45 protein-coding genes and 4 pseudogenes (2 of these 49 cut by a window edge) are annotated in these 57,671 nt (G+C 64.3%); 17 read left to right on the plus strand and 32 right to left on the minus strand.

The genetic code is table 11. The features are described 5' to 3' along the window. The 9 genes and pseudogenes from HQ394_RS03805 to HQ394_RS20385 form a co-directional block, all read right to left on the minus strand. Positions 1 to 448, minus strand: partial view of an ArsC/Spx/MgsR family protein gene (locus tag HQ394_RS03805; protein ID WP_190262094.1) — the 5' portion only. 23 nt of this gene lie to the left of the window's left edge; only the first 448 of its 471 coding nucleotides appear in the window; the start codon lies at positions 446 to 448; its stop codon lies beyond the left edge, outside the window. Between the two features lie 20 nt (positions 449 to 468). Continuing rightward, positions 469 to 1,671, minus strand: a complete 1,203-nt coding sequence (locus tag HQ394_RS03810; protein WP_190262095.1) for a lipopolysaccharide biosynthesis protein — start codon at positions 1,669 to 1,671, stop codon at positions 469 to 471. A gap of 669 nt (positions 1,672 to 2,340) precedes the next feature. Then, positions 2,341 to 3,342 carry a peptidoglycan-binding domain-containing protein gene (locus tag HQ394_RS03815; protein WP_190262096.1) on the minus strand — a complete coding sequence of 334 codons (1,002 nt, stop codon included), beginning with the start codon at positions 3,340 to 3,342 and terminating at the stop codon, positions 2,341 to 2,343. A 199-nt stretch (positions 3,343 to 3,541) separates the two neighbouring features. After that, the gene (locus HQ394_RS03820; protein WP_190262097.1) at positions 3,542 to 4,576 is read right to left on the minus strand and encodes a DUF4340 domain-containing protein; all 1,035 of its coding nucleotides are present in this window, start codon (positions 4,574 to 4,576) and stop codon (positions 3,542 to 3,544) included. An 18-nt stretch (positions 4,577 to 4,594) separates the two neighbouring features. Beyond that, positions 4,595 to 6,415 carry a Gldg family protein gene (locus HQ394_RS03825; RefSeq protein ID WP_223291827.1) on the minus strand — a complete coding sequence of 607 codons (1,821 nt, stop codon included), beginning with the start codon at positions 6,413 to 6,415 and terminating at the stop codon, positions 4,595 to 4,597. A gap of 48 nt (positions 6,416 to 6,463) precedes the next feature. Further along, positions 6,464 to 7,198, minus strand: coding sequence for an ABC transporter permease (locus HQ394_RS03830; RefSeq protein ID WP_190262099.1), 735 nt, complete (start codon positions 7,196 to 7,198; stop codon positions 6,464 to 6,466). Then, positions 7,191 to 7,568, minus strand: coding sequence for an ATP-binding cassette domain-containing protein (locus tag HQ394_RS19480; RefSeq protein WP_223292150.1), 378 nt, complete (start codon positions 7,566 to 7,568; stop codon positions 7,191 to 7,193). The genes HQ394_RS03830 and HQ394_RS19480 overlap by 8 nt, the downstream gene beginning before the upstream one ends. Before the next feature lie 166 nt (positions 7,569 to 7,734). Continuing rightward, positions 7,735 to 7,890, minus strand: a pseudogene (locus HQ394_RS20380) (ABC transporter ATP-binding protein); the annotation flags it as partial. Beyond that, entirely contained in the window at positions 7,887 to 8,069 is a 183-nt protein-coding gene (locus HQ394_RS20385; protein WP_263053767.1) for an ATP-binding cassette domain-containing protein, read from the minus strand. The gene HQ394_RS20385 and the pseudogene HQ394_RS20380, both read right to left, overlap by 4 nt. A 594-nt stretch (positions 8,070 to 8,663) precedes the next feature. Between HQ394_RS20385 and HQ394_RS03845 the strand changes: the two genes are divergently transcribed. After that, a complete protein-coding gene (locus tag HQ394_RS03845; protein WP_190262101.1) occupies positions 8,664 to 8,981 on the plus strand; it encodes a cupin domain-containing protein in 318 nt (105 codons plus the stop codon). Positions 8,982 to 9,231: 250 nt separating this feature from the next. On the opposite strand, the gene HQ394_RS03850 is transcribed toward HQ394_RS03845, so the two are convergent. Further along, positions 9,232 to 9,417, minus strand: coding sequence for a hypothetical protein (locus HQ394_RS03850; RefSeq protein WP_190262102.1), 186 nt, complete (start codon positions 9,415 to 9,417; stop codon positions 9,232 to 9,234). A 414-nt stretch (positions 9,418 to 9,831) separates the two neighbouring features. On the opposite strand from HQ394_RS03850, the gene HQ394_RS03855 reads away from it, so the two are divergent. The 3 genes and pseudogenes from HQ394_RS03855 (at position 9,832) to HQ394_RS03865 (ending at position 12,445) form a co-directional block, all read left to right on the plus strand. Then, the gene (locus tag HQ394_RS03855; protein ID WP_190262103.1) at positions 9,832 to 10,623 is read left to right on the plus strand and encodes an SDR family NAD(P)-dependent oxidoreductase; all 792 of its coding nucleotides are present in this window, start codon (positions 9,832 to 9,834) and stop codon (positions 10,621 to 10,623) included. A gap of 144 nt (positions 10,624 to 10,767) precedes the next feature. Then, positions 10,768 to 11,598 (plus strand): SirB1 family protein, encoded by an 831-nt coding sequence (locus HQ394_RS03860; RefSeq protein ID WP_190262104.1) that lies wholly within the window; start codon positions 10,768 to 10,770, stop codon positions 11,596 to 11,598. Positions 11,599 to 11,733: 135 nt separating this feature from the next. After that, positions 11,734 to 12,445 (plus strand): annotated as a pseudogene (locus tag HQ394_RS03865) (IS5 family transposase). 13 nt (positions 12,446 to 12,458) lie between these two features. Here the strand turns inward: HQ394_RS03865 and HQ394_RS03870 are convergent. The 5 genes from HQ394_RS03870 to HQ394_RS03885 all read right to left on the minus strand — a co-directional run bounded on the left by HQ394_RS03870 (position 12,459) and on the right by HQ394_RS03885 (position 16,552). Beyond that, the gene (locus HQ394_RS03870; protein ID WP_190262105.1) at positions 12,459 to 13,715 is read right to left on the minus strand and encodes an acetyl-CoA hydrolase/transferase family protein; all 1,257 of its coding nucleotides are present in this window, start codon (positions 13,713 to 13,715) and stop codon (positions 12,459 to 12,461) included. 34 nt (positions 13,716 to 13,749) lie between these two features. Further along, positions 13,750 to 14,973, minus strand: a complete 1,224-nt coding sequence (locus tag HQ394_RS21435; RefSeq protein ID WP_456151529.1) for a DJ-1/PfpI/YhbO family deglycase/protease — start codon at positions 14,971 to 14,973, stop codon at positions 13,750 to 13,752. A 408-nt stretch (positions 14,974 to 15,381) separates the two neighbouring features. Next, a complete protein-coding gene (locus HQ394_RS03880) occupies positions 15,382 to 15,537 on the minus strand; it encodes a hypothetical protein (RefSeq protein WP_190262106.1) in 156 nt (51 codons plus the stop codon). Further along, positions 15,518 to 15,640, minus strand: coding sequence for a hypothetical protein (locus HQ394_RS20390; protein WP_263053768.1), 123 nt, complete (start codon positions 15,638 to 15,640; stop codon positions 15,518 to 15,520). The genes HQ394_RS03880 and HQ394_RS20390 overlap by 20 nt, the downstream gene beginning before the upstream one ends. Before the next feature lie 87 nt (positions 15,641 to 15,727). Beyond that, complete coding sequence (locus HQ394_RS03885) at positions 15,728 to 16,552, minus strand: sulfite exporter TauE/SafE family protein (protein ID WP_190262107.1); 825 nt, start codon at positions 16,550 to 16,552, stop codon at positions 15,728 to 15,730. 222 nt (positions 16,553 to 16,774) lie between these two features. Between HQ394_RS03885 and HQ394_RS19490 the strand changes: the two genes are divergently transcribed. After that, positions 16,775 to 21,925, plus strand: coding sequence for a molybdopterin cofactor-binding domain-containing protein (locus tag HQ394_RS19490; protein WP_456151530.1), 5,151 nt, complete (start codon positions 16,775 to 16,777; stop codon positions 21,923 to 21,925). 168 nt (positions 21,926 to 22,093) lie between these two features. On the opposite strand, the pseudogene HQ394_RS03905 reads toward HQ394_RS19490, so the two are convergent. Next, positions 22,094 to 23,456: pseudogene (locus tag HQ394_RS03905) on the minus strand (IS1182 family transposase). Positions 23,457 to 23,959: 503 nt separating this feature from the next. Here HQ394_RS03905 and HQ394_RS03910 point away from each other — a divergent pair. From HQ394_RS03910 to HQ394_RS03940, 6 genes are all read left to right on the plus strand, one after another. Continuing rightward, positions 23,960 to 24,418 carry a hypothetical protein gene (locus HQ394_RS03910; protein WP_190262108.1) on the plus strand — a complete coding sequence of 153 codons (459 nt, stop codon included), beginning with the start codon at positions 23,960 to 23,962 and terminating at the stop codon, positions 24,416 to 24,418. Positions 24,419 to 24,422: 4 nt separating this feature from the next. Beyond that, entirely contained in the window at positions 24,423 to 25,892 is a 1,470-nt protein-coding gene (locus HQ394_RS19495; RefSeq protein ID WP_223291829.1) for an amino acid synthesis family protein, read from the plus strand. A 64-nt stretch (positions 25,893 to 25,956) separates the two neighbouring features. Then, positions 25,957 to 27,171 (plus strand): ABC transporter substrate-binding protein, encoded by a 1,215-nt coding sequence (locus tag HQ394_RS03925; protein WP_190262109.1) that lies wholly within the window; start codon positions 25,957 to 25,959, stop codon positions 27,169 to 27,171. Positions 27,172 to 27,285: 114 nt separating this feature from the next. Next, positions 27,286 to 29,193: an ABC transporter permease gene (locus HQ394_RS03930; RefSeq protein ID WP_317628990.1), complete on the plus strand. Its 1,908-nt coding sequence runs from the start codon at positions 27,286 to 27,288 to the stop codon at positions 29,191 to 29,193. After that, entirely contained in the window at positions 29,162 to 29,932 is a 771-nt protein-coding gene (locus tag HQ394_RS03935; protein WP_190262110.1) for an ABC transporter ATP-binding protein, read from the plus strand. Before HQ394_RS03930 ends, HQ394_RS03935 begins: the two co-directional genes overlap by 32 nt. After that, entirely contained in the window at positions 29,929 to 30,642 is a 714-nt protein-coding gene (locus HQ394_RS03940) for an ABC transporter ATP-binding protein (RefSeq protein WP_190262111.1), read from the plus strand. The genes HQ394_RS03935 and HQ394_RS03940 overlap by 4 nt, the downstream gene beginning before the upstream one ends. Before the next feature lie 42 nt (positions 30,643 to 30,684). Here the strand turns inward: HQ394_RS03940 and HQ394_RS03945 are convergent, their stop codons facing one another. Continuing rightward, on the minus strand, positions 30,685 to 31,887 hold the full coding sequence (locus tag HQ394_RS03945; RefSeq protein WP_190262112.1) for an amidohydrolase family protein: 1,203 nt from the start codon (positions 31,885 to 31,887) through the stop codon (positions 30,685 to 30,687). A gap of 251 nt (positions 31,888 to 32,138) precedes the next feature. On the opposite strand from HQ394_RS03945, the gene HQ394_RS03950 reads away from it, so the two are divergent. Together HQ394_RS03950 and HQ394_RS03955 are read left to right on the plus strand one after the other, a co-directional pair. Further along, a complete protein-coding gene (locus HQ394_RS03950; protein ID WP_190262113.1) occupies positions 32,139 to 33,695 on the plus strand; it encodes a GH3 family domain-containing protein in 1,557 nt (518 codons plus the stop codon). Positions 33,696 to 33,826: 131 nt separating this feature from the next. Next, positions 33,827 to 34,084, plus strand: coding sequence for a type II toxin-antitoxin system VapB family antitoxin (locus HQ394_RS03955; RefSeq protein ID WP_190262114.1), 258 nt, complete (start codon positions 33,827 to 33,829; stop codon positions 34,082 to 34,084). Between the two features lie 139 nt (positions 34,085 to 34,223). Here HQ394_RS03955 and HQ394_RS03960 read toward each other — a convergent pair whose 3' ends face one another. The 7 genes from HQ394_RS03960 to HQ394_RS03990 form a co-directional block, all read right to left on the minus strand. After that, a complete protein-coding gene (locus HQ394_RS03960; RefSeq protein ID WP_317629031.1) occupies positions 34,224 to 35,096 on the minus strand; it encodes a formylglycine-generating enzyme family protein in 873 nt (290 codons plus the stop codon). Between the two features lie 27 nt (positions 35,097 to 35,123). Further along, positions 35,124 to 35,636 carry a toll/interleukin-1 receptor domain-containing protein gene (locus HQ394_RS03965; RefSeq protein WP_190262116.1) on the minus strand — a complete coding sequence of 171 codons (513 nt, stop codon included), beginning with the start codon at positions 35,634 to 35,636 and terminating at the stop codon, positions 35,124 to 35,126. A gap of 105 nt (positions 35,637 to 35,741) precedes the next feature. Then, positions 35,742 to 38,009: a penicillin acylase family protein gene (locus tag HQ394_RS03970; protein WP_190262117.1), complete on the minus strand. Its 2,268-nt coding sequence runs from the start codon at positions 38,007 to 38,009 to the stop codon at positions 35,742 to 35,744. Positions 38,010 to 38,277: 268 nt separating this feature from the next. Then, positions 38,278 to 40,602 carry an NAD(P)-binding domain-containing protein gene (locus HQ394_RS03975; protein ID WP_190262118.1) on the minus strand — a complete coding sequence of 775 codons (2,325 nt, stop codon included), beginning with the start codon at positions 40,600 to 40,602 and terminating at the stop codon, positions 38,278 to 38,280. A 91-nt stretch (positions 40,603 to 40,693) separates the two neighbouring features. Beyond that, positions 40,694 to 42,706, minus strand: a complete 2,013-nt coding sequence (locus HQ394_RS03980; RefSeq protein WP_223292024.1) for a glycosyltransferase — start codon at positions 42,704 to 42,706, stop codon at positions 40,694 to 40,696. A 41-nt stretch (positions 42,707 to 42,747) separates the two neighbouring features. Further along, on the minus strand, positions 42,748 to 43,089 hold the full coding sequence (locus tag HQ394_RS03985; protein WP_223292025.1) for a PaaI family thioesterase: 342 nt from the start codon (positions 43,087 to 43,089) through the stop codon (positions 42,748 to 42,750). Between the two features lie 78 nt (positions 43,090 to 43,167). Continuing rightward, positions 43,168 to 43,656: a PaaI family thioesterase gene (locus tag HQ394_RS03990; protein WP_190262120.1), complete on the minus strand. Its 489-nt coding sequence runs from the start codon at positions 43,654 to 43,656 to the stop codon at positions 43,168 to 43,170. Between the two features lie 115 nt (positions 43,657 to 43,771). Between HQ394_RS03990 and HQ394_RS03995 the strand changes: the two genes are divergently transcribed. Further along, positions 43,772 to 44,443, plus strand: a complete 672-nt coding sequence (locus HQ394_RS03995; protein ID WP_190262121.1) for a dienelactone hydrolase family protein — start codon at positions 43,772 to 43,774, stop codon at positions 44,441 to 44,443. A 68-nt stretch (positions 44,444 to 44,511) separates the two neighbouring features. Here the strand turns inward: HQ394_RS03995 and HQ394_RS04000 are convergent, their stop codons facing one another. Then, positions 44,512 to 45,279, minus strand: coding sequence for an aspartyl/asparaginyl beta-hydroxylase domain-containing protein (locus HQ394_RS04000; protein WP_456151483.1), 768 nt, complete (start codon positions 45,277 to 45,279; stop codon positions 44,512 to 44,514). A 167-nt stretch (positions 45,280 to 45,446) separates the two neighbouring features. On the opposite strand from HQ394_RS04000, the gene HQ394_RS04005 reads away from it, so the two are divergent. Continuing rightward, positions 45,447 to 46,016 carry an isochorismatase family protein gene (locus tag HQ394_RS04005; RefSeq protein ID WP_456151531.1) on the plus strand — a complete coding sequence of 190 codons (570 nt, stop codon included), beginning with the start codon at positions 45,447 to 45,449 and terminating at the stop codon, positions 46,014 to 46,016. Positions 46,017 to 46,082: 66 nt separating this feature from the next. Here HQ394_RS04005 and HQ394_RS21010 read toward each other — a convergent pair whose 3' ends face one another. The 7 genes from HQ394_RS21010 to HQ394_RS04040 form a co-directional block, all read right to left on the minus strand. After that, positions 46,083 to 46,208, minus strand: a complete 126-nt coding sequence (locus HQ394_RS21010) for a hypothetical protein (protein ID WP_407644731.1) — start codon at positions 46,206 to 46,208, stop codon at positions 46,083 to 46,085. Positions 46,209 to 46,322: 114 nt separating this feature from the next. Next, entirely contained in the window at positions 46,323 to 47,456 is a 1,134-nt protein-coding gene (locus HQ394_RS04010; RefSeq protein WP_223292026.1) for a cyclic nucleotide-binding domain-containing protein, read from the minus strand. A 1,680-nt stretch (positions 47,457 to 49,136) separates the two neighbouring features. Then, positions 49,137 to 49,718 carry an SET domain-containing protein gene (locus tag HQ394_RS04020; RefSeq protein ID WP_223291830.1) on the minus strand — a complete coding sequence of 194 codons (582 nt, stop codon included), beginning with the start codon at positions 49,716 to 49,718 and terminating at the stop codon, positions 49,137 to 49,139. Positions 49,719 to 49,795: 77 nt separating this feature from the next. Further along, complete coding sequence (locus tag HQ394_RS04025) at positions 49,796 to 52,090, minus strand: EAL domain-containing protein (RefSeq protein WP_190262127.1); 2,295 nt, start codon at positions 52,088 to 52,090, stop codon at positions 49,796 to 49,798. A 10-nt stretch (positions 52,091 to 52,100) separates the two neighbouring features. Beyond that, positions 52,101 to 53,987: a CHASE4 domain-containing protein gene (locus HQ394_RS04030; RefSeq protein WP_190262128.1), complete on the minus strand. Its 1,887-nt coding sequence runs from the start codon at positions 53,985 to 53,987 to the stop codon at positions 52,101 to 52,103. Positions 53,988 to 54,056: 69 nt separating this feature from the next. After that, a complete protein-coding gene (locus tag HQ394_RS04035; protein WP_190262129.1) occupies positions 54,057 to 54,977 on the minus strand; it encodes a TorF family putative porin in 921 nt (306 codons plus the stop codon). A gap of 34 nt (positions 54,978 to 55,011) precedes the next feature. Next, on the minus strand, positions 55,012 to 55,389 hold the full coding sequence (locus HQ394_RS04040; RefSeq protein WP_190262130.1) for an SET domain-containing protein: 378 nt from the start codon (positions 55,387 to 55,389) through the stop codon (positions 55,012 to 55,014). A gap of 294 nt (positions 55,390 to 55,683) precedes the next feature. Here HQ394_RS04040 and eat point away from each other — a divergent pair, with 294 nt between their 5' ends. Continuing rightward, a complete protein-coding gene (gene eat, locus HQ394_RS04045) occupies positions 55,684 to 57,051 on the plus strand; it encodes an ethanolamine permease (RefSeq protein ID WP_190262131.1) in 1,368 nt (455 codons plus the stop codon). Between the two features lie 39 nt (positions 57,052 to 57,090). After that, positions 57,091 to 57,671, plus strand: a pseudogene (locus HQ394_RS19500) (ethanolamine ammonia-lyase subunit EutB); its annotated part runs 775 nt beyond the window's last position; the annotation flags it as partial.

Here is a 57,671-nt window from a genome sequence, read left to right on the forward strand (position 1 = left end):
GGCAGGCATTCTCGGCCCCGCCTGCCGGCATCGGCATCGTCGCGTCGGCCTTGCCACCGCGGCTGGCGCATCCCTCCCGGCCCGGCGACATCGCCGTCGCCAGACCGATCCAGCCCTCGATGATCTCCGGCTCCCAGCCCACCTGCCGCTTGCCCATCGCCTCCAGCAGCGGTCGGCGGATCAGTGCCGGATCGGCGATCAGCAGCGCCATCGCCGTCTCAGCGCTCAGCGTGTCCGGGACAATCTCGCCGCTCTTGACCCGGACGGCAGAGCGATTGAACCACGCTGCCACCGGGCAATCGCCGAAAAAGCCGCGCAGCGTCGCTTCAGTCCACGGTTCGGACAGCAGGTCACGCACGATCACCTCGTGCCCGGCGGACTGCAGCACCTGCATCTGCCGGGCATTTCCCTTACATCCCGGCTTCGCATAAAAGATCACTTGTGCCATGTGGCCTCGCCTCCCCTGCATCAAGCTGAAGCAGCACCGGCAGCTTTAGCTGCTGGCACGTTACCATCGGCATGGCGATAGCGTAACCACAACAGCGCCACCCATATACCCGCACTCAGCACACCCTGCGAGACGCACATGCCCCAGGTTGCGCCGTCCAGGCCGAAATTGAGTATCAGCGGCACGCCCACCACGAAGGTAGCGACGGCAGCCACCATAACGGCGTAAAAGCGGAGGTCAGAACGTTGATGCACCGTCAGCATGATGCTGGCTGGCTGCCCCATACCGATGAACAGCGGGATGAGGGCCATCTTCTGCAGCACCGGCCCAGCCGCGGCCAGCTTCTCACCGAAGGTCCACAGAACAATCGTTGGGCCAAAAAAGAAGGCGATCGCCGCATAAACCGAGGAAATGCCCAACATGCCGAGAAACAGTTTGCGCGTGTAGGCGACACGTGCCGCAATACTCATGTTATCAATGCGCTTGGCGATCATCGGCACAAACATCAGGCTGAGCCCGATCGCAACCTGGGTAAACGGCGCAACCAGTGAGTCTACTGCCTTCAGGTAACCGGTTTCCTGCGTCGACAGCAGCGAACCACAAAGCAGGAAGTAACCCTGATAATAGGCGATGGTTGCGGGCATGGCGAGCAGGATCCAGCGGCCATACGACCAATGATCGTGCGAAAACCTCCGCTTCTCGTCCGCATCAGGGAGGCGAACTTGACGCCCCAGCCGGATGGCCTGAACACCGCATACGATGAAGCTGCTCGCGCAAAGCACAAAGTACATGCCGACAATGGTGACCTCGCCGACCTGCTTGTACAGCCAAAGGCCACCGACGCTGACAACCACGTAAGCCAAGGATTGGACGCAGGCACTGTAGGGCTGATGGTCCACATAGAATTGCCGACGCATCATGTATTGGAAGGTTATGACATTGGCAAAAATCAAGCTGACGACGACGGTGCGCGTATGCACCAGATCGATCGTTCCCATCTGCCAGAGAACGAATGAACCGAGGCCTAGCAGGGCACTGATCCCGCCGATCCACAGCAACTGCAGCATGACGACGAAGCCAAGGTAGCCGCCACGCTCCTGGGCTGACCGGCGTGAGCCGAACACCGACATGGGCTCGAGCACCGCGCCGCCCTGCAGCGAACGCAGGGTCATCACCAGCACGCTGGTCATGGCGAAGATGCCGAGACCCTCGGCGCCGATCAAGCGGCCGACAAACACACTGCAGAGAAAATTGATCGCCGCCGACGCTCCCTGATCGGCGATGCTGGCCATTGATCGCCCCCATGCCCGCAATCCGCTTCCAGGCCGGTGGCCGTGCGGTCACCGGACTTGCCGACGGGATGGCGGGGTTCGTGGTCATCTGCGTTGTTTCGTTCATCGCTTGCAGCGGGCTACCTTGAAAGTGTACACGTAACTCTTCGTTCCGCCCCGGGGGCCTCGTGCGCCAAAACACCATGGGGGCTGCGGCAGGGTATGACCGAAACCATCGGTCAGCGACGTTACGCACATGCAAAATCGAGGTGCATTTTCCTGACTGCCTGCGCCTTACAAAGTTTAGAGGCATCCTAATCGAACTGCCGCACTGCGCAATGCGTCACAAATCTCTCTCCCCGGCGCCGGGTTGGGTAACGACGCCGGGTAACGATGCCCTCCAGCCACGCTACTCTTTTGTGTTACCTAGATTATTCACGCGATCAGTAAATCTTGCGCGGCAAAGCGGCAGCAATAGCTAGCATCGTGACATCGAAATTTCATTCGTGCAGTGCGGCAAAAACGCCCTCGCAATCGCGCGTAGCGCACGTTCCACCAGACAGCAAACAACCGCGCAGCGACGGCTCGCCACTCCGGCCATATCCGTAGCGAAAAGTGTTGCTAGCGATCACCAGGCAGTGGACGGAACGCGACCTTGGGTTTGCCCACCAATTCAGCACAGGCGCGCAAGCGGTCAACGCCACGATCGTAAATCCATTCGTCGCCGTGTTCGTCGCAATAGGCGTTGACCGCCTCGGGCGCGGTTACGCTGTTGAAATCGTGCCCGATCAAACGCTGCACATTCCCCAGCACCCGTCCGGTGAGGCTTCGCGAGGGTACCGGTGCACTACCCGGGGTAGCTGCCACCGCCTCGTCGCGCGATAAAGCGGCGGCGTCCGCACGCAAGCGAGCCAGCATCTGTTCGTCGACACGCCCGTCGGCCTTGAGCCCACCCCTCTTTTCGTAGGCCTTGACCGCCGCCTGCGTCTGCGGACCCAACCGGCCATCCAGGACCCCGATCGGGTAACCCAGGGCCGCGAGCAGCTCCTGCGCCTCGGCAACGCGGGCATTGCCCCGCGGTGCACCAGCGCGCAGTTGGCCATCCGGCGCCTTGGCGACGGAAGCAGTCGACTTGGTGGTCGAAGGTCGGGCGATTGGCGGCTTGATCGCTCCCAGGCTCGTCTTGGCTGTGGCGGTCGGCGTCGCATCGGCGGTCATGAGGCCTGCAGGTCGCGGGCGCGGCCGCATCATGGGAGCCACCACCGGCGGCGGTGCCGCGGTCTGGCCCGCCGGTGCGGCGGCGGCGTCACCTGCGGTGCCCAGGGTGGCATCTGTTGCCGCGCGGCGCGGGTTCGACGCATCCTGCTCGCCAACGGTCGCTCGCAGCGATGCACGCAAACCCGGCGACAGTTCGGCCAGAGTCGGTTCGCTTGCATCTGCCGGTGCCGCGGCCGCTGTCGCCGGCACCATCTCGGTGTCAGCCTTTCCGGTTAGACTTGGTGGCAGCGCCTGCGGCCGGCTGTCAGTAGAAATCGATGCCGGATCCAGCACTTCCCACACCAGGGAGCCGAGGGTGACGATCCCCCAAAACATCGTAAGGATCAGGATCGCGAGCCGCCCCATTGTGGCGCTACCATTCCATTGTGACTAGAGATTGTAATGATGATCGTGGTGCTTCACCGCGCTTGTCAACTGCGGACGCACCCGTACACACCAAATAGCCGACATCGCGTATCGACAGCTTGCGCATAGAAATTTCGCGTCGCAGCGCTGCAGCAGCGCCGCCGGATTGCCGGCGGTCAGGAAAAGCGGGCGTGCCCGCTCATGACCCCGATCCGGCGTCGGTCAGTTCGTCAAGACTACGCAGCAGCGGCGCAACCTTCCATGTGTACACGTTATAGGCGTAGCCACGCGTACTCCTGTTGAGATCTTCCGCCTTTGCGACCGTTGCCGCCGTGGCACCGGGCACCGCCGCTGCCGACAGCCTGATCCAGTCCTTGCCGTCGTGCTGCACCAGTTCGACGTCCACAATCAGGCCATCAAAGGTGCGAAAGCGGGCGTGCGAGCTGCTGGCGGCGGGAAAATCGATTTGATTCGCCATCACCAAGTCCTGCAGCTGCAGTTGGGTGAGGGCAATCGCCATCCCGTCCAGGGCGTCTTCGCTCTTCAGGTGGCGATTGCGGGGCAACTCGCGCAACGCAAAATGCGGCGCCGCGGCGTCGGCCTTTACTGCCGTCAGCGTCTTTCCGTCGGGCCGTGTCACCTTCACTTCCGCCAATTGGTCGGCAGGCAGATCGATCACCGTCTGGTCGATCCAGGTGGCCACGGCCGGCTCCGCACTCAGCGCGCCCTCGGCAAGCCAGGCCCGCGGCTCGCCGGGAATCCGCACGAAATGGGTGTCGGTCGTGGCACCGGTCGTTGGCGTCTCGCCGAGCAGGAGCTTCGCCAGAGGTTGCCCTTGGGCATCGGTGACGGTGACCGCGGTCGAACCCGCATTGGCACCCACGTCCTCGACGCCGATGCTGGCATAGCGTTCCGGATTATCGGTCTTCGCTTCTAGTCGTCGCAGCTGCGCCAGCTCCACCACCAGCTGTTTGATCTTCTCCTTCGAAGCAGGGTAGTCGCCCCGCTCGCGGATGCTCCAGGCTTGGTCACCGCGGACGATGGTGGTCGTCTCGCTGCCCTTTTGAATGCGGATCTCGTTGATCTGATTGGCGGCACCAACCAATGCGGGGAAAAGCAGCTCGCCACTACCGGTGACGGCCGCCGTTTCCGGCTGGCGAAGGACCAGTACGGCGGCGACGCCAACCGCCGCCACCGTTGTCGCACTCAAGGCCAGGAAAGCAGGCAGTCGCATTTCCTTTATCCCCTCCGCTTACGCCGGTCGTTGGACGGCATGTCGCCGGCGCAGGCGCCGCACGATCATGACAATGATCGCCACCACAACCATCACCATCGGGATGGCGGCGATGTTGATGATCTTTGCCCAGTTCTCCACCTGCTCGATATCCTGGCGCAGTGCCAGTTGGACATCGCGGAGTTGCTTGCGCACGGCAATAAACTGACTGCGGAAGCGATCCATGGCGGTCTGGTCGTCGTCCGTCAGCAGCGTCTGACCCTGCTCCCCCTGGCGCTTCTGGATGCTGTCGATCCGGATCTGCAGTTGCTTCAACTGTTCCTGCAGCGCCTGCTCCTTGGAGCGATAAAGCTGCTCGGCTTCCACCTGCAGGTTCTCGACCAGGGTGAACGGCCGATAGGACGAACCGCGCCCTCGCAGCCCCGCCAGGGACGCACTGCCGCTCAGATTCTCCAGCGCGTTGATGACGAAGTCGGCATTGTTGGCAATGGGCTGGACCACCTGCTCGCCGAAGAAATTGCTCTGGTTGAGCCACATGCGGTCGTAGATGAAATCCACGTCGGCAACGACCATGACATTGATCGGTTGCTTGTCGCTGCCATTGCCGGCCCCACCGTCACCGGCAAACGCTGCCCGAGCAGGACCGCTGATACGCGCGGCAAGCATCAGCGGCTGGCCTTCCGGCTTGAACTCGCGAAGGATGCCAACCACGTCCGGGCCGAACTGCACCTTCGAGGCATCAATCGGTGCCGACCGCGGGCCGGTGGAGATGAGCGGGGTGACCGTCGTCGTCGCGTCAGGGAGGCGCTCGAGAATGCCGGCGGTGGCAAAGTTGAGGCGCTCGACGCTGGCCATCACCGGGTCGCTGGTGTCCACATCTGTCTTCGGCAGCGACAGCCAGGCAACGTAGTCGGCAATCGTTCCGCCGGTGGAAACGCGGCGCGCCGCGTCGAGGTCACCCGCGACCTTGTTGTTGAGTAGTTGCAGCCCCCAGGCCGCGAGCAGGCTGTTGACCGCCTCCGGAGGGGCGGGTTCAACCAGTGGCGGTGCATGCGGCGGCAGCGCCTCCGGCACCGGGTCCACCAGCACCAGGGCCGGCTTGCCAGCGGCAACGAAGCTATCGACCGCCTTCAACGCGCTCTCGGTCAGGCCGCCCAGGTGGACAACGAACAGCGCCGTTACGTCCGCCGGCACCTCCGCGCTGTCGGGCGGCAGTTCGCGAACGGTGAAAAACTGGCCAAGCTCGCTCAGCAGCGTCAACTGTTGCGGCTCGCGCGGGCTACCGGGGCGGCCGCCGGACGAAGGGGGAAGCGCCGAAATGACGCCCACGACCGGCTTATGCGTCTCCGCCAGGCCGAGAATCAGCTTCGTCAGGTCGTATTCGAGGAAGCGCTCCCGCTCGAGACCGAAAAAACCAATCTTGTCGGCGCCGTCGGTGGAATTGCTGGCGGCGAGACCGAAGTACCCCTGGTCACCCGCCTGGGTGATCGGCACACCTTGCATGCCATCGGCGACGGCACGGTCCTCGGCGTCGGAGAAGGGCTCGGGATCGAGGACGGTCAGATTCAACTTGCCGTTGGCCAGTTCGACGTAGCGCTCGAGCAGCGCCTTCACCCGGGCAAAGTAAGCCGCATACTGGGGCACGCTGTCGCCGAGCGAGCGGGAGAAGTAGAGGCGAATGTCGATCGGCTCGTCGAGGTTCGCTAGCGTATGGCGCGTGCCCTCGGCCAGCGTGAAGAGGTGGTTTTGCGTCAAATCGATCTGATCGCCCCTGAGGCCACGATCAGCAATCACGTTAACGGCGACAAACAACACGGCGGCGACGCCGAGTCCCACCACGCCAAGCCGCGAGCCTTCGCGGCGGCGCANGCCAATCGAGCGGCCCGCTCATGCACCCCTCCGCGCGTCCACTGCAACCACCGTCGCGAACAGCCAGAAGGCAATCGTGGTGGCAAAGAACACCAGATCGCGCAGGCTGAGTACGCCTTTGGTGACCGCATCGAAATGTTCGAGGAAACTGAGGCCGGCGACGAAGTCCACCACCCCTGCCGGTGCGATCCGCCGCACCCAGTCCAGCACCAGGTCGAGACCACTCATCGTCCACAGGAAGCAGACGGCGGCGGCGAGAATGAAGGCAACCACCTGATTTTTGGTCAGCGCCGACATGCACGAGCCGATGGCCAGGAAGGCCCCCGCCATCAGCAGGCTGCCGAAGTAGCTGGCGGCGATGACGCCGTTATCCGGCTGTCCCAGCACGTTGACCGTGATCCACATGGGAAAGGTGAGCGCCAGGGCAACGGCAATGAACGCCCAGGCGGCAAGGAACTTGCCGATGGTCGCCTGTGTCGGCGAAATCGGCAACGTCAGCAGCAATTCGATGGTGCCGGTCTTGCGCTCCTCCGCCCACAGGCGCATCGCCACCGCCGGGACCAGCAGCAGATAGAGCCAGGGATGGAAGACGAAGAAGTTTTCCAGCGTCGCCTCTCGCCGCTCGAAGAAGGCGCCGGCATAAAACGGCAGGGCGCCGGCGATGGCGACGAAGATGACGATGAAGACATAGCCGACGGGAGTGGCGAAATAGCCGCGCAGTTCACGGCCGGCGACGGCTAGCACGTTATGCATGGCGGGTCTCCCGTGCATCGGCCGTTTCCGCATCGGTGGTCAACAGGCGGAACACCTCGTCTAGTCGACCTCGATCGACCTCGATCGACCGCGCCGCCACGCCCGCCTCCTGCAGCGCCTGAGTGATGGCAGCAAGCGGCACCGAGCCGCCGCGGCAGGACAGCCGCAGTTCATGGCGGCCGTCGGCGGCGAGACTTTCGGCGAGGCCGTCGGCGGCAAAGCGCTGCAGCACCGAGCGCGCCGCGGTCGCTTGGTTGGCGTTGACGCTGACCAGCAGCGTGTTGTGCTCCGGCAATCTGGCAAGTAGCTGGTCGGCGGTGCCGTCGGCGACGACGCGGCCGCGGTTGATGATCACCGCCCGCGTACACACCGCGTCCACCTCTTCCAGGATGTGGGTGGAAACGATGATGGCCGACCCGCGCGAGGGTGCCGATCAGCTGGCGAACGTGAAACTTCTGATTGGGATCGAGACCGTCGGTGGGTTCATCCAGGATCAGCACCTCCGGCTCGTGCAGCATCGCCTGGGCCAGGCCGACGCGACGCTTGAACCCCTTCGACAGCGTTTCGATCGGCTGCTCGTACACTTCGGCGAGCGACACCATATCCATGACCCGATCCAACTTCCGCCGCTTCGCCGCGCCGCGATAGCCGCGGACGTCGGCGACGAAGGCCAGGAAGCTGCGCACACTCATGTCGCCGTAGAGGGGGCCCCCTCCGGCAGATAACCGAGGCAGCGCCGGGCGGCGAGCGGATCCTGGACGATATCGTGGCCGCAGATGCGGACCGAGCCGGCGGTGGGTTCGAAGAAGCCGCCAATCATCCGCATGGTCGTCGTCTTGCCGGCACCATTGGGCCCAAGAAAGCCCAGCACCTCCCCTTATGAACGTGCAGGCTGATCCGGTCGGCGGCAAGCAAAGGTCCAAAGCGCTTGGTCAGGCCGTTAGCATCAATCATCACAGTGACAGAATGTTGTTGCGGACGACGGTGGCTGTTGAGCGGGTTTGGCCAGGCAACGTGACATCAGCACGGCAGATGCTCCCCCTCGCCATGGTTCGGCGGATCGTCCGGCCGTCGCGATTTGACCCGAACGCCGCCAAGGCCAAGGCGGCCGCAGGGTACTCAAATCGTCCTGCGGTGCAAGAGGCGATCGGGCTTTATCTCCCGGCCGCCCCCGCGACGGACGCGCCGCCAACTCGGTAGAGCGGCCTCCTGCAAAGCATTTCCGCCCTAGCTCGCTCCCCGCCGCAATCAACAACTTGTGATCCGCATGCCGTCGCAGCGGCCGCGGCTGACGCGCGGCTGCTGATCACCGCGCATCGTTCGCCGGCGCCCTGCCGAAATATAGTGACAAAACCAGGTCAGCATCGGCTGCTTAGTTGCGCCACGGTGGTTGATGTGGTGATATCGTCTTCTTAAGAACGCAGCGGCACCAAGGCCGCAAACACCAGGATGCGCGGGGATCGTCATGGCGAAGAAGTTCAGGAAGGGCAAGTTCCCAGAACCGGTGAATCGTGGCGCTGTGGCTGCCGAGTGGCGGTCCTGCGGCTACTCATGCGATCTTTTCGTCGACCCGCCGGGCCGCGCGTGGCTTGATTTTGTCCACCACAGCAACGAGTTGGTGGCCGTGGCCGAAGGACGGCTTGAGGTTGCCGTCGACGGCGAACTCTTCGTCGCCGAACCGGGGGACGAAGTCTTCATCCCGCGCGGCACCCGCCATTCCGTCCGCAATGTCTCGTCGATGACGACGCGGTGGCTTTACGGTTACGACAACCCGCACGCCTGAAACGCCCCTCGCCGCCTGCAGGCGCACAACGGCGGGGTTCAACGTTTCGGCACTCATCAGCTTTTGATATTGGATTCGCCGGGTCGCGCCGGTAGTGCCGTCGGCTGTGCCGAGCGTAGAGGCATTCCGGTGTGCTCGGCTGGGATCGAGATCGTACACCGGATCACGACCGGCGAGAAACGCCGGCGGTTAGCTGACCGGCGTCATGGCAACGCCGGTCCGGTGTGATTGTGGCTGCGGATATGGACGATCAATAGCGATCGGCACACCGAATAAATGCGCGTGACGCATGCTGCCGCTGATCAGCCTTCACCGGGATCAGCGTCAGCGCCATTGGCATTCTGTGCACCGGCTGCGCAAGGGGAGCCAAATACAGATCAAGAACTTCTTTCGCGAGATCAAGCGTCTTCAATATCGTTTCGACAGACAGCGCCATCAGTGCGCGTGTACAATTAAACATTTCTCCTCCACGTTTTTGAATGCCTGTGTGGCTTTGAAGCCATAAAATCGCTTTTTGCCGGGGCCTGCAACCTTAAAGATTACGGAGGCATGCAGGCAGCCACCCGGTCGTTGCTGCGCCTTGCGCCGAATGACCGCGCGCGCGGCGCCCGAGCATTGGCACTCTTTCGGCAGCACCCCTTGGTCGGCCGCAAGCGTGTGCGTAAGATAGCTGCCCGGTGGCGGCTTCAAAGGGGATCGCCGCCGGCACTTCCAGCCCCTGGCGACGGCGCCATTGCCTGCCCGCGGGCAGAGGCGGTAACCCCGGCCCTTGTGTTCGTGCCCATGGATCCGCGGCGGGAAACATCCGGACCAGGGGGACATCCGGACACGAGACAGGAGAATTGGCGGCATGCGCCATGCTTACCAGCGAGCCATGATCACCGGCGCGACGAGCGGCATCGGCGCGGCCTTCGCCGAGCAGCTGCCGGCAACCACCAGCCTGCTGCTGCCGGGGCGCAGCGAAGAGCGGCTGGCCGCCGCGGCCAAGCGGCTCGCCCGCCCGGGGCGGACGGTGGAAACGATGCTGGCAGATCTCGCCGATCCGGCGGCGGTGGATGCGCTGGCCGCACGTGCCGACGCGTTCGGCATCGACCTCCTGATCAACAATGCGGGTCTCGGTCCCTTCGGTCCGTTCCTCGATAACCCGGCAGCTCTGGAACGAGCAACAACCATGGTCAACGTGGTGGCGATGGTGATGCTGACCCGCCAACTGCTGCCGGGCATGCTGCAACGGGCGAAGGCCGCGCAGCGCCGCGCCGGCCTGATCATCGTCGCCAGCACCGCCGCGTTCGCGCCGGTCCCCTACTTCGCCACCTACACCGCCAGCAAAGCCTTCGATCTGAACTTCGCCGAGGCGATTGCCGAAGAACTGCGCGGTGAGCCGATCGACGTGGTGGCGCTTTGCCCTGGTCCCACCCGAACCACCTTCGGCACCAGCGCCGGCTTCGATCTGAGCCACTTGCCCGGTGCCACCGATCCCGCCGCTGTCGCCCGCGCCGGCCTCGACGGCTTGGGTCGCGGGACCATTCGGGTGAGCGGCGCGGTGGGCCAGGCTGCGTTCGTACCGGTGGTATGGCCGCGCCGGCTGCTGACCGGTGCCCTCGGCGCGGCGATGCGTGTGGTCGCGGCGCGACGCCGCTGAAGACTCTGCGCGCAATCAGCTTCATGCAGTGCCCCTCGTTGGCGTAGGTCTTGCAGAGTGGGTTTGCTGACCTAATTACGATCCAGGCGCCCCGTCTCGTCCGGGCGTCGCGCAGAGATCGCGGAGAGGGAGACAGAATCGATCGTGGAATGCCGCACGCAGCTGCTCGAAACCTTGAGAGACGTGGGCCGCCGCGACGATAGCCGCATTCCACTTGCCGAAACCGCCCTCCACCTCGCCGCCATCGATCGGCCGGAGGTGGATCTGGCCCCCTACCACCAGCATCTGGCTGAGATCGCCATGCGCGCCGCGGAGCGGGTGACGCGGACCGACAGCGTCGACATGCAGGTGGAGGCGCTGCGCCATGTCTTGGTGGACTATTATGGCTACCAGGGCGACGGCGAAACCTACGATGATCCGCGCAACGCCAGCCTGATCGACGTGATCGATCGCCGCCGCGGCCTGCCGGTGGCGCTCGGCATCCTCTACGTTCACACTGCGCGGGCCTACGATGGCGAGATCTGCGGCCTCAGTTTCCCCTCACATTTCCTGGTGCGGCTGACCGCCCGCGGCCAACACGTGATCATCGATCCCTTCGGCGGGGGACGGACCATGATTGCCGCCGACCTGCGGCAGCGGCTGAAGCAATTGCAGGGGCCAACGGCCGAGATCAAGCCGCAGGACTACGCCGCCGTCAGCAATCGCGACATCCTGATCCGGTTGCAGAACAACATCAAATCGCGCGCCATCAGCGCTGGCGACTTGACACGCGGGCTCGAAATACTCGAACGAATGAACGCCATCGCCCCCAACCGCAGCGAACTGTGGTGGGAAACGGCGATGCTGCACAGCCGGCTCGGCAACATTCACACCGCGATCGCCACCCTCGAAGCCTGTCTCGCCGCCGGCACCATCGTCAGCGGCGCGCACGAAATCGAGGAGCTGCTGCAGCGACTGATCGAGCGGATGAACTGAGCTTGAGCTGAGTCTGAGCAGTGGCGAAGCGCCCTCGTCTAGGGCCTGTTGAGATTCAGGATTCCATCCTTGGCTTGATTGTGATTCAAGCTATGGATGGAACGTTTTGTACTGACAGACGCCCAATGGGCGAGAATGGAACCGCACTGCCTGGGCAAGCCAACGGACGCGGGTCGCAGCGGCAGAGACAATCGGCTCTTTGTCGAGGCGGTTCTGTGGGTGGTTCGCACGGGCAGTCCCTGGCGTGATTTGCCGGCCTTTTTCGGCAACTGGAACACCGTCTTCAAGCGCTACCGAGACTGGGTCAAAGCCGATGTTTTCATTCGGCTTTTCGAGGCTTGCTCGGATGATCCCGATATGGAGTACGCCATGGTCGACGCCACCATCGTCAAGGTTCACCGCCATGGCCAGGGCGCAAAGGGGGACTCAGAGCCAGGCCATAGGGCGCTCCAAAGGCGGCATGACGACCAAGATCCTGGCCCTGACCGATGCCCTGGGCAATCTCGTGCGCTTCGCACTCCTGCCGGGCCACCGCTTCGATACCGTCGGCGTTGCCCCGCTCATCGACGGCCTCCAATTCGACGCTTTCATCGCCGACAAAGCCTTCGACAGCAACGACATCGTCGCTGAGCTCAACGAGCGCGGCGCCAAGATCGTCATCTCCCAGCATCCGCGCCGGAGCAAGCCTCTCCCATTCGATGCCGAGATGTACAAATGGCGCCATCTCATCGAAAACTTCTTCTGTAAGCTCAAAGAGTTCAAGCGCATCGCCATGCGTGCCGACAAAACAGACCAAAGCTTCAGCGCCAATATCTATCTCGTCGCCGCCGTCATAAACTCACGGTGAATCTCAACAGGCCCTAGGCGAGAGCGCGGCGCATCTCCGCCCAGGTGTCGGCGAGGGAGGCACGGAACGCCGGTGCGGCCACGGCGATCAACGCCTCGGCGCGCTCATCGAGCGTCCGGTCACGCAGTTCGGCAACGCCGAACTCGGTAATCACCGTATCCATGTCGGCGCGGGCGACGCTCACCGTCGTACCCGCCAGGAGGCGCGGGACAATGCGCGAGACGCTGCCGCCCTTTGCCGTTGCCGGCAGAACGACAATGGCCCGGCCGCCCGGTGACAAGCGGGCGCCGCGCATGAAATCAACCAGACCGCCGGCACTGGAGATCTGCCGCCCCCNGGCCATCTCGGCGTTGGCTTCGCCCCACAGGTCCACCTCGATCACCGAGTTGATAGCGGTAAAGCGCGGAATGCGCGCCAGCACGCCAATATTGTGGGTGTAGCCCACCGGAGCGAAGGCCACCTGCGGATTATCGGCGACGAAGGCGTAGAGCTCGTCGATGCCGAGCGCGGTGCCGGTGACGATGGCGCCCTGCTCCTCGGCCAAAGCACCCGAGCCGACCAGGGCGAGCACCGGGGTCATGATCGCCCCCGTGTGCAGGCGAAGGCGGCGGTGGCCGATCAGCGACGTCAGCACCTGCGGCGTCTGGCCGATACCCACTTCGAGCACGGCACCATCGGGCACCACCGTCGCCAGATGCCGGCCGATCGCCGACCAGACCTCGTCCTCGCCGGTCTGATCAAGGAGCAGCAGGGCTTCGGCGTCGATCACATAGTCCAGGTCGGCCAGGGCAACGGTGGCCGAGCCGCGGGTGCGTGGCATGCGCGGATTGACGTGGGCAACGCGCACCGCTGCCTTGGCGAGGATCGCCGGGGTGAAATCGTTGCCGATGCCGAGGCTGACCCGGCCGGATGCGTCGGNGGGACTCACCTGCAGCACGGCGAGATCGATGCGGCTGACGTCTCGAAGGTAGCGGTAGGTGGCAAAATAGGACAGAGGGCGCAGGCGTATCCGCCCGGCAGCGAAACTCGCTGCCAGGTCGCGGTTAAAGAAGAACGCATCCGCCGTCGCCGTCGCATCGAGGCCGGCGTAATCGACCCGGTTGATTCCTGGCAGCCACACCCCGGTGAAGGTGACGCCGGCGGCCGCTTCCGGTCTGGCGCGCAGTGCTTCGACCGCAAGCGCCGACTGGCCGCCCATGCCGGGGATGTAGACGGTCTTGCCGGGCGCCAGCAGGTCCGCCAGCGCCGTGGGGGTGATAGGTCTTGGCATGCTTGGGGGTATCCCGGTCTAAGGTCGCCCGGCCTCAGTTGGCCCGCGCCACGTCCTGGTCAAGGAGGGCAACGAACTGGGCCAGCCAAGTGGGATGTGCCGGCCAAGCGGCGGCAGTCACCAAGTTACCATCGGTCACCGCGTCGTCGATGGCAATTTCCGCATAGCGGCCACCGGCCAGCCGCACCTCCGGAGCGCACGCCGGATAGGCGGAGACATGCCGGCCGCCGATGACGCCGGCGGCGGCGAGCAGTTGCGCGCCATGGCAGACGGCGGCGATCGGCTTGTTGGCTTCGGCGAAGTGACGCACCATCACCAGCACCCGGTCGTTCAGCCGCAGATACTCCGGCGCGCGGCCGCCCGGGAGGACCAGCGCGTCGTAGTCGGTCTCGGTCACCGCATCGAAGCTGGCGTTCAGGGTAAAGTTATGGCCGGGCTTCTCCGAATAGGTCTGGTCGCCCTCGAAATCGTGGATCGCGGTGCGNNAGATCTTTTCGCCCGCCGATTTGCCGGGGCAAACGGCATGCACCGTGTGGCCGATCATCTGCAGCGCCTGAAACGGCACCATGATCTCGTAGTCTTCGCCGAAATCGCCGACCAGCATCAGAATCGACTTGCCCGCCATCACTGCTCTCCTCGCCTGCCCGGTTGCCCACCCGTCCATTGATTGGCGTCGCTTGCCTCGCGCCGCGGACGGCCGTCGCAGCGGCATTCTGCCACAGGGTCGGCTAGCTGGGTATCCGTTGCGATGTGTGCACCCCACCCCCGGCTTCGCTGCGTGCTCAATGGCCAGTGTTACGTGGCGGGCGGCGGCGCTCAGACCGGTTGTTCGAGCGAAACCACCAACCGCCGGCCAAGCTTGGCGCGCCGAGTCGAACTGCGCCGGCTTGCTTGCATGCTTCGGGTCGAGCAACCGGTTGATCGCCGGCTGATCGACACCCATCCGCCGGGCAAGTTCCGACGGACGCACGCCATCTTCCCGCATCGCAAGGTAAAGCGCCGTCTTGGCCGCAATCAGGCCACCGGGAGCGACGGTGGGCCGGCCATCCGCCGGCGACGGGTGCGAAATATCCGCCCGGTCCTTGATCCGGCCAGCCAACGCCACCTCCAGGCAATCAACGGCACTGGCAAGCGCATCGTCCTGATCCCTCCCAAAGGTGTTTGCCTCCGGCAAATCAGGAAATGTTACCAGGACGCAATGGCCCTCAGGCGGCCCTTCCTTCACCTCTTCAAGCTCGACCGGATAAACAAGTTGCATCACCAAACCCTTCCCAAATGGTAGCGAATGGTCTCTTCAATCCAAGGCATCGCGGGGCAGTCCCAGCTGCTTGAGCAATAAGGCCACATATGCCGGCGTCAGTTCGCCAGCCTTCACAGTTGTCGTTTTTCCGTTCACCGTAACCCTGGCATGGGAACCTTTCCCAGACGTCAGGTCACTCGAAAACGATCGGCCGGTTCTTCGGCAAAATTGCTTTAACAGTCGCACAAACTTTGGACGCTTCATGGACGGAACGCCTCACAGAGCCCTGACGATGCATTAACCCTCCTCCCACCGACCATGTTGATGTTTAGCTCTTAACTTAGCACATATGATAAGAGCGGCAAGCGAGAAATTTGCACTTGTGCTAAGATTAACCTTGCTTGCTTGTCGTCCTGCCCCCTGCCCTCACCCCCGCACGGTGTGGTATTTGTTGGCGTAGTGTTTGCCGAGTTGCTTGCGGGTTTGCTGGGTCAGGCGGTTGTTCTGTGGCACCGGCGAGGCCTTGCGATCGCCTTTGCCCGGCTTCAACGAACTGGCGTGGTCAGCCGTTTTCTTTGTCATCCTCGTCCTCCTCCCCACGCGCCCGATCGGCCGACTTGACCCGCCGGCGGTCGTAGGCGCGCGGATCGCGGAATACCTTGGGGCGGAACTTGGGCGAACGCACCGCCTGGGCCGCCGGGTTGCGCCGACGCGGCGGTGACGGCCGTTTGCCCCCTTCGATCCCCGCATGCGCACCATAAGCAATCCGCCGCTAGCCAAACGCCCGCCACAGCATGCGCCCGCCGGTGACGAAGAGAAAGAGGACAAAGGTCAGCCGCAGCCACTTGGGATTGATGGTATGGGCGATGCGGGCTCCCCACGGTGCCGCCAGCATGGTCACCGGCACGATCAGGGCGAAACCGATCAGGTTGACGAAGCCGAGGCTGAAGGGCGGCCGCCCCGGATCATCGACACCGGCGAGGATGAAGCCGATGGCGCCAGGCAGGGCGATCAGGGTGCCGGTGGCCGCCGCCGTCGCCACTGCCTGGCGGATCGGATAGCTGCAGGCGCTCATCACTGGGACGCTCAGCATCCCGCCGCCGATCCCCATCAGCGCAGAAAGCAGGCCGATTACCGTCGCGATCAGTTGCAGCAGCCATCCCTTGGGGAGCTGCGGCCAGATCGGCGTCCCCTCGCCGCGCGTCACCATATTGATGGCAACGGCGAGCGAAACGATGCCGAATATGGCGGTGAGCACTTGGCCGCGCACCGCGCCAGCGATCAGCGTGCCGATGACCACGCCCACCACCACCGCCGGCGCCCAGCGCCTGAACAGCGCCATATCGACGGCACCGCGCTGGTAGTGGGAGCGGGCGGACATCAGCGACGTGGGCACCATCGCCGCCAGCGACGTCCCCACAGCCATGTGCATGGCAACGCTGGCATCGAAGCCGAACAGCGAGAAAATGTAGAACAGTACCGGCACGACGACGATACCGCCACCGATGCCGAGGAGACCGGCGAGCAGGCCCGCAGCCAGACCGGTGGCGAGCAGGGCCGCCGCGAGGATGAGGATGGAAGAGCCGTCCGTCGGCATGGGCATTTACTTCATGGCAGCATCACACACTGACCCGCTTATCGCACAGCGGCGGCGGCGGCGGCGTAGGAAAGCCACGCGCATCGTGCATCAAACCGTAATCAATTTTGAGTACGCCCGCAGGGCACCCTGATTGACATCCCCTTGTCGTTTGCTACCAATCTCGCCATCGCACAAAGGACGGTATGGTTGCGCAACAGATCTCCCGGGTCATCAGAGGCGATGAACGATAGCCCACGGCCCATCTACCAACGGCCGCAAACTCTAGAAACCTGTCTGGATCTGCTCAGCGACGGCACCTGGACCATCATCGCCGGCTGCACCCTCTACTATGTGGATTGGCGGAGCCGGCCGCTCACCGATCGCCTGCTCGACATCACCGCCATCGCCGAACTCAAAGACATCACCATCGACGCGGCGCAGGTGCGGCTGGGTGCTCTCGCCACTTGGTCCGACATCGCCCGGGCGACGCTGCCGGCGGAGTGCTCGCCGCTGCAACAGGCCGCCCGCCGGATCGGGGCGCGGCAGATTCAGAACGTCGGTACCCTGGGTGGCAACGTATGCGGGGCCGCTGCCAACGCCGACGGCATCCCGCCGCTGCTGATTGCCGATGCCGAGGTGGAACTGTGTGCCGCCGACCGCATGCGGACCCTGCCGCTGGCGACCTTCCTGCGCGGCAGCCGCCAGACGGGGCGCGAAGCGGACGAACTGTTGACCGCGATCCTCATCCCGCGCCGCTACTTTCATCACACCGGCATCTACATCAAGCTCTCTCGGCGGGCCTATCAGGGCCTTGCCATCGTCTCCGTCGCCGCGCGCATCGGCACCGATCACAGCGGCCGCATCGCCACCACCGGCATCGCTGTCGGCGGCTGTTCCGCCGTTGCCCAACGCCTACCAGCGCTGGAAATGCGCTTGGTCGAACAGGCCATCAACAGTGGCTTGCCAGACCTGTTCGATGCCGAGACCGATCTTGCCCGCCTGACGCCGATGACCGACGCGATGGCCAGCGCCGACTATCGCGCCGATAGCGGCGGCGCTGCTGGTGCGGCGCTCGCTGCAGGCGCTGCAGCGGACACGCCAATGACCGCGATGCGGCGCTTTCACCTGCAGGTCAACGGCACCGAGGTCGACATCGACAGTCCGCCGATGCGGCGCCTGGCGCAGGTGCTGCGCGAGGATCTGCGGCTCACCGGAACCAAGATCGGCTGCAATGCCGGCACATGCGGCGCCTGCACCGTACTTCTTGACGGCGAGCCGGTCGCCGCCTGCCTGGTGCCGGTGGCGCAGGCGGAAGGACGGGCGATCATCACCATCGAAGGGCTGAGCAGCGAAGGGCTGAGCGCCGTTCAGCGTGCCTTCCACCAATACGGCGCCGCCCAGTGTGGTATGTGTACGCCCGGCATGCTGATGGCGGCAACCGCCCTTCTCGCCCGGCAACCGCAGCCATCGGCGCAGCAGGTAACGGATGCGCTCGGCGGCGTCCTCTGCCGCTGCACCGGTTACGCCAAGATCATCACCGCGGTGATAAANCCCCACACCCTACCCAAGGCCGAGACTGCTGTCGGCATCGGGACAGCGGTGGGCGCTCGCGCCCCGCGCCTCGATGGCATCGCCAAAGTGGATGGCAGCGAGCGCTTCGGCGACGACGTGGCACCCGAGGATGCGCTGTGGCTGTGCCTAGTCCGCTCGCCATACGCGTCGGCGCGGTTTGTCATCAGCGAGACCCAGCCACTGTTCGAACGCTACCCGGGGCTGGTGCGCGTGCTCACCGCCGAGGATGTGCCGGGCGAACTCTGTTTCGGCATCGCCAACGGTTTCCGCGACCAGCCGGTACTGGCCAGCCACCGGGTGCGCTTTCAAGGTGAGCCGATCGCCGCCATCATCGGCGATGCCGCCACCATCGCCGCCTTCGATCCCGCCGACTTTCCGGTGTTGTGGCAAGACCTGCCGGCCCTGCGGACCATGGATGCGGCGACGGCCGAGGACGCGCTGCAGCTGTTCGAGACCCGCCCCGGCAACGTATTGACCCGCGGCCGGGTGTGTCGGGGTGACGTGCAGGCGGCGATGGCGCAGGCGAAGCATGTGGTCGAGGGCCAGTTCGAGACCGGCTTTGTCGAGCACGCCTACATCGAACCCGAGGCCGGCTATGCCCGGCGCGTCGGCGACACGATCGAAGTCTTTGCCACGACGCAGACNCCCTACGCCAACCGCCTCGACTTGGCACGTATCCTCGCCCTCGATCCGGCGCAGGTGCGGGTCATCGCCACCGCCGTCGGCGGTGGCTTCGGCGGCAAGCTCGACCTGACGCTGCAGCCGCAGGTGGCACTGGCGGCGTGGCTGATCGGCCGGCCGGTGCGTGCTGTCTTCAACCGTGGCGAGTCGATGGCGACCACCACCAAACGCCATCCGGCGCGCATGACCGCCCGCCTCGCCGCCGACGCCGCCGGCCAACTGACGGCGCTGACGTTTCAGGGCGACTTCAACACCGGCGCCTACGCCTCCTGGGGGCCAACGGTGGCCAACCGGNNGGTGCCGGTGCATTGCTCCGGCCCCTACAGCGTCGGTGCGATCCTGGCGGAAACCCGGGCGATCCACACCAACAACCCGCCCGCCGGTGCCTTTCGCGGCTTCGGGACGCCGCAGGCGGCGATCGCCGTCGAGGCACTGATGGACGCGCTCGCCGACAAGCTGGAATTCGACCGACTGGACTTCCGGCTGCGCAATGCGCTTCGTGCCGGTGACACGACGCCAACCGGCCAGGTGCTGCACGAGAGCGTCGGCATCGCCGCCTGCCTCGAAGCCCTGCAGCCCCGCTGGCAGGCTGCCCGCGCCGAAGCCATCGCCGCCAATGCGGACACGACGGCGGCGCTGCACCGCGGTGTCGGCATCGCCTGCATGTGGTACGGCTGCGGCAACACCTCGCTATCCAACCCCTCCTCCATCCGCGTCGGCCTGCGCCGCGACGGTCGCATCGTCCTCTTCCAGGGCGCGGTGGACATCGGTCAGGGATCGAACACGGTGCTGGCGCAGATCGCCGCCGATGCGATCGGCGTCGACCTTGCGCAGATCAGCCTGGTGCGGGCGGATACGGCGCGGACCCTTGATGCCGGCAAGACATCGGCCTCGCGGCAGACCTTCGTCTCCGGCCAGGCGGCGAAGCGCGCCGGCCAGGCGCTGCGCCAGAGCATTCTTCGCCTCGTCAACGCCGGCGAGACCGCGCATCTGTCCTTCGAGGATGGCGGCGTGCACGTGAGCGACGATGGCAATGGCGTCGGCGATCGGCGTCTCGATCTGACGGCAATGGCGGTGGACGGCGACGATCTGGTGTTGAGCGCCGAAGGAACCTTCGATCCACCGACAACGGTGCTGGATGCGGATGGCCAGGGCGAACCCTACGCCACTTATGCCTTCGGCGCGCAAATCGCGGAGGTCGCGGTGGACATGGAGCTTGGCACGGTGCAGGTGCTGCGCATTGTCGCCGCCCACGACGTGGGGCGCGCGATCAATCCGATGCTGGTGGAAGGCCAAGTGGAGGGCGGCATCCTCCAGGGCCTCGGCATGGCGCTGATGGAAGAGTTCGTCCCCGGCCGCACCTTTGGCCTGCATGACTACCTGATCCCCAGCATCGGCGAGATGCCGCTGATGGAGACGATCCTGATCGAAGACCCGGAGCCACTGGGCCCGTTCGGCGCCAAAGGCGTCGGTGAGCCGGCGCTGATCCCCACCGCGGCAGCGATTCTGAACGCCATTCGCGATGCCACCGGGATCACCATACACCAAGTACCGGCGACGCCCTCGCGGTTGCGGACACTGATCCGCGCNCCACGCGGCTTTGCAGGCGACAACGGTGGGGGTTGCACGGCCATGAGCGAGAAGGCAGCCACTGGCGATGTCAAGGCGGCGATCATCGTTTGCGACGCCTGCCCGGTCCGCTGCCGCATCCGCTTGGACACCGCCGGCGCCTGCGACCGCTATGCAAACCTGGGCGGCGTCCTCGTCCGCGTCGATCCGCTGGTGGTGGCCGAACGCGTCGCCGGGCGCGACGGCGCCATGGTGCCATTTCTCGCCAAGGACGGGGCAGCGGATGGCGACTGGGACGGTGCCTTGGTCACCGACGAGAGCCGGTTCGTCACCGGCATCGGCGCCGGCACCACCTATCCCGACTACAAGCCCGCCCCCTTCATCGTCGCTAGCCAGCACGAAGGCGTCGATATGGTGACGGTGGTGACGGAGGGCATTTTCAGCTACTGCGGCGCCAAGCTGAAGATCGATACCGACCGGCATCTCGGTGCAGAGACGGCGACGGTGCGCTGCCAGGGCGAGCCAGTCGGCCACGTGACCACCAGCGAGTACGGTTCGCAGATGCTGGCGCTGGGCGGTGTCCGCCACCTCACCGGCGGCGGCAAGCGTGAAGGCCAGGTGACGTGCGAGACGATGCTGGCCCTGTGCAACAAGGAAGCGGTCACCCTCGCCATCGACGGCGGCAGCGAGGTGGTGGTGCAGGCCGGCAAGCCGCCGGTGGTCGATGGCACCGCCGAGGAGCGGATGCGCGTCGGCTGCGGCTCGGCGACGATTGGCATGTTCGCGCCGACCTGGTTCGGTCACGTGGATGAGGTGGTGGTGGTGGACGACCACATCACCGGCGTACTCTCCGAACACGAGGCCGGCAAGCACCTCGGCATCCAGCCCACCGGCATCAACATAGCCGGACGCAAGTCGACGCCAGGGCGCTATTTCCGCGTTGCCGAGCCGGGCAGCGGCTGGGGTGGCACGACCATCGACGATCCCCTCGCCATCCTCGGCCCCTTCGACAACCGCAAGGCGCGACCGGGCCTGAGCATGCTGATGGTCAGCACCACCGGCGAGGATGCGATCTACTACGTGCTCGACGAGGCGCTGCGGCCACAGCCGGCGGCAATGCCGGAGGCGCTGGCGGCGACGGTGGCGCTGATCCGCGAGAACTGCGAGCCGGCACTCTGTTCGGTGCTCTTCATGGCCGGTGCCGGCGGCTCGCTGCGCGCCGGGGTCACCCGCAACCCGGTCCGCCTCACCCGTTCGGTCAAGGACTCCCTCGTCTATGTCAGCTGCGGCGGCGCACCTGTCTTCATCTGGCCGGGCGGCGGGATCACCTTGATGGTGGACGTGATGCGGATGCCCGAACGCTCCTTCGGCTACGTGCCGACACCGGCCCTGGTGGCACCGATCGAATTCACCATGCGCCTCGACGACTATCGTGCCCTCGGCGGCCACATGGACCGCGTCGTCGGCTGGCAGCAGGTGGACGAGAGCGGCGAGCGCAGGGCGATCGGCTGGGGTGAGGCCAACCCATGGCCCTTCGCACAATCAGCCTTTTTGAGGAGGGGGAAATAAAGATACTATGGAGAGAGAATCGATAACAGGGACAGCCCCTAGCAGCCTGTCGGACTTGCGTCTCGGGCGTCGCCGGACCTGCGTAGGGATCGGTGCGTCGGCGCCTCTGTCAGCGCCATTTTGGGCGGTGCGGTCGCGCTGGCGCGCCTGCGGAACTGGCCGCGCAGGCTAGACGGCGCGGCTGAGGGCGAACATCCGCTTCAGGTTCCATGCCATGGTCACAAGCCTCCACTCGCCACGGGCGGCATTGAGCCCGCGCAGCAGGAACTGCCGGAACCCCAGCACGGACTTGATGATGCCAAACACTGGCTCGGGCGTCTGCTTGCGCAGGGCGTAGAGCGCGCGGCCCTGCGGCGTGCGCAGCCGATACGCCATCGCCTGAACCGGGGTGGGGTCTTCGGGCGCCGGTGGCGCCGCAGCGAAGCGCTCTTGCAGGCTGAGATGATGCGCCTCGCGACCAAGTGCGATCAGCGGTTCGATCCCGCCGGCCACACAGGCCTGCACATTCGCCTCGCTGAAGTAGCCATTGTCCGCCAACAGCATGTCCGGCCTGCCGAGCACGTCCGGCAGAGTGCCGATCTTGTCCAGCATGGGTGTAAGCTGCTGCTTGTCGTTGGGCGCCTGCACCACGTCGGCGACCACCACCAGCAGACTGCCCGCCGCCACCGCCGCCTGCGCATTGTAGCACTGCTCAAAACCGCCGCCCGCCACCGCCATGATGCGGCTTTCCTCGTCGGTCAGATTGATCTGATCCGTGGGCAGCGGCGTCGCCACCGGCGGCTTCGGCTCACGGCCCGTGGGCTTCTTGCCGGTGGCCGCTGCCTTGGCGTCCCGTGCTGCGAGTTTCGCCTGATGGTCTGCCTGCTCCCGTTCGAAGCGTTCCTTCGCGCGGGCCTCGATCTTCGCCCGGGCCTCGGCGAGCCTGGACAACCGTTCCTCACGTCGCGCCAGTTCGTCGGGGATCGACATGCCGTCAGCGATGTCCACCTGGTCCGCCGCTTCTGCCTTGGCCATGAGATCGGCCACTTCGGCCTGCAGTTGGGCCTCCAGCTTGCCCGCATGGTCATAGGACAGCGCGCTGTGCCGGCTGGCATTGGCGTGGACCTTGGTCCCGTCGAGCCCGACCGTTCCCAGCTTCAGCACGCCCATCTCGCGCGCGAGTCACCAGCACCTGGACGAACAGCTTCTCGATCTGCGGCAGAAAGCGTCGGCGGAACGCGGCGATGGTGTCATGGTCCGGATGATCGTTCGCCGCGATGAAGCGGAACGCCACGCTGTCATAGGTCGCCCGCTCCAGCTTGCGGCTGGAGAACACCCCGGTGGCGTAGCCGTAGATCAGAATGCCCAGCAGAAGGCTGGGGTGGTAGGACGCTTCCCCAGAGCCACGGTAGCTGCCGGTCATCGGCCGCAGATCCAGCCCCGCGATCACCTCCACCACGAACCGCGCCAAGTGCCGCTGCGGAAGCCACTCGTCCACCGACGGCGGCATCAGAAATCCGCTGTCGCGGTCGATCGGGCGGAAGTTGCTCATGCCGAAGAGGTCCGGGCCGGGGGCGTGAATCCATGCCCGGATTCTATAACCCACAGCTCCGCCTCGCGTTAAGTCCGACAGGCTGCTAGGAAATTTGTTTTTGTTCTTATGCCATTCGATGCTGCATTTGATGACGTTTACAAGCTTTCTATCTTGCCTGCTTGTCAGAATGCGGGCGCATACTGCGAGCGGGTAGACGAGCAGATCTTTCACACGAACATCATCGATCGCATCTTCAACCAGATCGCAAAAGCAGACATCATCGTAGCTGATATGTCCGGGAGAAACCCTAACGTATTTTACGAAACAGGATATGCACACGCACTCAACAAGGTTGTGATATTGCTTACTAGATCGGATGACGACATACCCTTTGACCTTAGAAACTATCCCCATATAATTTATGGTAACAGCCTATCTTACCTCAAGGAAGAGTTAACAAAGAAAATATCTTTTTTTGTTAAGCAAGTTACGATTGAAAAACTAACTTTGATGAGCACGCATTGGATTTTTATGCAGGCCAGAAGCGACTCGAGAATGGAGCAAGGATACCGCTGCTTAACGAAAACGGCGAGTCTAAGTTAAAGTATAAAGCACAATTTCCCATAACAATAAGCAACCCAACAAAAAATGTGATTATCTCCGACTACATGAGAATTGCTATTATTGCAAAGTATATGCGGGAGGCGGAGGAATTTCTAGGACCTACTGGCGTTATGCAATTTGATGGACTATATGGGCTAAGGTATTTGTTTACTTTCGATGAGCCCCTGCTTCCAAAAATGCGTATCTATAGAAGGATCGATCTATTTTTTTCATCGAAGGATGATGGGATTGGTATAGAAGCAAAGCTGAGAATCTATTGCGAGAGAGAGCCACGAGATATCGATTTCTTTTTCGTAGAAAGTTCGCCTGAGATCCCGCTCGAAATTCTCAACAGTTTGCCACCTCTAAATCGTTGATGTCATGATTTCTGCCGCCCGACTGCTCAACCACAGCCGGCGGCTGCACCTGCAGCAGGGTCCCATCGACCTGGTCATCGAGGCCTTCGGCGCGACGGACGAGGTGGCCGCGGCCTACGCCCAGGCAACGGCCGCTTTCCGACCGGTGCTGAACGATCTCGTGGCCGAGCTGCCCGTGTTGCGCCAGCCGTTGGGCGACGATTTGCCGGCGGCTAAGGGACCGATAGCACGACGAATGGTGGCGGCGTGCGCCCCGCATCGCGGCGTGTTCCTGACACCGATGGCGGCGGTGGCCGGCGCGGTCGCCGATCACATGCTGGCCGCGCTCATCGATGGCCGCCACCTTGCCCGCGCATATGTGAATAACGGCGGCGATATCGCCCTGTTTATTCCTCCCCGGGCGAGCCTGACCGCCGGCCTCGTCACCCGCCTCAACCGGCCGAGCATCGACGCTACGGTGACGATCGAATCCCAGCTGCCGGTGCGCGGCATCGCCACCAGCGGCCAGGGCGGCCGCAGCCTGTCCTTCGGCATCGCCGACGCGGTGACCGTCCTCGCCAGCGATGCCGCCGCCGCCGACGTCGCCGCCACCCTGATTGCCAACGCCGTCAGCGTCGAGTCACGAGCAATCCGTCGCGCACCCGCCGCCAGCCTTGATGCCGACAGCGACCTGGGCGACCGCCTAGTGGTGGTTGACGTCGCCGACCTCAGCGGATCGGAGATCGAGGCCTCCCTCGCCGCCGGTGTGGCGACGGCAGAGGGAATGCGGCGGGCGGGGCGCATATTCGGGGCTTTCCTCGCGCTCCGCGGCCGCTACTGTGTAGCGGGGCCGCCGGCGATGCCGCGGCTCACCGCNCCTCGCCTCTCCTGCAGCCGTGGCGCCATCATGACCCAGCCCATCATTCGCAAGCTCGTCACCATCATCGAAGAAACCCACCTGGAGATGGGCCAGGCGATCAGCCCGCCGACACGCAAGGCGGCGGTGGCCGCGGTGATCGCCAACCCCTTCGCCGGACGTTTCGAGGCCGATCTGGAACCGTTGATGGCCATCGGCGAGACGCTGGGTGGCCTGCTGGCAGCGCGCGCGGTTGCCGCACTCGCGGTACCGGCGGCGACGATCGAGAGCTACGGCAAGGCGGCAATCGTCGGCGAAGCGGGGGAACTGGAACACGCGGCGGCGATCCTCCACCCGCGGCTGGGCGGCCCGGTGCGCAAGGTGGTGGAGAGGGGTGCAGCGCTGATTGCATCGTCGAAGAAACAGGGCGGCATCGGCACCGGCATCGACGTGCCGCTGGGGCATAAGGACGCCGCCTTCGTCCGCAGCCATTTCGACGCGATGGAGGTGCGGCTGGCCGATGCCCCGCGCGCCGACGAAATCGTCGTCATCGTCGCCCTCACCGATTCCGGCCGGCCGTTGCCGCGCGTCGGCGGATTGACCAAGGATCAGGTCAAGGGCGAAGATGGCCTGCGGTGAAGACACCTGAAGCCATCAGCGTGATTGCGATCGGCGAGGCCGGGACGTTGAAAATGAGACTGGCATGCGTGCACTGACAATCCGCGCCTTCGCTGTCGCCTTGGTGATCGTCGTCGCTCTCGCGGGCTTCGCCCTTCCCGGCCGAGCCAAGGACGCCATCGTCATTGGCGAAATCAACAGCTATTCCGGCTTGCCGGCCTTCACCCTGCCCTATCGCAACGGCTGGCAGTTGGCGCTGGCAGAGATCAACGCCAAGGGCGGTGCCCTCGACCGGCCGCTGAATGTGATTTCCCGCGACGACGGCGGCAAGCCGGGCGACGCGGTGACCGCAGCCAACGAACTGGTCAGCCGCGAGGGTGCGGTGCTGCTGATGGGCACCTTCTATTCCCACGTCGGCCTCGCCGTCTCCGACTTCGCCAAGCAGCGGCGGCTGCTCTTTCTCGCCGCCGAGCCCTTGAGCGACGCGCTGATCTGGGAGAAAGGCAACCGCTATACCTTCCGGCTACGTCCGTCGCTGTCCATGCAGGCGGGAATGCTGGCCGCCGAGGCAACCAAGCTGCCGGCGAAACGATGGGTATCGGTGGCACCCAACTACGAGTACGGCAAGTCTGCCGTCAGCGCTTTTCGCAGCATCATGGTCGAAAAGCGCCCTGACTTGGCGTGGGTCGGCGAGCAATGGCCGCCGCTCGGCAAGATCGATGCCGGCCCGCTGATCCAGGCGCTGGCACAGAACGAGCCACAGGCCATCTTCAATGCCACCTTCGGTGCCGACCTGGCGCAGTTCGTCCGCGCCGGTGACACCCGCGGCCTGTTCAAGGATCGCGCCGTGGTCAGTCTCCTCACCGGCGAGCCGGAATATCTCGATCCGCTTGGCGCCGAAGCACCGGTCGGCTGGATCGTCACCGGCTACCCCTGGTACGCGATCACCACGCCGGCACACCAGGCGTTTCTCGCTGCCTACCGGCGCGCCTACGACGATTATCCCCGCCTCGGCTCGGTGGTGGGCTACGTAGCGATGAAGACGGTGGCCGCCATCATTGCCAAGGCCGGTTCCACCGATACCGAGAAGATGATCGCCGCCGCCGAGGGAATCGAGGTGGACACCCCCTTCGGTCCGATCAGTTTCCGTGCTGCCGATCACCAGTCGACCATGGGCGCTTTCGTCGGTCGCATCGCCCTCAAGGACGGCAAGGGCATCATGGTCGACTGGCGCTACGCGGACGGCGCCGACTATCTGCCACCGCCAGCGGCGGTGAAGGCACTGCGTCCGGCGGAGTAATCCACCGGAAAAATACCCCCGGGACCTCGATCGCGTTTTCAAGAGTGGATTGGTTGNCGACGTAAATCGTAACGTGTTCATTGGCGTAGAGCGTCTGGAGTCGAAAGGAGCGGCGTGGAGTTCCTGATCGTACAATCGTTGACCGGCCTCGCCAGCGCTTCGGAATTATTCCTTGTTGCCGCCGGCCTGTCGGTTATTTTTGGCGTCTCCCGCGTCGTTAACTTTGCCCATGGCTCCTTCTGCATGCTGGGCGCCTACCTCGCCTACACCTGGGTACAATTCGCCGCAGCCAACCTGGGCGGTAACTCGGTGGTCGGCTTCTGGCTCGCGGTGCTCGGTGCGGCGGCGGCGATCGCGCTCGCAGGCGGGCTGATCGAGGTGGTGGTGCTGCGGCGCATCTATCGGGCACCGGAATTGTTCCAGCTCCTCGCCACCTTCGCGATAGCCTTGATCATTCAGGATCTGGTGCTGCTGGTCTGGGGTCCGGAAGACCGGCTCGGCCCGCGCGCCCCAGGATTGGCCGGCGTGGTGACGATCCTCGGCCACAGCATTCCCAGCTACGATCTGTTGCTGATCGCCCTCGGCCCCATCGTCCTCGCGGCGCTGTGGCTCCTGTTCCGGCGGACGCGCTGGGGAATCCTCGTCCGCGCCGCCACCCAGGATCGGGACATGGTCGCGGCGCTCGGTGTCCACCGCGACCGTCTGTTCACCCTCGTCTTCATGCTCGGATCCTTCCTCGCCGGCCTCGCCGGNGCGCTGCAGGTGCCCGTTTCGCCGGTCCACCACACGATGGATCTCGAGATCATCGTCGAAGCCTTCGTGGTGGTGATCATCGGCGGCCTCGGCAGCATCACCGGTGCCTACCTTGCCTCATTGCTGATCTGCCTGCTCAACGCCTTCGGCCTGCTGGTGCTGCCGCAGATCAGCATCGTTCTTCCCTTCCTGGTGATGGCAGCGGTGCTGATCCTGCGACCATGGGGACTCCTCGGCCGCCCCATAACCGACGACCGTCGCCAGTCCGGCGGCGAGCCACAACCGGTGGCGCCGCTGACCCCGGCGCAGCGCAACTGGGCCTTCGCCTTTTTGCTGCTGCTCGCGGTGCTGCCGCTGCTTGCCAAGCCTTATACATTGTCGGTTGCCAGCGAAATTCTCATCTTCGCGCTCTTTACCGTCAGCCTGCACCTGCTGGTGGGCATCGGCGGCATCGTCTCCTTCGGCCACGCGGCGTTCTTCGGCCTCGGCGCCTATGGTGCGGCGCTGGCCACCACCCGCCTCGGTGCGCCGCTCGAAGTGGCGATCGTCGCCGGCGCCTTGCTTGCTGCCCTCGCGGCAGCCGCGTTCAGCGCCTTCTCGGTTCGCCTGAGCGGCGTGTATCTGGCGATGCTGACGCTAGCGTTTGCGCAAATCCTCTGGTCGATGGTGTTCCAGTGGGAGGGACTGGCCGGCGGTGACAATGGCATCCTCGGTGTCTGGCCCCCTGCCTACGTCGCCTCACCCGCCGCCTTCTACTATCTGACCCTCGCCGTCGCCGGCAGTCTGGTCGTTCTCCTGCGCCAGATCGTCTTCTCCCCTTTCGGCATGGCGCTGCGCGCCTGCCGCGATTCGACCCTGCGTGCCGAGATGCTCGGCCTCGACCGCGAACGGGTGCAACGCAAGGCCTTCGTCATCGCCGCTACCGCCGCCGGTGTCGCCGGCAGCCTGTACGCCTTTCTCAAGGGGAGCGTCTTCCCCGACGTGATGGCGGTGCCAGTGTCGGTGGAAGGCCTGGTGATGATCCTCCTGGGCGGACTGCAGACCCTCGTCGGCCCCAGCGTCGGCGCCGCCGTGTATACGATCCTGCACGTCGTCCTCTCCAGCCACACCGACCACTGGCGGATGGTGATCGGTGCGATCGTCCTCGCCCTGGTGATCGCCTTTCCGCAGGAATCATCATCGGCTTCGCCCGCAACCGCTTGCAAGCGGCGAGGATCGAGGGGGCCGCAGCGGACCGATGAGCGTACTGTCAGCCCAGGGCCTGCGTAAGTCCTTCGGCGGCGTAACCGCCGTCGACGGCGTTGATCTGCAGCTCGAGGCCGGCGAAATCCTAGCGATGATCGGCCCCAACGGTGCCGGCAAAACCACCACCTTCAACCTGCTGAACGGCCACCTGCGCCCGGATGCCGGCAGCGTCACCCTGCTCGGCCGGCCGATCACCGGCCTGCCGCCACGGGCGATCTGGCGCCTCGGCGTCGGGCGGACGTTTCAGATTACCGCCACCTTCGCCTCGATGACCGTGCTGGAGAACGTCCAGATCGCCCTGCTGTCGGTGCGTCGGCAGTTGCTCTCGCTGCGGCCGCGGCTGAGCCGGCTGCGGCTGGACGAAGCCTTTGCCATGCTCGAACTCGTCGGCATGGCCGATCAGGCCGATCGCCCATGCAGTTCGCTGGCCTACGGTGACCTGAAGCGGCTGGAACTGGCCCTGGCGCTGGCCAACGCACCGAGGCTGCTGCTGATGGACGAACCCACCGCCGGCATGGCAGCGAAGGAGCGCAACGCGCTGATGCAGTTGATGGCCGAAGTTGCCCGGGAGCGGGCGATCGGCGTGCTGTTCACCGAGCACGATATGGACGTGGTGTTCGGCCACGCCAACCGGGTGCTGGTGCTTGACCGCGGCCAGGTGCTGACCGTGGGATCGCCGGCGCAGGTGCGTGCCGACCCTCGGGTGCGCGCCGTCTACCTGGGACAGGGCTCCATGGCCGGTATCGAGGGTGCGCCACGATGATCCTCGAGGTCCGCCACCTCACCGCCTTCTATGAGCCGGCGCAAATCCTCTTCGACGTAACGCTGCGGGTCAGCGCCGGCGAGGTGGTGGTGCTAGTGGGCCGCAACGGCGCCGGCAAATCGACGACACTGCGCAGCATCATCGGCCTCGTCAGTCGCCGGCGCGGCCGCATCCTCTTCCAGGGTCGTGACGTGCTGGCCATGCCGGTGGACCGGATCGCCCGCCTCGGCCTCGGCTACGTGCCCGAAGACCGGCGGATCTTCACCGACCTTACCGTCGCCGAAAATCTCCTGGTGGGCGAGCGACCGCCGGCCGAGCGGCAATCATCGCTGCCCACCTGGAACCTCGATCGGGTGTGTGCCCTGTTCCCCAGCCTCGCCGGGCTGATGACGCAGCCGGCTGGTGCTATCAGCGGCGGCGAGCAGCAGATGCTGACCATCGCCCGGACGCTGATGGGCAACCCGACGCTGATCATGCTCGATGAACCCTCGGAAGGCTTGGCGCCGAAGGTGGTCGAGCAGATGGCACACGCGGTGATCGAGCTGAAGCGAAGCGGCCTCAGCGTACTGCTGGCCGAGCAGAACGTCCATTTCGCCCGCGCCGTCGGTGACCGCGCCTATATCCTTGAACGCGGCACCATCCAGATGGAGGGCGCGGCGGGGCCGTTGCTCGGTGACGAAGGCATCACCCGCAACTACCTTGCCGTCTGACCCTGCACCGCCTGCCCCTGCAATCGCCCTTCGAGCCCGGGGTCACCGCCACTCGACGCACGGCATCGTCGTCGCCGGCGGCGTGTTGCGGCTGCGTTCGGCGCGGATCACCCCATCGATGATCACCATGCCGATGCCCGGCAGATCGCCCTTCTCAACGCAGGCGAGCACGGTCGCCCCGTCCGAATGCTGTGCCTTGTCCATCAGCACCAGATCGGCGGCACGGCCGGGAGCGATGATGCCGCGGTCGAGGCCATGAATGGCGGCCGTGTTGCCGGTGGCGAAGCAGAAGGCGACCTCCGCCGGCACCTCGCCCAGGCTTGCCAGCATGGCGATCATCCTGAGGATGCCAAGCGGCTGCACCCCGGAGCCGGCCGGCGCATCGGTGCCGAGTATCACCCGCTCCAGCTGCCTCAGCTCCTTTGCCGTGCGCAACGCCAGCAGTCCCGAGCGCAGGTTGCCGTTGTGGACGATCTCGATGGCGCGGCGGCAGCCCTCGCACAGACACACCACCTGATCGTCGGGCAGCGCGGTGTGGCCGCCGTTGATGTGGCCGATGACGTCGGCGTCCGCCTCCAACACCACGTCCTTGTCGATCAGCCCCGAGCCGGGAATCGACGGACCGCCGGTATGGATGGTGCTGCGCATTCCGTACTTGCGCGCCCAGGCAACCATCTGCTTTGCCTCGTCGGCAGCCTTCACCGAGCCCAAGCCCACCTCGCCCAGCATCGTCACTCCCGCCGCCGCGAGATCGCGGAAATCCTCCTCGACCATTCCCTTCTCGATCACCGGGGCGCCGGCCAGCACCTTGACGCCACCCGGGGCAAAGGCGCTGAAGGCCCGCTGCGCGGTGATCGCCAGCGCCTTGACGCCGACCACGTCCTTCGGCCGACCGGGAAGGTGCACTTCGCCGGCGGAGATCATCGACGTAACCCCACCGTGCAGACAGCTGTCGATCCAGCCCAACTGGTTCTGCCGCGGCGTCCAGTCGCCGAACACCGGATGCACGTGGCTGTCGATCAGGCCCGGCGCCACCGTGGTGCCGAGCGCATCGATGATCAGCGCGGCGCCTTCGCTATCAACCTCTTCTGCCCGGCCGACGGCGGTAATCCGACCGGCATCGACAACGATAGTGTCGGCATCGAGAATCGGTTGTCGCAGGTCACCGCTCAGCAACAGACCAATGTTGCGGATCACCATCCGCGACGACGCGGTCGTCGCTGCTGTTGCTGCTGTATCGGTCATCGTTGCTCCACGTGTATCTGTCATTCGGGCCTGGATTGATAAGACCGAAACATGCGGGAGTCTATTCTGCTGCGACGCGTGGGCCGCTGTAACCTTGCGTAACCAATCTTGAATTGGCCTCGCAGCCCCGCACCCATATTCAATGGACAGGGTATTGTAACTTTAGTTGGTCGGTAATGAATACGCTTGCACGGACCTCTTCGGCAAAGACGATCGTCGGCTCCACCGCTGCGTCGACGGGTGGGTCCTGGATGCGGTTACCCGCGACTGAACTGCTCAAGGCCTATGCGGCGGTGCGCGGCAAGCTGCTGGAATACCAGGACCCGGCAGCGGCGCAGCATCGCCAGCTGCTGCGGCTGGTCCGCAAGGCGGCCGCCACCCGCTTCGGTCGCGATCACGACTTTGCCAGCATCCGCAGCGTTGCCGACTTTCAGGCGCGTGTGCCGCTGCGCACCTACAATCAGCACTGGGAAGAGTATTGGAAAGACGCCTTTCCGCGGCTGGATAACTGCACCTGGCCCGGAATGCTGCCCTACTTCGCCGTGTCCTCGGGAACCTCGTCGGGCCAGGTCAAGTACATCCCCTGCTCCGCCGAGATGGTTCGCTCCAACAAGCGCGCGGCGATGGATCTGCTCGTTCTACACATCCTCAACCGGCCGCAGAGCAGGCTGTTCGACGGCAAATGCTTTCTCCTCGGTGGCAGCACCGACCTGAAGGAACTGGCACCCGGCGTCCGTGCCGGCGACATCAGCGGCATCGCCGCGGCGGAAAAGCCGCGCTGGACGCAGCGATTCTATTTCCCGCCGCGCGAGCTCACCTTCATCACCGACTGGGAAGAGAAGATCGAACGGCTGGCGCCGCTGGCACTGCAGGAGGATATCCATTTTATCTCCGGCGCCCCCGGCTGGCTCGCCATCCTGTTCGAGAAGCTGGCCAGCCTGCGCCCCGAGACCCTCGGCCGCATCGTCGACATCTTCCCCAACCTCGACATGATGACGCACGGCGGCGTCAGCTTCGCGCCCTACCGCCGGCGTTTCGAGCGCCTGCTGGAAGGCAGCCGCGCCGACCTGCGCGAGGTCTATCCGGCGAGTGAAGGCTTCGTCGCCATCGCCGACCGCGGCCCGCAGATGGGACTGCGGATGCTGGTGGACAACGGCCTGTTCTACGAGTTCGTCCCCACCGCCGAACTCGGCTCGGCCAACCCAACGCGGCACTGGCTCGGCAACGTGGAGACCGGCATCGACTATGCCATCGTGCTCACCACCTGCGCCGGCCTGTGGAGCTACGTCATCGGCGACGTGGTCCGCTTCGTCGACCGGCGGCCGCCGCGGATTCTGATCACCGGCCGCACCTCCTATATGCTCTCCTCCTTCGGCGAACATCTCACCGGTGATCTGGTGGAAAAGTGCGTGCTCGCAGCGAGCGAGACGATCGGCGCAACGATGGGCGAGTTCGCCGTCGGCACCCAGTTCGCCGAGACCGGCGGCGCGCTCGGCCGCCACGTCTACGTCGTCGAATTCGACCCCGGCGTCGACGAAGCCGAACGGATCAAGAGCTTTGCCACCGCCGTCGACCGCGAATTGGCTACCCGCAACGAGGACTACGAGGAGCGTCGGGTGATCGCGACCGGTGTCAGGATGCCGGTGGTCCTCAGCGTCCCGCCGGGAACCTTCGCCGGCTGGATGAAGAGCATCGGCAAGCTGGGCGGCCAGAACAAGGTGCCCCGGGTGATCAACGACCAGACCCAGCTCAAAAGTTTGCTGGACTTTGCCGAACGCTCCGGCGCGGTGGCGTCGGACCGACTGTAGGTTGTTTTCTCGTCATGGCCGGGCTCGTCCCGGCCATTTACGAGACCGCGCTGCCCGGCTCGCCTCTCTCGACTTCGACCGCCTCCCGGTCTAGATGGTTGGAATGACTTTCTAGAAAGGGGCAGGCGCCGATGGCAAACAGCCTCAACGATCCCGAAACCGACCGCCTCGCTCGCGAGGTGGCGGCGCTCACCGGCGAGACCCTGACCGAAGCGGTGCGCAAGGCGCTCGCCGAGCGACTCGAACGCGAGCGGCGGAGGCACCCTGTGGATGAGGGGTTGGCCGAACGCCTCGATGCCATCGCCCTCCACTGCGCCCAGTTGCCGGACCTGGACACCCGGTCCGCGGAGGAGATCATCGGCTACGATGCGTCCGGCGTGCCCCGCTGATGGTGACCGACACATCGGCCCTCAAGAGCAGGTCCCGTATGCTTGGCGTGATCGGCCAATCTCCGTCAATCCCGAATAAATATTCGACCAGGGGCTTAAGCCCCTGGACCCCAGAGGTAAAGACGTAAAGATTCAAGTCCTAAGAAAGCGTCCGGGCCAAGCGAAACCCGATGATCAAGTCGCGACTGTCGGGTCCGCCCCTGACACGGCCAGCGGAGCGGCAGTCCCTCGGATCGTAGTACCAGGAGCCGCCGCGCGCCAAGCGGCCGGGAGAGGATTTTCTTCCTTCCCCGTCAGTCCAAGCCAAACCGTCTTCGGGCGCACGTGTGTAATTCTCATGCCAGCCGTCCTCCACCCACTCAAAGACATTCCCGTGCATCTCGTGCACGCCCCACGGATTCGCCGGCAGGCTGCCCACCACAACCGACTTCTGCCGATCGATGCCCTTGCTCCCCTCGCCATAGACATAGTTGCCATCGTAGTTCGCCTGCTCGATGGTGATCGTCGGCCCGAACGAAAATGCCGTCGCCGTAGCCGAACGGCAGGCGTACTCCCACTCCGCCTCCGTCGGCAGCCGGTAGGGCTGGTCCACCTCGCCCGACAGCCACGCGACGAACGCCTCCGCGTCACGCCGACTCACCCCCACGACCGGATGCCGGTCATCCTGCGCGAAGCCCGGGTCTTCCCAGCTCTTCGCCGGATCGCGCTTCCACTCGCTCCCGGTCCAGACGTACACCCCGCCGCCGTGGTCATGCCCCGTGGCGGCGACGAACCGCCGGTATTCACCCACCGTCACTGCATGCCGGCCCAGCGCGAACCGGTTCACGATCTTCACTTGGTGCTGCGGGCCTTCGGCATCCGATCGCTCCGCTTCGTCCTTCGGCGAGCCCATCATGAACGAGCCGGCGGGGACGATCANCCATCTCCGGGCACCAGGGAGCGTCGATGTCCTTGAACACCGCGAGATCGGGGAGAGTGCGCGGGTCGACGCCGATGTAGACGCCGTTCTCAGGTTCGGGCTTGGGTGCGGCGGTCGCCCTCACCCCGGCCCTCTCCCGCTCACGGGAGAGGGAGACAGCGGCGGCCACCTCCTCCAACCCTCGCCCGCTGGCGGGAGAGGGTGGCGCGGTAGCGCCGGGTGAGGNNGTGGAGGCACGGCAGACGCGCCGATCTTGCGACTGATCGCGGCGCACAGCTGGCCAAATCCGCGGTGGGCTTCCTCACCTGCCCAATCGAAGAGCGGTGCCGCCTGAATGGCGCGGAAAGCAAGCGGTGGGCGGCAATCGTCGCTCAGCACCGGGACCAGGACCCCGCGTTTGCGACCTTCCTCCGCCTCCACTTTCACCCAATGCTTGCTAATAGCGGTTCGGGACCACATCACCACGACGCAACGACTGTGATCGAGTTCCCGCTCGATGACTTCGTCCCAGGTCTCTCCCGGCAGGATTTCCGGATCCCACCACACCGACCATCCCCGCGCATCAAGCGCCTGCGCGAGACGCTGTGCCGCGTCTCGGTCCTCGCGCGCATAGGAGAGAAAGATGTCGGCCATCGTGTGTGGGGACCCCCCGCCGGCAGCACCGCAATCGCTCCTTCTTAGCGGCGCCGGAACCGCCGCGCTACCCCGTGCGGAGCGGTAGAGTCGGAGGGCGCCGCCCTACCCCCGCGGCGTCAGTGTCATGACGTTGGGGAACTCCTTCGCCACGGTTGCCGGGCGCAGTGGCATCCGGATGTAGCGCCGGTCCTGCCATAGCTGCAACTGGTCGATGAAGGTGCTGCTGCCGATCCAGCCGTCCTGGCCGCCGAGCAGGGCAAACCAGTTGCTATCCTCATCGGACAGATCGGAGATGTGCCGCGCCATCGAGCCGAAGGTAGCGTTGTGCCGGCCACGTTCCAAACCGTGCGACATCTTCATCGGTGTCTGCCGCGACCCGCCGCTGGCCAGATCACGAATGACAAAAATCCGCCCGAGATAAGGGAAGCGGGCGAGCGAGGTGCCGATCTGCAGCCGGTGCATATCGCCCCAGTTGCAGAAGCGCGAGGCATCCCGCGCCCCCGCCTGCAGCGCCCAGCGGAGGATCGTCTCCCGCTCCTCGCGACTGCGATCTTCGAGATCGCGCAGCAGGAACGTGGTCAGATAGCTCCACTGACTGTAAAGCTCGGGAAGATCCGACGCCTTGGCGGCGCCGTAGAGGCCGGTGACGAGGTGGTACAGGAACACCTCGAAGGCGAGTGCGCCCGAAGACTCCGCCGCGTAGTCGCCGTCCCAGGCCCTTAGCTGCTTATAGAAGGGATCATCAGCCACGCCCGGCAGTTCCAGCAGCAGATCGGCCAGCGTGCCCGACAGTTGCGCCGCGTCGGGCGCAAAGGTGTCGATCTGCACCTGCTGCAGCACGGCGATGGAGATCGGCTCCTTCTTATCGAGCAGTTCGTACAGACGGCGGACGCGCTCGTCGGTGCCGAAGGTGATGCCGATGGGAACATCGGTATCCTCCGGTTTCTCGTTCGCCGAGGCGATGATCCCCCGCTCGGGGTTGAGCGTGAAGGGGAAGTCGCGCACGTCCACGTTGCCCTGCCAGTGGGTCTGCGGATCGGTGGCGTCGAGCACCGGGTCATCCTTGGGAAAGGAGAGGCGCAGCGGCTGGGTGACCGCCATCACCCGGCCGATATTGCCGTTGCGATCGGCGAACAGCATGTTCTGGCCGGAGACGCCGTAGCCGAAGAAAGCCTCGCGAAACGCGTCGGGCGTGCTCGCCCGTGCCGCCCGCAGCAGCGCGGTGAATTCGTCGGTGGGTTCGTGGCCGATCCAGCGCAAGGAGATCGTTTCCGGTTTCGGCGTCTTGACCATCTTGGCGTCGGTGACGATCGGACCGAAACGCGTCCGCCTGAGCTTGCGGCGCTGCGAGCGCCAGCCACGGACCTTGATCACCGTCTCGGTCTCCTCGATCTCGCTCTCCGGCAATTGCGAGACGTCGAACAGGTCGCTGGAGGCCGCGCGCAGGTTGGTGCCGCCCCAGGCAAGATCAGGGTTGCGGCCGAGTCCCCAGACCGGCAGGCCGACGATGGTGATGCCGACGACGTTGTACGACGGCGACCGCACCCCGAGCAGCACCCACAGGTTGGGCAGCGACAGGCCGAGATGCGGGTCGCTGGCGATCAGCGCCGCGCCGGTGGCGCTGCGGTGAGGTGCTACCACCATCGAGTTGCTGCCATTGCGACCGGTGCCAAGCAACAGGTCTTCGAACTCGCCCTGCGCCTCGTGCGGGCGGGTGCTGGCGGTGGGCAACTCACCCGCCTCCAGGGTTCGGTTCCACAGTTCGGCAAAGCCGGGCTGGCCGCGCGCCGCCAGCAGCGGAAAATAGGTGAGCCAGGTGAAATCGGTGCCGCCAAAGCGCGCGCCGACGAGGATGTCGCGGAAAACGTAGGGTTCGGGTTTGATTCCGAGCACGCCGAACTCGGGCGGCCAGCGGTTGATCGCCTGCATATGCGCCTGTTGGGCGTTGAGGCCATCGACGTAGCCCTGCACCCAGGTCCGGGTGCTCTCCGGCATCTTGCGCTCGAGTTCATCGGCGGCGCGACCATAGTCAAGGATGCGAATGAGATGGTCGAACTTGAACGCCACCGGCCCCGCCAACTCCGACAGGCGACCGTAGAAGAAGCGTTTGAACAGGGAGATCTGGGCGCTGCGCAGGTGGCCATGCACCAAGCCGATGGCGACCGCGGCATCCCGGTCGGTCTCCGCTTCGATGAACGGCACATGGTTGCGGTTCCAGCGGATGGTCACCGGTCGTTCGAGCGGCAGGCCATCGGTGGGGAAATCGGCCAGTCGCTTCTCCAACGACATCGGCCGGGGTCGTACCGCCCGCAGCAGATCCACCAGCGGCCGCGGCAGCCATGAAAGGAGGGTGGCGAGAGTCTCGGTCATGCTTGTTGCTGCCTATGTGCGACGCGGGGAGCGCGAAATTTGCCAGAGTTGGGGTGACGCGAGCGGCCCGCTGTCGACGGACAGCTCCGAGCGGCAGCGAGTGCCGTGCGAGGGACCGTTGCGGCCCCGACGCACCGATTGTCGCGCAGCAACAAGACCACCGCCACTGCATTTTAGCGCCGACACCGCACGTAGTGCGCGCGCTCACGCTGTCGCTACCGGTCGCTCACTGGTGGTTTTTTCGCCGCCAATGTCAAGCGCGGCGAGGTTACGGCGCCCGCCTGCCCGCGTGCGCCGTTGCCGCCAATTCCCGGATCTGCACCGGGCTGGCAGCCAGGCCGTCGTAGACCGGCAAGCCATCCCGCCCGACGTAGCCGAAGCGCAGCACCCCGGTCGGACACGACTGGACACAGGCGGAACAGCGGACGCACTCAGGGTCGATCATACCGAGACCCTTGTTGGCGAAGTTCATCACGTCGATGCCCTGGTGGCAGACGCTGGTGCAAACATTGCAGGAGATGCACTTCTTCTTGTCGGCAAAGATGCGGAAGCGACTGAAGCGGGCGTAGATGTGCATCAGCGCCGCCAGCGGGCAGAAGAAGCGACACCAGACCCGCCCGGAAAAATGGAAGTAAAAGGCAACGCCGATGATCCCGGCGAATAGCACGTCGACGAAATAGTGAAAGTTGAAAAACGGCAGCTCCTGGAACAGCGCCGCAAACAGTCTGGCGGCCAGCGAGCCGGGAAAGATCCAGCCGAGAACCCGCAGCAGCATGAGCAGCACTGCCAGGGCGAGAAACCCCTGCCCCGCCATGTTGAGCCGGTTCCATCCGGGTCCGTGCGGCATCTTCTGCCGATGCGCATCGCCCATCGTCTCCGCCAAGGCGCCGCAGGAGCAGATCCAGCCGCAGTAGGCGCCCTTGCCAAAATAGCGGATCAGCAGCGGAATGAGGACGCCGGTCTGGACAACGCCCAGCACCAGCCAGCCCCACATGGGCTGGTCGGTGAACCAGTTATAGACGAACAACGGCCACGCCAGGATGAAGCCGTACGCCCGCCAGTAGGCACGCTCTTCACCCAAGGCATCATAGCGCTCGAAGAAGGTATCGGCGAAAGGCTGCAGCCAGCTGCCATCGCTGAAATAGCCGTTACGGCCCAGCCACGGCAGGATGAGCTGCGGCAGGAGAAACAGCGGGATAATCTGGATGGCCGCCAGGCTGATCGTCTGCAGCCGGACATACGGCGTCCGGCGACGGCGCATCCGGCGGATGCCGAAGACCACCACCAGCACGCAATACCCCAGCGCGTAATAGAAATTGGGATCGGCGCCGGAGCGAATCAGGGTAAAGACAAGACTGGTCCTGTCCTCTGCCGCTACGCCGACCGCTCGCGTCATCGCGGCGGTCCAGGTCAGCGGGTTGAGCCAGGCAAAATCGAGCCCGGGCAGGAAGCTGCCGTGACCGCCGATGGTGAAGCCGAGGCTCTTCCAGTGGAACAGCCAGATGCAGAACAGGATGGAGGCGATCAGTCCCAGCCACCCGCGCACGCCCCATTCACCGGATATGGCCACACCACTGCGACGAAAGAAATCGAGTGCCGGCTCGCGGCCGGTCATTGAAAACACCACGTCGTTGGCGATCGACACCGCTTGGCCATCGGCATCGCGCAGCTGCACGCGGGACGGCTCGATGCGGCCAAGCGTGCTGCCCAGCATCAGCCTGAGCGAGCCAGCCGGCGAGGCCGGAGCGGCCCGCAGCCGTTCGAGCTTGGCAACGTTCTCCGGCTTCGGCCGGGCAAATGCCGTCTTGCGATAGCTGAGCGTCACCTGCGCACCGGCACCAGCGAGCGCGATCGCTGCTTCCAGCGCCGAGTCGCCGCCACCAATGACGAGAACCTGCCGCCCAGCGAAATCCTTGGGATCGTGCAGGCGGTTGTAGACCTTGTCCAGATCCTCCCCGGGCACCCCCAGCCGACGGAAGTTGCCGCTGCGACCGATGGCGATAATCGCCCGCTGGGCGGACACGAGCTCGCCGCCGGCGAGGCTCAGTTGCAACAGCCCGCCTACCCGCCTGATCTGATCCACCCGGGCGGCGCGAAAGGGGATTGTCGCCGTCTGCTGCTGCAGTTCAGCCAACAGTTCCTCCTTCACCGTCGCCCGGAACTGCAGCTCGCCAGCCGGTACCATCGCCGTCGGGTAGGTGAAGATCGGCTTACCCTTGGGAAAGTTGGCGATGGTGGCGAAGGGTTCCTGCGCCTCGAACAGGACGAACCGCAACCCGGCTCGGCGCGCCTCCTTCGCCGCGGCGTAACCGCTGACGCCGCCGCCGATGATCGCCAGATCGAGGACACCCTCGCCACCGCCACCGCCACCGCCACCGGGGGTGAAATTCGCTTCGGCGATGATCGCCTGCACTGCCTGGGCGCCGGAGTCGGCGGAAAACTTCAGCAGCGGGATGCCGGTGAGGTCGCCGGTGATCCGCACGCCATCGATATTGGTGACGCCCCNCTCGCCGATCGCTGGCAGTTTCTCGATTCCGCCTGCCGGCCATTGACCATGCAGCCAGTGGTAATAGCGCCGAACGACCGTGTACATCCTCGCCTCCTCGCCCGCCGCGCCCACCGGCGTATCCGTCAACTAATAGCCGCGGTGACCGAAAACCAAACACAGCTGAGCGAAAGGACGATCACTTTTCGTTCATCGGGTAATAGATGCGGTAGATCGCGGAGGAAAGCTCCCGCCGATTGGCGGACATGAGGTAGGCCGCCGTCAGCCGCAACACCATGCCGATGCGGTGCGTCGCCCGGTCGCGGTCCCAGCGCCGGGTGGAGACGACACCGTTGGCGCCGAGGTGCAGCACTGGCCCCGCCCGCCGCAACCGTAGGCCGAGTTCCACATCCTCCATCAGTGGTTGATCGGGGTAACCGCCGAGCTGCGGCAGCGACAGACGGCGGACGAACTGTCCCTGATCGCCGAAGCTGAGACCGAACAACGCCGAACGCGCCGCATTCAGCGCCTCGATGAGCCATAGCAAGGGTGCAAAGCGGGCGTAGCACTGACCGACGGCACCGCCGGCGGCGGCCGGCTGGGCGCGCAACGCACCGAGGATNNGGCGCTGACCGTATGGGCGGCGGGCACAACNATCGGCATGGACGATCCAGACCACGTCGCCACGGGCGACGGCGATGCCGGCGGCAATCTGATGACCGCGCCCGCGTCGGCCGTTGACCACCCGCGCCCCTGCGGCCGCGGCCGCCACCGCGGTCCGATCGGTCGACGCACCGTCGACGACGATAATCTCGGATGGCGGCGGCTGCAGCCGATCCAGCGCCTGCACCGCGCGGCCGATCCGCTTTGCCTCGTTGTAGGCCGGGACGACGACGCTGACGTGCTGCGGCGGCGGCCAGCGGTATTCAGGCTGTCGCGGCGCGAGTAGACGGCGTAACGGACCGGTGCCGCTGGCAACCAGCAGCGCGGCAAAGGGCAGCCAAGTTACCCACCAAGCCCACGCCGGTTGGAACCAGCCGCGCCCGGCCACCGCCTGCATCCAGGCGGTGTAGTAGAACGCCTGCAATCCCGTCAGCAGCAGCCACGCCGGGTGCGGCATCAGCACCAGGAAGGGAACAATCCAGCTGAAGTACCAGACATGGGTGATCGGCGAGAGCAGCAGCAGCGCACCGAGGATGAAAAAGCCGGCACGAAACGGATCGGCGATCCGCCAGCCGACGATCAGGCTCCAGGCGGCGAGCAGGCAACAGGCAACCAGTGCCGCCTGGGGTGCATCGCCGGTGAGTGCNNGCAGCATCGTCGGCAGGAAGCCGTTATGGTAGGTGGTGGCGCCAAAGGTGAGCAGTCCGTGCAGCAGATTAGGCAGGCTGGCGGCGAAAGGCAGCGCCGGACCGACCACCAGCAGCAGACCGAGCCAGCTCCAGCGCCAGCCGCCACGCCGCAGCAGCACCGGCACCAACAGCAGGGCGACGACCTTGAGTTCGATCGCCACGCCAAGCCAGGCCCAGGCCCAGCCGTCGCGTTGGTGCTGCCGGGCGCGCAGCGCCAGCAGCGTCGCCAGCACGAACAGGGCATCGAAGTGCGCCTCCGCGGCGGTGGCCAGCAGCAGCACCGGGCTGAAGGCCGCGAGCGCCAGGTTGGCAACCGGCAACTGTCGCCGCCGCAGTTCGGCATGGAGGATGGCAAGTGTCGCCAGCTCGGCGGCAACGAACAGCAGCTTCAGCGGCCAGGCGGCATAATCCACCGCGACCCCGGCGGCAAACACCAGCTCCGCCAAGGGCGGATAGGCGGTCAGCTGATCGCGATGGTTTATCCCCGCCCAGACGGCGTCGCGCCAAGGTCCGGCCGCCAAGGCTGCCGGCTGCGCGTACGGCGACTGGCCGGCGAGCAGCAGCCGGCCCTCCCACAGGTAGCGGTTGATGTCGTCCGAAGGGGGAAAGGGCAGGAGAAGGGCGCGGGCAGCGACGGCAGCGAGCAGGAGAAGCAAGCCAAGGTGGGGCGACGGAGGTGCCTGCATCGCCGCCAGCCAGACCACGAGACCGGCGATGAACAGCAGCCCGTGCGCGACGATCATTGCTCCAGGCGTGCCATGCGCGGACAGCCACATTCCCGTTGCCGCCGAAAGTGCCAGGACGGAGGCGAGGCCGAGGCCGAGAATGAACCAGCGGCGGGTCCGATCACCCTCCGTCATTGCCACGCAGCAGATCGGTGTACAGCACCACCCGCCGGCACCTATTTCAGCAGAAAATGCGCGTGCGCAGCGGCCAGCGGTTTCGCCGGATCATCCTGCCAGACCTCGGCACGAACGTTGGCGACAAGGCGTCCCTGGCGGATGACGGTGCCGCGGGCAAAGGCATCGGCGCCGCGCACCGGCCGCAGGAAATCGATGGAAAGATTGATGATTTTCGGCACCACGGCGATTTCGGTTTCAATCAGTAGGTGCATGATCGCGGCGTGCTCGAGGAGGGCGCCGACAACGCCGCCGTGGATCAGGTTCAAGGTATAGTTGCCGACGTTGCTATGGCGAAAGCGGAGCACAGTCATCAGCTGACCGTCGATGAACTGGACCTCGATGCCAACCGATTTCGCATAGGGTAATCAGGTCGTTGATGGCGGAGACATTGCCGGATCGGCGCAAGTCGGCGATGCTGCTCAGCATGGCCCGGTCCCGCCGCTGATGGCGGCCTGATCGGCGGTGAACCCGGTCGAGCCAAGCATGTAGGTGCCGGTGAGCTGGGCGATCGGCTCGTCCTCGCGCTCGTGAAAGGCGACGCCGCGGGCAAAAGCGATGCTGGAGGTGATCTTGGTGCATCGGGCGGTGGCGCGGATCGTCTGCCCCGGCTGCGCCGGCCGCAGGTAGTCGATCCGTAGGTCGAGGGTGGCGATGGCGGTGGCCTCGGGGAGCAGCGCGGCGATGGCCAGCCAACCGACGGTGTCGAGCAACGCGGTGATGACGCCGCCGTGCAGCACGCCGGTGCGACAGTTGCCAATCAACCGATCCTGATAGGGTACGCTGAGCATCGCCCGGGCCGGGCCGATTTCGTCGCAGCGCATGCCGAGGAACTGCGTGTGCGGCAGCTTGGCGAAGGAAGCCACCACGCGGGCTAGATTGGGTAGACGGCGTTCGTCCTGGACAACCATGCAGACCGCATCGGGATGGAATAGCTCAATGAGTTATTATAGGTGATATTGGGTGCGCTGAAGCAGTTTTGGTTTAGGCGGCTGGCACCACCGCTGCATGGGAGGGATGACAAAAATGGGTGACAGGCTGCAGCTGACGGCCAGCGACGGCCACACGCTGAGTGCCTACCGGGCGGACGCGACAGCGGCGCCGCGCGGTCACGTGGTGGTTGTCCAGGAGGTTTTCGGCGTCAACGACCACATCCGCCGCGTCTGCGACGGCTATGCCGCCCTGGGCTATACGGCCATCGCCCCTGCCCTGTTCGACCGGCTGCAGCCGGGTGTGGAACTCGGCTACGACGAGGCAGGCATCACCGCCGGACGCGAGCTGGTTGGCCGGCTCGGCTGGGATGCACCGATGCTCGACATCGCCGCCGCGGCGACGGCGCTGCACCCCGATGGCCGCGTTGGCGTCATCGGCTACTGTTGGGGTGGAACCATCGCCTGGCTCGCCGCCTGCCGGCTGGAGGTGGGTGCCGCCGTCGCTTATTACGGCCGGCAAATCATTGACTTTGTGGGCGAACGTCCGCACTGCCCGCTGATCATGCATTTCGGCGGCGAAGACCCGCTGATCCCACGCGCCACCGTCGCCGCCGTCCAGGCGGCACATCCGGCGATTCCGGTCTACGTCTACGAGGGGGCCGGGCATGGTTTCAACTGCGACGCCCGCGCCGATTTTCGCCCGGCGATCGCCACTCTGGCGCAGGAGCGAACGCTGGCTTTTCTCGCCACCAACCTGCGGCCGTAGTAGCCGGGGGCGGGGGGGGGGGCACCTGCCGCCCTCTTCGGAGGCAGCAGGGGCGGCAGGCAGGGACGTCAGGCGGCGCGCTGCGATTCGGAATCGGTGAGGCGCTTGTCCCAGGTATCGAGACGTTCGCGGACCTCGTCGCCAACCGGGCTGAGGCGAATTGCCGTCTTCAGCGCATTGCCGACCAGTCGACCGACCAGACTGACCGGGCGCTGGAACTGAATCATGAGTATTGCCCGATACTCGTCTGTATCGTTCCAGACTTCGTGCTCTGCCATATCGTCGAAGACAATAGTCTTGCCTTCATGCCAATGCAATGTCTGATCATCGACCTGGATTCGGCACTTCTCCCACTCAGCAGGGACTTTCAGGCCCAGATGGCAAGTCAGGAAATACTTAGTGACCCCCACGTGACGGGGGATGTGCAGGTGCGGCTTGTGAAATGAGAACAGCGCCATGCTGATGCCGGGAATCTGATCCACCAGCCGGGCGGTATGCGGCGCGCGGGCGCAGTTCTGATCGATCCGCTCGCCGTAGCACCAGAAGAAGAAGGTCTTCCAGGTATCATCGGTGGTGATCTTGTAGGTCAGCGGCACGACGTCGACCATTGGTGGCAGCGCTTCCCAATGCTTGCGGACCTCCATCGCCTCGTCGCGAACGCCTTCCCANNCGTTCACTTCGAGATTGCGCGTCCAGGGAAAGGTCGCCGGATCAAAGACCGGCGGATCGCCGACCAGCGACCGATTGATGATCACCTCGTTTGCCCAGCGCCGGATTGGCTTGAAGTACTTGGCGAACGCGCGCTTCTTCTCGCTCATGAGTTGATCCCACATCATACCGGTTAACGCCGCACCGGATAAAGCACGGCTGGCGCAAAACAGAGCGCCAGCAAAAATGTCAACTACGAATTAAGGTAAGGCAACTCATATTTTGTTTCACTGATGCAGGCTGTCAATGCCAACGACAGCCGGCATCGGTGGACGACAGGAGGAACGGGGCGATGATGAAACCAAACGAGGCACTGCAGCCAGGCGACGCACTGTTGATCGTCGACGTCCAAAACGACTTTTGCCCCGGCGGAGCTCTGCCAATTGCCGATGGCGACACCATTATTCCCGCCATCAATGCCTGGATCGCGGCGGCGACAGCGGCAGGGGTGACGATCTGTGCCNNCCGCGACTGGCACCCGCACGTCCATCCCAGCTTCGCCGCGCATGATGGCCCCTGGCCATCACACTGTGTCCAGGACACCACAGGCGCTGCCTTTCATCCGCAGCTGCAGTTGCCGACGACGACGATCATCGTCACCAAGGGCACCCGATTCGACGAGGACCAGAACTCGGCCTTCCACCATACGGGGCTTGCCACCCTGTTGAGCAGGCATCAGGTTCGTCGGCTGTGGCTGTGCGGCTTGGCACTCGATGTCTGTGTCCTGGCAACGGCGCTCGATGCGCGCGCGGCCGGGTTTGACGTGCACCTTCTTGCCGATTGCAGCTGCCCGGTCAGCCATGCGGGCGGCCTGCAGGCGATGGCGCAGATGCGAGCCGCCGGCGTGGTGATCGAAAACAGCTGAGCGCCCGCCCGCGACAGGCGGAAACCAGGCCGCTCGCCGACAACAACCACTACGCGCATCGCCAATTTAACACACGACGCGCCTTGTTTCCCGGTGAATAGACCGGGCTAACATGCCGACCTCACTGATTGTCCCCTCGCTGCCGGCGTCCAGGACGAAATCGCCCGGCTTCAGTGCCCGGGAAAAGACAATGACGAAGCCGCTCCAATCACGCCTCCGGTCGCAAAATCCGGCTGCGCTTCAACTCCCTACTCCGCTACCAATTTAACCAAGCATAAATCTGCCAGGAACGACCTGCGCGCAGCGTTAAGCGGAGCCGCCTGCGGCCGCCAGGGTGGTGCGGAGGCGGTTGAGACGGGTGGACAGATCGAAGGCGAGGGGGCCGAGCATTTCCGGATTTTCGGCAACGAGATCGGCGATCATGCTGATCGGGAACCGCAACAGCAGCGACGGCGATGCCGCGCGAAACGCAACGGCGTGCCGGTCTTCGCCAAAGACGGCGGATTCGCCGAATGAAGCGCCCGGGCCAACAACTTCGACCGTTCTGTCGTTGAACCGCAAGGCGACCGTGCCGCTGCGGATGACATAGACGTAGCGTATCGGCGCTTCCGCCTCGGCGAGCACCTCACCTTCCGCCGCGGCCACCGCCTCAGCCAACCTGGCAATTCGGGCGATGTCCTCCAAAGGGATGGCGCGGAACAACGGTGTCGTCTTCAAGAACAGAACCAGATCCAGCATCGCTTCGTCTCCTGGGGAACCGTCGCCCCGGTCCTCGTGTTGGAGCAGCCTTGCCACCAACAGTCGCGCCCACGGGTCGTCCGCGGTCGCTTTTTGCAATGTGAGCGTCAGTTCGGTATCGGCAGCCGCGGCAACCGGCTGGCGCCTGCCGTTGGCCTCAGGCGTGGCGGAGAAGTCCGCGCGAGCTTCCAGCAACGGCACCAGCGGTTGGATGAAGCGTTTGGTCGGCAGATTGACCAGTGCCTCGACGGCGTCGGAGCGCGTGCGTGCCTCGCGCGCCCTTGTCAGCGCATCGAGAAGTTTGACATCGCGGGGGCTGCCGAGCGCCGACTTGACCACCAGCGCCCGGCGCATGATCCAGCGGTTGCTGTCGATCAGCCACGCCTCCAGGGCGCGGCGGGGAGCATCTGGCGCCGTGGCCATTCGCTGCAGGGCGTCAAGGGCGTCAAGATTGAGCTGTGCCCTGAGATAAAGCGGTTTGAGGTGCTCGCGAAGCAATTGTTCCGCCCGTCGGGTGCCGATGCCACCCAGGGCGCGGATCGCCGCCTCCACCACCTCCGGCCGGTCGGAGTGCAAATGCACGGCGGCGATCGGCACCGCGGTGGCGCCGAAGCGAGCAAGAAGACCGGCGGTGGCCCGACGGACGGCAATGGAACGGTCTTCCAGACCTTGGCCGATAGCGTCGAGCCGTGCNNTGACGATGGCTTGCGGTCAAACATGGCAAGGCGCCAGATCTTCGCATCGGCCCTTCGGCTCCACGCAGCACGCCGTTCCGTATGCGCNCAGACTACCGATCGCCGGTGGCCTCTCCCCCACTGCGGCGAAGTCCTCGTCCCGCAACAGCACCCGGTGATCTTGGCCCGCGTCTGGTAGCGCAGCGTCGGCACGCCGATTCGGCATCGGCCACTCGGCGTTCATCGCCGCTGCCCAGCCGCCAGCGGCGATGCTGGTGGCGGACAGCAGCTCCGGCGCCAGGGTCCTGGCCAGATCGGCGCCGAAGCGACGGGCCTCCACGTCAGGGTGAGCCAACAGTTGGCGAATATCACCGGCCGAGAACGCCCGGCCGTTCTCGGCGCGGGCGTATTCAGCCGGGTTGATGGCGCGCAGTCGCAAGCTACGGAGCAGGTTGGGCAGGAACCACGCTCCCACCATGGCCGACACCCCGAGAAAGATGACGGCGACGGCGAGCGAAATCGCGAGCACCGAGTGCAGGCCGGCCCAGCTCTGCAGCCACAGCAGTCCCAAGGCAGACAATGCGACGCCGAGCGGATAGAGCACACCATCCACCAGCATCCGTACCTGCGCCAGCGCCCGGTACGGCAGGGCGGCGAAGTTGAGCGTTTTCACCGGCTCGAAAACGGCATTCGACAGGGCGATGACGTTGGCATGGACCAACACCGCTGTCGTCAGATTCCAGAAACTGAGGAAGGAAACAAGGCCGACGCAGGTGGTTACCGGAAAGATGAGGTTGCGAAAAACCGGACCGGCCCGCTCAAGGATCAACCTGCCGCATCCGGCGAGAATCAGCAGTTCTGCCGCCTGATGGCCGGCATAGACGATCGCCATGAAGCTCGAGAGTTCGTCGGCGTCGGGAAACGCATTTTCGTAGGTCGTCATCGCCAGGTAGTCCTGCAGGCAGAACAGCGCCGACATCAGCAGCACCCCGGCGGCGATGGCCCCGGTAATGGGGAAAGCGCGCACCACTCCCAGCGTCGCCTTCAGTGATTCAAGAACACCAGGTTCGGCTTCCTCGGCGACCTCCTCGTTGGCGGAGGCAAGCAAACGGCTGATGCGGTGGTACTGGAGGACACACAGCGCGAAGAAGCCGGCATCAAGCAGCAGCAAATCCTGACCGGCAAAAATGCGGCAAAATGCAGTCGCGGCAAACCCGGCGAAGATTCCGCCAAGTCCGAAAGCGGCAGCGAGGAAGGGCGTGTGCCGCTTCAACTCGATGGTCGGCAGGAGTTCAGACGCCGACAGCCAGAAGAGCGTGTCGAAGACGATCTCAAGCGCATAGGCCGCGATGCAGACGGCAGGTGAGGCACCCGGAAGGCCAAGTTCGAGCGCCACCCGAAGTGCGAGAACGACAACCATCGAGGTGAACGACACCGCGCCACTGATGCGCGCCACCGACCAGCGAGCGAGTGCCGCGGAAATTCCCGAGGCGAGCGGTACCGACACGACGGCAAGGATCAGGTAGACCATCGGCAGCGCTTCGCTGCCTTCGCTGACCAGGACCTGAGCCGAACCAACCGCCATCAGGACGACGATTCCCGCCGACAGGAGTGCGGCCAGGAGGGCCAGCTGGAGAACGACCGGGGGCCGTCGGACGTAGCAGCGGAGGGCGCGGGCGAGTTGCGCGCCCATGCTCGTCGATCGCACTCAATAACTTGCGTAGGCTCGCCCTTCGCTCTCGGCGATGAATGACGCAACGATGCCAAGGTCGAGATAGCGCCGACGCAAGGATGCCGGCAACGTCGAGAAACTGCGGACGACCCCGCGGCACGAGGCAGCCCCGCAATGGCAGATCATGTCTTCCTCGGGATGCTCCTGATGGGTGGAATAGTCGTAGGTGAGTTCTTCCCCCGCCGCGATATCGCGCAGGGCGACCATGTCAAATCCCGAAGAGTCGACCCGCAGGCCGCAGTTTGGATTGCAACTGTGGTTGGTAAAGTCGTCCAGGCCGCCATAGGNGGGTAAAAACAGATCACGGCCAACCTGAAAGATATCGGTGTGGGTGAACCCAGAAAGAATCAGCTGGGCATAGGGCTTAGCCGCGGCCAGATACCTGTCGTCAGCAACATCCAGGACGATGTTATTCGCTGCGATCGGTCGAGCCGTGAACAGGCCAAGTCCGCACTCGGGTGTTGGTGCTATATAAATGTACGTATATTTTCCGAGTTTTTCCTGAGGCCGTTCAACACAATTATGATGGTGTATCGTGCGCTGATGCATCTTCAGCATCCCCTCTTTCACTGCGATGCATGTGAGTCTAAGGGATCATTCCTAACATTTAGTTAGCTGCCGGCGCACGTCAGACGCTACGTTCCGATAGCCCTGGGCCGGCCGGTAAACTGGGCACAGCGCTCACGGTCGCGAACCCACTGCTCGAAGTCTGCAGCGGCGACCGGTCGGCTAAACAGATAGCCTTGCGCCTCGTCACACCCTCGCGAGCGGAGAAAATCGAGCTGGTGGGTCTCCTCTACCCCTTCGGCGACCACCTGCAGGCCCAACTGATGGGCGAGCGCAATCATGGCGCTGACGATGGCTTCGTCGCCGGGATCCTTGTTGAGGTCACTGACGAAGGACGTGTCAATCTTCAGCGTATTCAACGCAAAGCGCTTCAGATAGCTGAAGGACGAGTAACCGGTGCCAAAGTCGTCGATCGCCACCTTGAGCCCCAGATCCTTGATCCGGGACAGCAGGAAGGCGCTCAACTTGGTGTCCTCCATGAGCACGCTTTCGGTTAGTTCGAGTTCGATCAACGACGGATCGATCCCCGTATCGGCGAGCACCTGGGCAAGACGATCGGCAAGCAACCGATGGCGGAATTGGACGGTAGACAGATTGATCGACACCACGAGGGGTGGCAGGTCGGCAGCGTGCCAGGCTGCAGTCTGCCGACACGCCTCCTGCAACACCCAGTCGCCGATGGGCAGGATCAGGCCGTTTTCTTCCGCCATCGGGATGAACTCGCCCGGCATGACGAAGCCTTCGTCCGGCTGCTGCCAGCGTAGCAGTGCCTCCATGCCGACGACCCTCAGGCTGGCAATGTCGATCCGCGGCTGGTAGAAGAGCACGAACTCGCCCCGCTCGAGCGCCTTGCTCAGCTTCGTTTCGATGGAAAAGCGGCGTGCCGCCGGGATACGCATCGTCTCCGAGAAGAAGCGGTGGCAGTTCCGGCCTTGCTCCTTCGCATGGTACATCGCCATATCGGCGTGCTTGAGCAGTGTCGAGGCGCTGGTCCCGTCGTCGGGATAGACACTGATGCCAATGGTGGCGGTGATACTCACCTCGTCTTCTTCAAAAATGAAGGGCTGCGACAGCGCCTCGGCGATCCGGACGGCGACACGGTCGGCGTCGACGGCGTCAGTTATCTTCGACAGAATCAGCACGAACTCGTCGCCGCCGAGGCGGGAGACTGACTCGTGCTGTTGTTCCGCCAGCAGGTTTTCCACCTCCCCCTGCCTGAGGAGGAGGTCGCTCTTGCGAACGCAGGAGAGCAGACGCTTGGCAACTTCACGCAGCAGGGCGTCGCCGCTGTGGTGACCGAGGGTGTCATTGATCCGCTTGAAGTTATCCACATCGAGAAAGAGCACCGCGAGGCGGTGTCGATAACGCTCCGCCATCGCCAGGCCGTGCTGAAGCAGATCTTCCATCAGCAGGCGGTTGGGCAGACCGGTCACCGTGTCGAAGTAGGCCAGCTGGCGTATCCGCGCCTCCGCGTCGCGGCGTTCCGTGATGTCGAACCAGCAGCCAACCAGTTCCAGCGCCCTGCCGGACGCGTCGCGCAGAATCCGCATCCGGTCACTCACCCAGCGATACTCGCCGGAGGAATTCCGCCACCGATATTCGATCGAGACTTCCTCAAGTTGGTGGATTTGCTCCAGCGCCGCGTAGACCCGTGGCAGGTCCTCACTATGGACTCTTTCGATCCAGAACCGTGGATCGCTGAGGAAGGACGCCGGGTCCCAGCCGAAGTGACGACTGACGTTGTCACTCACCAAGGCTGGTGATTGATCGCGCGCCGGCGCCGAACTGTAAACAACCACAGACGTCGACGCGACCACCTGCTCCAGTGTCTGTCTTGTCGTCTGCAAATTACGATGCGCTAGCCACTTGGCCGATAGCGTGTACGCAAGCTGCCGTAGCTCACTCGCATGAATAGGCTTCTGACAATAGAGAAGTTTATCAGGCGGTGGGACTCGTGAGTGGATCTGATCTGGGCTGATATCGGAATAGCCGGTGACGAAGACAATATTGATTTCTCCGTCCAACTTCCGGATACGCTCTGCAGCATTGACCCCGTCCCGTCCGGGCGGCATCCGGACGTCGAGAAATGCGATGGCGAACGGACGTCCCTCGCGAATCGAGTCTTCGACCGCGCGTACCGCCTCGTCTCCTTGGCGACACAGGCACAACGAGAATTGCGGTTGCTGCGGCTGTTCTTGCGTATTGCCGAACAGTTCAGCTTCAAGATCCGCCAGTTTGCTCTGTCGATCGTCCGGTTCAGCCGGCCCCGCCAGAATGGAGGCATATTCATCGAGGATGCCCTGTTCATCGTCTGCGATAAGGATGCGAGGAGCGCTGACGTTTTTTTCGTTATCAGGGATCATTGTAAGCTTCCTAAGCGGTATTGGTCGAGGTATCGGCACGCTTCAATAGAACGTGAAGAGTTGCGCCCTGATTAATACCAGCACTTTCGGCGAATATTTTTCCATTCATTGCAGTGACGCTGTTTGCACACCAATGAAGTCCAGCCCCGCGTTTACTTTCCTTCTTGGTGGAAAAGCCGCGCTTGAAAATGTCTGCAAGGTGTTCGGCGGCAATGCCGATCCCATCGTCGCGGATTGCCAGGTCGATGAACGCCTCGCCATCGAGCTGCCGCGTGGAGGCCGAAACTGCAATTGTTCCTGCAGCCTTGCCGGAGGCAGCAATCGCTTCGATCGCGTTGACGAAGAGGTTTTGCAGGACGTGCTTCAGCACGAAGCTTTCGGATGCTGCCGCCGGCTGCGTTTCGATCTCAGGGTCAACGTGAATGGCGACCGCTACGTCCGGGAACGACGGCACCGTTGCGAGTGTCTCCTGGATACAGGTCGCGAGCGAAATCGCCTCGATCTTGTTGCCGATGCGGCTAAAGCGATCCAAGTCGCCCAGAACGTCTTCGACGCGAAGGAGATCCTGGGAGATCGCGGTCAAATCATCGGCAACCCTGTTCTGCCGATGCTGCAAGTCCTGCACCGACAGCGCGATGTAAGCGGCGATTTTGCTTTTGCGCTCCGGCGCCATCCGGTCTGAGGTGAATTCGGCAACAGCAGTATCAAGTTGCGTCGTCGATCGGGCGGAGATCTGCTCCTGCAGCCGTTCTACCCGCGTCATCGCCGGCATCAGTTGGTTGCGCAGGTTATGCAGAACGCCGGAAGCCATGTGGGCGATGCCGGAATGATACGAGTGCTCCAGCAGCCGGTTGCGTGCTTCGGCAAGGCTCGCCAGCATGCGATCGAATTCACGACCGAGAATGCCGATCTCATCGCGCCGCGGCAGGGCGACGCGGCGGCTGAGGGCGCCATCGGCACCGATTTCGACGACTTGCCGGGTAAGCCTCACCAGCGGCCCGACAAGGACCCACTGCAGGAGGACCGCCAGGACCGCCATGATCACGATCGCCGTGACTGCGACGCCGCCGACCGAGGCGACAAGCACCCGTTGACCGATTTGCGAGATGTCGCGCTTGACTTTCGCCGACACCAGCAACAACGGCTTGCCTTGGGCATCGCGGATCAGCGAGTAGGCAGTCAGCTGATCCTTGTCCGTCTCCTCGACGAAATGCGACGCGTCGGAGTCGAGAATTTGCCGATATGCGCTACTCGCCGGTTCGGCCAGCGCATCGACCAGGGTCACGGTAAAGTCGACTTTGATTTTCTCCTTGAGTTTGGCAATCAGATCGTCGTCGACGAATCGACCGAAAAGAAATGTACCAACCGAAGGGCCTTCGCCATTACTCTTGACGATTGGCCGCGAAGCGACGAACGCTGGACCATCCGGGGTCAGGACAACGCCGGCTATCCTGCTGTTGTCATCGGGGTGCGTCAGTAACGGATGATTCTCGCCTAATCCACCCAGCGTCCAGTCCACCCGCCGCGTCTGATTTTGCTTGCGGTCGAAAACGACAGAAAAGATTTTAACCTTGCGCGAGTTGTAGATCTCGGCAATATCGAGATGAAGATTTCGCAGAGTTTCTTCGGCAAGATTGCTTACCGGATAGGCCTTGTCGCCACCTTTGGCGTATTTGTAGCTGTCATCCCAGCTCGAATAGTCCCACAACGTCTTGTCGACGTCCTCGATCTCCGAGTTGATCGCCTCAATAACGCGTTGAATGTTGCGCTTAGCCGCCTGCTGTTCCAACGCCAGGAAAGTTGGGAACACAAGGATTTTCAGCACGAAAAAGTTAGCAATCGCCGACATCAACAGCGCGAAGGCGATGACGCTTAGCACTTTAGCGCGGATGTTCACGTTCCTCTCGCCTCCCCCAAAGCGGTAACCCGCCAATACTCCCGAACTAACAATGCCGCATCACACGCATCAAAAAGACGCGCCAAGCGAAAAGGTAACGCGCGGCTCGCATTGATTGGTGCCAGAGAAGCACTGGCTCTTGCTGAGATTGGTGTCGGTATAGGCTATCCCTAACGTGATCTTCTCCACGGTCAGGGAAACGGCGACGCGCCAGTCCTGATAGTTGTCTACGCCATAGGTGGCGTTGTCCTCGATCCACTGATGCCCGGTGGTCGCCTCGACACCCAGCGTCACGGCGTGTATTGGCTGTTGCCAACGCACCCCGGCAAGAAGGTAGTGGGCGTTCCCCGAATTGGCGAAGAAGTCGGGTGAGTACGAGTACTGCGCCTGCAGCGAGAAATGATCATCCAGAGCATAGCTCAGATGCAGCGGTATTTCCCAATAGTTATAATTTAGATTCGAATTCGCTCCCGGATAGGCATAGTATTGCCCGCCGATATCCCAATCGAGATCGGCAATTGTTCCGGAAAAGCCGAAGGTCAGATCGAGTTCGACCGACGCCTCGCCGCCATCGTTGAAGTCGACGTTCGAGCCCCAGAAGCCCACATAGGGCTGGGCGTCCGGCAACCCGACATCGACGCTGTAGGTCAGGCCGCCCTGAATAGCCGGATTGTGGTCAGTATTGGTAATGCCACGAAAGATGTAATCGGAAACCAGCGCAACGTCGGCGGTAATTTCACCGGGCAGTACACTTGCATCCTCTGCCTCTTCACCGGGCTCTGGCTCGGCGTCGGACGACGCGGCGCCCTCGCCGTCGGTCTCTGCCGCCGCATCCTCGGCCACCGCGTCGTCGCTGGCATCGGTGCCCTGCAGATCGCCCGTGACAATCGCCGTGGGGGAATCCTCTGCCGTTGCCACGTCCGTTGCGTTGGCCGATTGGCTCAGGACAAATGTCACTACTGGAATCGCCAAGATGGCGGCGCGCCGCATCGGTACCTCCGTGGTTAGGGGCTGTCGCGGTTGCTTATTCGCTCGGATTGGCGAACGGCGGTTCGAACCAAAAGGTGAAGTAATCGCAGGTGAGTTCTTCACCTTTGCGGATGTCCCGGGTGGCCCAGCCGAACTGTTCATCCCAGGCGGTATTCGGCTGCTCCGCATGATTCATGAAGCGTGAATTATCGACGGAGATCACCATGGTCCGGTCGCCAGGATCAACGAAGGCAAAGATCCGCATGAAGCGCGCGAACTCAGCACCATAGGTGAGGGTCTTTTCACGCGTCATGACGATGTCGATGTCTTCGACGAATTCGTAGATGCGGGTTCCCTGGTTGATGTCCTCGCCAGCAAAGACGCCCACACCGTGGATGTCACTGGGCGCAACGTAGTTCTTGACGATCATCATCGGCGCACAACCCACCCTGTCCTGAACAGGCCCAGTGTCGCCGAAAAAGATGAACGGCCACTTAACCGCCTATAGACAAAGCCAGCCGCGCCTGACGTCATGCGTCGGAGGATTTGCAGCCAGGCGCGCCCCTCGCCCGCGCGTCCTGACGCGTGGGGGGGGAGAGGCGCGGCGCGGCAGCGACGGGGTGCGGGTAAGGGCGGCAGCAGACGCAGGGGATGCGGCTCGCCCCCCTCACGCTGGCCTTGATCTTGCTTGCCGACAATGGGCATAGCGGGACAAGGAGTTGCGGAGATGAGCGGGTCGCCGACGCTGAAACGGGCGCTGGGCACCATCCACCTGTGGGCGATCGCGGTGGGGCTGGTGATTTCCGGCGAGTACTTCGGTTGGAACTATGGCTGGCGCGAAGCCGGGACGATCGGCTTCATGTGGGCGACGCTGATCATCACCGTCCTCTATACCACCTTCATCTTCTCCTACACCGAGCTGACGACGGCGATCCCCCATGCCGGTGGTCCCTTCGCCTACAGCCACCGCGCCTTCGGCCCGCTCGGCGGTCTGGTCGCCGGCTATGCCACCTTGGTCGAATTCGTCTTCGCCCCGCCCGCCATCGCCTACGCCCTCGGCGGCTACATTCATTTCATGTTCCCGACGGTGCCGGTGCTGGGGGTGGCGATCGTCGCCTATCTCCTCTTCGTCGGCGTCAACATTCTTGGCATNCAAGCGGCTGCCGTGTTCGAGCTGTTCGTCACCGTGCTGGCGGTGATCGAGTTGCTGATCTTCATGGGCGTCGTTGCCCCCGGCTTTTCGGTCACCAACTTCCTCGCCCATAACGAAGACTACGGGATTGGCGGGATCATGGCGGCGATCCCCTTTGCTATCTGGTTCTATCTCGCCATCGAGGGCGTGGCGATGGCCGCCGAAGAAGCCAAGGATCCGACGCGGACGATCCCTCGCGCCTATATTTCGGGTATCATCACCCTGGTGGCGCTGGCACTTGGCGTCATGATCCTCGCCGGCGGCGTCGGCGACTGGCGGCAGCTCAGCAACGTCGATTATCCGCTGCCGGAGGCGATGGCGATGGTGGTCGGCAAGGATGCCGGCATGACTCACCTGCTGGTGGCGATCGGCCTGTTCGGCCTCGTTGCCTCCTTCCACGGCATCATCATCGGCTATTCGCGGCAGATGTTCGCCCTCGCCCGTGCCGGCTACCTGCCCTCCTTCCTCGCCGCCATTCACCCGCGTTTCCAGACGCCGCACTGGGCGCTGATCATGGGTGGTGTCATCGGCGTGATCGCCATCCTCTCCGGCAAGACCGCCGAGCTGATCACCATGTCGGCGTTTGGGGCGCTGGTGCTCTACATCATCAGCATGGCCGCCCTGTTCCGGCTGCGCGCAACGGAGCCGGCGCTGGCTCGGCCCTTCGTTGCCCCGCTCTATCCGGTGTTTCCGGCCATCGCCCTGGTGCTGTCGGTGGGCTCGCTGCTGGTAATGTTCTATTTCAACCAGATGATCGGGCTCATTTTCGTCGCCATGTTCGTCCTTGCCTTCGTCTACTACGCGCTGACCAGCCACCTGCGCGCGGCCGCGCACCACGACGAATTGCTCGTCGGCGTGCCGACGATGGAAGGCGCGCTGGCGCGCGGCGACGTGGACGCATGACCCAGTTGCGAATGGCGGCAGCGGGGAGCGCCTGAGCCGATGGCCTACACCGCCACCATTGCCGACAGCCGCCATGTCTTCGCCGATCTGAAGACGCTGCTGGCCCGCGCCGCCCCCTTGCGGTCGGGTGATGTGCTGGCCGGCGTGGCGGCTGCGAGCGATGCGGAGCGCGTCGCCGCCCGCTGCGCTCTCGCCGAGTTGCCGCTCGCTACCTTCCTCAGCGAGACGGTCGTCGCCTACGAGGACGACGAGGTGACGCGGCTGATCATCGATGGCCATGACGACGCCGCCTTCCGCCCGGTTGCCAGCCTGACCGTCGGCGGCTTGCGCGACTGGTTGTTGTCGGATGCGGCGACGACAGAGGCGCTGGCGGCGCTGGCACCGGGCCTGACGCCGGAGATGGTCGCCGCAGTTTCAAAGCTGATGCGCAATCAGGATCTGATCGCCGTTGCCCGTCGCATCCACGTCATCACCGCCTTTCGCAACACCATCGGCCTGCCCGGCCGGCTGTCAGTGCGCCTGCAGCCGAACCACCCCACCGACGATCCCGCCGGCATCGCCGCCTCGGTGCTCGATGGCCTGCTCTACGGCTGCGGCGATGCGGTGATCGGCATCAATCC

Origin of the sequence: Defluviicoccus vanus, from assembly GCF_014672695.1 — a bacterium.
GTDB classification, from domain to species: domain Bacteria; phylum Pseudomonadota; class Alphaproteobacteria; order Rhodospirillales; family Defluviicoccaceae; genus Defluviicoccus; species Defluviicoccus vanus.

Excerpts from the sequence above, each read along its gene's own strand:
- HQ394_RS03815 (WP_190262096.1), bottom strand. The coding sequence starts at position 3,342 with ATGGGGCGGCTCGCGATCCTGATCCTTACGATGTTTTGGGGGATCGTC.
- HQ394_RS03820 (WP_190262097.1), bottom strand. The coding sequence starts at position 4,576 with ATGCGACTGCCTGCTTTCCTGGCCTTGAGTGCGACAACGGTGGCGGCG.
- HQ394_RS03830 (WP_190262099.1), bottom strand. The coding sequence starts at position 7,198 with ATGCATAACGTGCTAGCCGTCGCCGGCCGTGAACTGCGCGGCTATTTC.
- HQ394_RS03845 (WP_190262101.1), top strand. The coding sequence starts at position 8,664 with ATGGCGAAGAAGTTCAGGAAGGGCAAGTTCCCAGAACCGGTGAATCGT.
- HQ394_RS03850 (WP_190262102.1), bottom strand. The coding sequence starts at position 9,417 with ATGGCGCTGTCTGTCGAAACGATATTGAAGACGCTTGATCTCGCGAAA.
- HQ394_RS03855 (WP_190262103.1), top strand. The coding sequence starts at position 9,832 with ATGCGCCATGCTTACCAGCGAGCCATGATCACCGGCGCGACGAGCGGC.
- HQ394_RS03880 (WP_190262106.1), bottom strand. The coding sequence starts at position 15,537 with ATGACAAAGAAAACGGCTGACCACGCCAGTTCGTTGAAGCCGGGCAAA.
- HQ394_RS03885 (WP_190262107.1), bottom strand. The coding sequence starts at position 16,552 with ATGCCGACGGACGGCTCTTCCATCCTCATCCTCGCGGCGGCCCTGCTC.
- HQ394_RS03925 (WP_190262109.1), top strand. The coding sequence starts at position 25,957 with ATGCGTGCACTGACAATCCGCGCCTTCGCTGTCGCCTTGGTGATCGTC.
- HQ394_RS03935 (WP_190262110.1), top strand. The coding sequence starts at position 29,162 with ATGAGCGTACTGTCAGCCCAGGGCCTGCGTAAGTCCTTCGGCGGCGTA.
- HQ394_RS03940 (WP_190262111.1), top strand. The coding sequence starts at position 29,929 with ATGATCCTCGAGGTCCGCCACCTCACCGCCTTCTATGAGCCGGCGCAA.
- HQ394_RS03945 (WP_190262112.1), bottom strand. The coding sequence starts at position 31,887 with ATGACCGATACAGCAGCAACAGCAGCGACGACCGCGTCGTCGCGGATG.
- HQ394_RS03950 (WP_190262113.1), top strand. The coding sequence starts at position 32,139 with ATGCGGTTACCCGCGACTGAACTGCTCAAGGCCTATGCGGCGGTGCGC.
- HQ394_RS03955 (WP_190262114.1), top strand. The coding sequence starts at position 33,827 with ATGGCAAACAGCCTCAACGATCCCGAAACCGACCGCCTCGCTCGCGAG.
- HQ394_RS03970 (WP_190262117.1), bottom strand. The coding sequence starts at position 38,009 with ATGACCGAGACTCTCGCCACCCTCCTTTCATGGCTGCCGCGGCCGCTG.
- HQ394_RS03990 (WP_190262120.1), bottom strand. The coding sequence starts at position 43,656 with ATGGTTGTCCAGGACGAACGCCGTCTACCCAATCTAGCCCGCGTGGTG.
- HQ394_RS03995 (WP_190262121.1), top strand. The coding sequence starts at position 43,772 with ATGGGTGACAGGCTGCAGCTGACGGCCAGCGACGGCCACACGCTGAGT.
- HQ394_RS04025 (WP_190262127.1), bottom strand. The coding sequence starts at position 52,090 with ATGATCCCTGATAACGAAAAAAACGTCAGCGCTCCTCGCATCCTTATC.
- HQ394_RS04035 (WP_190262129.1), bottom strand. The coding sequence starts at position 54,977 with ATGCGGCGCGCCGCCATCTTGGCGATTCCAGTAGTGACATTTGTCCTG.
- HQ394_RS04040 (WP_190262130.1), bottom strand. The coding sequence starts at position 55,389 with ATGATGATCGTCAAGAACTACGTTGCGCCCAGTGACATCCACGGTGTG.